This window comes from Bradyrhizobium sp. MI1.7, from assembly GCF_055811795.1.
This window is the reverse complement of the sequence record NZ_JBVVPO010000005.1, coordinates 130,294-187,964: the sequence shown is the minus strand read 5'-3', so window position 1 is coordinate 187,964 and position 57,671 is coordinate 130,294. Positions and strand designations below refer to the sequence as shown.

Annotated in this window: 43 protein-coding genes and 1 pseudogene (2 of these 44 only partly in view); 28 read left to right on the top strand and 16 right to left on the bottom strand. The window is 64.4% G+C overall.

Annotated features, from left to right (window positions below; translation table 11 throughout):
- From pqqC to AC0L3X_RS08120, 8 genes and pseudogenes are all read left to right on the top strand, one after another.
- A protein-coding gene (gene pqqC, locus AC0L3X_RS08155; protein ID WP_175618535.1) for a pyrroloquinoline-quinone synthase PqqC crosses the window boundary here: on the top strand, window positions 1-493 show its 3' portion. The gene continues 263 nt to the left of window position 1, outside the view; the window shows 493 of its 756 coding nt (coding positions 264-756); its start codon lies beyond the left edge, outside the window; it ends in the stop codon at window positions 491-493.
- A 12-nt stretch (window positions 494-505) separates the two neighbouring features.
- Complete coding sequence (gene pqqD, locus AC0L3X_RS08150; protein ID WP_028147039.1) at window positions 506-817, top strand: pyrroloquinoline quinone biosynthesis peptide chaperone PqqD; 312 nt, start codon at window positions 506-508, stop codon at window positions 815-817.
- Window positions 814-2,007 (top strand): pyrroloquinoline quinone biosynthesis protein PqqE, encoded by a 1,194-nt coding sequence (pqqE, locus tag AC0L3X_RS08145; protein ID WP_063981424.1) that lies wholly within the window; start codon window positions 814-816, stop codon window positions 2,005-2,007. The genes pqqD and pqqE overlap by 4 nt, the downstream gene beginning before the upstream one ends.
- Window positions 1,997-2,983 (top strand): annotated as a pseudogene (gene pip, locus AC0L3X_RS08140) (prolyl aminopeptidase). Before pqqE ends, pip begins: the two are co-directional and overlap by 11 nt.
- 143 nt (window positions 2,984-3,126) lie before the next feature.
- Window positions 3,127-3,804 carry a DUF4286 family protein gene (locus tag AC0L3X_RS08135; protein ID WP_063981422.1) on the top strand — a complete coding sequence of 226 codons (678 nt, stop codon included), beginning with the start codon at window positions 3,127-3,129 and terminating at the stop codon, window positions 3,802-3,804.
- 235 nt (window positions 3,805-4,039) lie between these two features.
- A complete protein-coding gene (locus AC0L3X_RS08130) occupies window positions 4,040-5,839 on the top strand; it encodes an FAD-dependent oxidoreductase (protein WP_063981421.1) in 1,800 nt (599 codons plus the stop codon).
- A complete protein-coding gene (locus AC0L3X_RS08125) occupies window positions 5,809-7,656 on the top strand; it encodes a 2-oxoacid:acceptor oxidoreductase subunit alpha (RefSeq protein ID WP_063981420.1) in 1,848 nt (615 codons plus the stop codon). Before AC0L3X_RS08130 ends, AC0L3X_RS08125 begins: the two co-directional genes overlap by 31 nt.
- A complete protein-coding gene (locus tag AC0L3X_RS08120) occupies window positions 7,653-8,708 on the top strand; it encodes a 2-oxoacid:ferredoxin oxidoreductase subunit beta (protein ID WP_063981419.1) in 1,056 nt (351 codons plus the stop codon). The genes AC0L3X_RS08125 and AC0L3X_RS08120 overlap by 4 nt, the downstream gene beginning before the upstream one ends.
- Here the strand turns inward: AC0L3X_RS08120 and AC0L3X_RS08115 are convergent, their stop codons facing one another.
- The 3 genes from AC0L3X_RS08115 to AC0L3X_RS08105 form a co-directional block, all read right to left on the bottom strand.
- The gene (locus tag AC0L3X_RS08115) at window positions 8,709-9,155 is read right to left on the bottom strand and encodes a DUF4399 domain-containing protein (protein WP_063981418.1); all 447 of its coding nucleotides are present in this window, start codon (window positions 9,153-9,155) and stop codon (window positions 8,709-8,711) included.
- Between the two features lie 17 nt (window positions 9,156-9,172).
- Window positions 9,173-10,789 (bottom strand): SUMF1/EgtB/PvdO family nonheme iron enzyme, encoded by a 1,617-nt coding sequence (locus AC0L3X_RS08110; RefSeq protein ID WP_063981417.1) that lies wholly within the window; start codon window positions 10,787-10,789, stop codon window positions 9,173-9,175.
- Between the two features lie 262 nt (window positions 10,790-11,051).
- Window positions 11,052-11,636 (bottom strand): STM3941 family protein, encoded by a 585-nt coding sequence (locus tag AC0L3X_RS08105; RefSeq protein WP_063981416.1) that lies wholly within the window; start codon window positions 11,634-11,636, stop codon window positions 11,052-11,054.
- A 209-nt stretch (window positions 11,637-11,845) separates the two neighbouring features.
- Between AC0L3X_RS08105 and AC0L3X_RS08100 the strand changes: the two genes are divergently transcribed.
- The 6 genes from AC0L3X_RS08100 (at window position 11,846) to AC0L3X_RS08075 (ending at window position 14,500) form a co-directional block, all read left to right on the top strand.
- Window positions 11,846-12,466 (top strand): hypothetical protein, encoded by a 621-nt coding sequence (locus AC0L3X_RS08100; RefSeq protein ID WP_063986128.1) that lies wholly within the window; start codon window positions 11,846-11,848, stop codon window positions 12,464-12,466.
- A 39-nt stretch (window positions 12,467-12,505) separates the two neighbouring features.
- Complete coding sequence (locus AC0L3X_RS08095) at window positions 12,506-12,955, top strand: DsrE family protein (RefSeq protein ID WP_473316353.1); 450 nt, start codon at window positions 12,506-12,508, stop codon at window positions 12,953-12,955.
- An 87-nt stretch (window positions 12,956-13,042) separates the two neighbouring features.
- Window positions 13,043-13,366 carry an ArsR/SmtB family transcription factor gene (locus AC0L3X_RS08090; protein WP_028147048.1) on the top strand — a complete coding sequence of 108 codons (324 nt, stop codon included), beginning with the start codon at window positions 13,043-13,045 and terminating at the stop codon, window positions 13,364-13,366.
- On the top strand, window positions 13,363-13,794 hold the full coding sequence (locus AC0L3X_RS08085) for an SRPBCC family protein (protein ID WP_063981414.1): 432 nt from the start codon (window positions 13,363-13,365) through the stop codon (window positions 13,792-13,794). The genes AC0L3X_RS08090 and AC0L3X_RS08085 overlap by 4 nt, the downstream gene beginning before the upstream one ends.
- 44 nt (window positions 13,795-13,838) lie before the next feature.
- Window positions 13,839-14,057, top strand: coding sequence for a hypothetical protein (locus tag AC0L3X_RS08080; protein WP_063981413.1), 219 nt, complete (start codon window positions 13,839-13,841; stop codon window positions 14,055-14,057).
- 2 nt (window positions 14,058-14,059) lie between these two features.
- Window positions 14,060-14,500, top strand: coding sequence for a DUF1801 domain-containing protein (locus tag AC0L3X_RS08075; protein ID WP_063986127.1), 441 nt, complete (start codon window positions 14,060-14,062; stop codon window positions 14,498-14,500).
- Window positions 14,501-14,731: 231 nt separating this feature from the next.
- Here AC0L3X_RS08075 and AC0L3X_RS08070 read toward each other — a convergent pair whose 3' ends face one another.
- From AC0L3X_RS08070 to AC0L3X_RS08055, 4 genes are all read right to left on the bottom strand, one after another.
- Entirely contained in the window at window positions 14,732-16,267 is a 1,536-nt protein-coding gene (locus AC0L3X_RS08070) for a SpoVR family protein (protein ID WP_028147051.1), read from the bottom strand.
- Entirely contained in the window at window positions 16,264-17,547 is a 1,284-nt protein-coding gene (locus AC0L3X_RS08065; RefSeq protein ID WP_063981412.1) for a YeaH/YhbH family protein, read from the bottom strand. Before AC0L3X_RS08065 ends, AC0L3X_RS08070 begins: the two co-directional genes overlap by 4 nt.
- A gap of 22 nt (window positions 17,548-17,569) precedes the next feature.
- Window positions 17,570-19,513, bottom strand: coding sequence for a PrkA family serine protein kinase (locus AC0L3X_RS08060; protein WP_063981411.1), 1,944 nt, complete (start codon window positions 19,511-19,513; stop codon window positions 17,570-17,572).
- 299 nt (window positions 19,514-19,812) lie between these two features.
- Entirely contained in the window at window positions 19,813-20,487 is a 675-nt protein-coding gene (locus AC0L3X_RS08055) for an STM3941 family protein (RefSeq protein WP_283017522.1), read from the bottom strand.
- A 302-nt stretch (window positions 20,488-20,789) separates the two neighbouring features.
- On the opposite strand from AC0L3X_RS08055, the gene AC0L3X_RS08050 reads away from it, so the two are divergent.
- The 6 genes from AC0L3X_RS08050 to AC0L3X_RS08025 are packed head-to-tail and all read left to right on the top strand — an operon-like array spanning window position 20,790 to window position 28,306.
- Complete coding sequence (locus tag AC0L3X_RS08050) at window positions 20,790-23,639, top strand: bifunctional transaldolase/phosoglucose isomerase (protein ID WP_063981409.1); 2,850 nt, start codon at window positions 20,790-20,792, stop codon at window positions 23,637-23,639.
- 12 nt (window positions 23,640-23,651) lie between these two features.
- Entirely contained in the window at window positions 23,652-24,650 is a 999-nt protein-coding gene (gene gnd / locus AC0L3X_RS08045) for a phosphogluconate dehydrogenase (NAD(+)-dependent, decarboxylating) (RefSeq protein ID WP_473316351.1), read from the top strand.
- A 40-nt stretch (window positions 24,651-24,690) separates the two neighbouring features.
- Window positions 24,691-26,202, top strand: a complete 1,512-nt coding sequence (zwf, locus tag AC0L3X_RS08040; protein WP_063981408.1) for a glucose-6-phosphate dehydrogenase — start codon at window positions 24,691-24,693, stop codon at window positions 26,200-26,202.
- Window positions 26,202-26,951, top strand: a complete 750-nt coding sequence (gene pgl, locus AC0L3X_RS08035) for a 6-phosphogluconolactonase (RefSeq protein WP_063981407.1) — start codon at window positions 26,202-26,204, stop codon at window positions 26,949-26,951. The genes zwf and pgl overlap by 1 nt, the downstream gene beginning before the upstream one ends.
- A complete protein-coding gene (locus AC0L3X_RS08030) occupies window positions 26,938-27,468 on the top strand; it encodes a gluconokinase (RefSeq protein ID WP_014492792.1) in 531 nt (176 codons plus the stop codon). Before pgl ends, AC0L3X_RS08030 begins: the two co-directional genes overlap by 14 nt.
- A 25-nt stretch (window positions 27,469-27,493) precedes the next feature.
- Window positions 27,494-28,306, top strand: a complete 813-nt coding sequence (locus AC0L3X_RS08025) for a Cof-type HAD-IIB family hydrolase (protein WP_063981406.1) — start codon at window positions 27,494-27,496, stop codon at window positions 28,304-28,306.
- Between the two features lie 55 nt (window positions 28,307-28,361).
- Here the strand turns inward: AC0L3X_RS08025 and AC0L3X_RS08020 are convergent, their stop codons facing one another.
- Both AC0L3X_RS08020 and malQ read right to left on the bottom strand, forming a co-directional pair.
- On the bottom strand, window positions 28,362-30,164 hold the full coding sequence (locus tag AC0L3X_RS08020; RefSeq protein WP_063981405.1) for a glycoside hydrolase family 15 protein: 1,803 nt from the start codon (window positions 30,162-30,164) through the stop codon (window positions 28,362-28,364).
- A 30-nt stretch (window positions 30,165-30,194) separates the two neighbouring features.
- A complete protein-coding gene (malQ, locus tag AC0L3X_RS08015) occupies window positions 30,195-32,156 on the bottom strand; it encodes a 4-alpha-glucanotransferase (RefSeq protein ID WP_063981404.1) in 1,962 nt (653 codons plus the stop codon).
- 204 nt (window positions 32,157-32,360) lie between these two features.
- Between malQ and AC0L3X_RS08010 the strand changes: the two genes are divergently transcribed.
- Genes AC0L3X_RS08010 through treY form a run of 6 tightly spaced genes read left to right on the top strand, consistent with a single transcriptional unit; the run spans window position 32,361 to window position 46,369 of the window.
- Complete coding sequence (locus AC0L3X_RS08010; protein ID WP_063981403.1) at window positions 32,361-34,307, top strand: maltotransferase domain-containing protein; 1,947 nt, start codon at window positions 32,361-32,363, stop codon at window positions 34,305-34,307.
- A 10-nt stretch (window positions 34,308-34,317) separates the two neighbouring features.
- Window positions 34,318-37,608: a maltose alpha-D-glucosyltransferase gene (gene treS / locus AC0L3X_RS08005; protein WP_063981402.1), complete on the top strand. Its 3,291-nt coding sequence runs from the start codon at window positions 34,318-34,320 to the stop codon at window positions 37,606-37,608.
- Window positions 37,601-39,748 (top strand): 1,4-alpha-glucan branching protein GlgB, encoded by a 2,148-nt coding sequence (gene glgB / locus AC0L3X_RS08000; RefSeq protein WP_063981401.1) that lies wholly within the window; start codon window positions 37,601-37,603, stop codon window positions 39,746-39,748. Before treS ends, glgB begins: the two co-directional genes overlap by 8 nt.
- Window positions 39,749-39,751: 3 nt before the next feature.
- Complete coding sequence (gene glgX, locus AC0L3X_RS07995; protein WP_063981400.1) at window positions 39,752-41,830, top strand: glycogen debranching protein GlgX; 2,079 nt, start codon at window positions 39,752-39,754, stop codon at window positions 41,828-41,830.
- Window positions 41,827-43,581, top strand: coding sequence for a malto-oligosyltrehalose trehalohydrolase (gene treZ, locus AC0L3X_RS07990; RefSeq protein WP_063981399.1), 1,755 nt, complete (start codon window positions 41,827-41,829; stop codon window positions 43,579-43,581). Before glgX ends, treZ begins: the two co-directional genes overlap by 4 nt.
- Before the next feature lies 1 nt (window position 43,582).
- Window positions 43,583-46,369 carry a malto-oligosyltrehalose synthase gene (treY, locus tag AC0L3X_RS07985; RefSeq protein WP_063981398.1) on the top strand — a complete coding sequence of 929 codons (2,787 nt, stop codon included), beginning with the start codon at window positions 43,583-43,585 and terminating at the stop codon, window positions 46,367-46,369.
- 3 nt (window positions 46,370-46,372) lie between these two features.
- Here the strand turns inward: treY and AC0L3X_RS07980 are convergent, their stop codons facing one another.
- Window positions 46,373-46,690, bottom strand: coding sequence for a polyhydroxyalkanoic acid system family protein (locus AC0L3X_RS07980; protein ID WP_063981397.1), 318 nt, complete (start codon window positions 46,688-46,690; stop codon window positions 46,373-46,375).
- A gap of 182 nt (window positions 46,691-46,872) precedes the next feature.
- Between AC0L3X_RS07980 and AC0L3X_RS07975 the strand changes: the two genes are divergently transcribed.
- Complete coding sequence (locus AC0L3X_RS07975) at window positions 46,873-47,037, top strand: DUF3309 family protein (RefSeq protein ID WP_007595743.1); 165 nt, start codon at window positions 46,873-46,875, stop codon at window positions 47,035-47,037.
- Between the two features lie 94 nt (window positions 47,038-47,131).
- Here AC0L3X_RS07975 and ligD read toward each other — a convergent pair whose 3' ends face one another.
- On the bottom strand, window positions 47,132-49,798 hold the full coding sequence (gene ligD, locus AC0L3X_RS07970) for a DNA ligase D (RefSeq protein WP_354131754.1): 2,667 nt from the start codon (window positions 49,796-49,798) through the stop codon (window positions 47,132-47,134).
- Between the two features lie 117 nt (window positions 49,799-49,915).
- Here ligD and ku point away from each other — a divergent pair, with 117 nt between their 5' ends.
- Window positions 49,916-50,800 carry a non-homologous end joining protein Ku gene (ku, locus tag AC0L3X_RS07965; protein WP_063981395.1) on the top strand — a complete coding sequence of 295 codons (885 nt, stop codon included), beginning with the start codon at window positions 49,916-49,918 and terminating at the stop codon, window positions 50,798-50,800.
- A gap of 140 nt (window positions 50,801-50,940) precedes the next feature.
- Here ku and AC0L3X_RS07960 read toward each other — a convergent pair whose 3' ends face one another.
- The 5 genes in view from AC0L3X_RS07960 to kdpA are tightly spaced (at most 57 nt apart) and all read right to left on the bottom strand, a layout consistent with a single transcriptional unit that may run on beyond the window.
- On the bottom strand, window positions 50,941-51,630 hold the full coding sequence (locus AC0L3X_RS07960; protein ID WP_063981394.1) for a response regulator: 690 nt from the start codon (window positions 51,628-51,630) through the stop codon (window positions 50,941-50,943).
- A complete protein-coding gene (locus AC0L3X_RS07955; protein WP_063981393.1) occupies window positions 51,627-54,350 on the bottom strand; it encodes a sensor histidine kinase in 2,724 nt (907 codons plus the stop codon). Before AC0L3X_RS07955 ends, AC0L3X_RS07960 begins: the two co-directional genes overlap by 4 nt.
- A gap of 40 nt (window positions 54,351-54,390) precedes the next feature.
- Window positions 54,391-54,996: a K(+)-transporting ATPase subunit C gene (locus AC0L3X_RS07950; RefSeq protein WP_063981392.1), complete on the bottom strand. Its 606-nt coding sequence runs from the start codon at window positions 54,994-54,996 to the stop codon at window positions 54,391-54,393.
- A gap of 57 nt (window positions 54,997-55,053) precedes the next feature.
- A complete protein-coding gene (kdpB, locus tag AC0L3X_RS07945; protein WP_063981391.1) occupies window positions 55,054-57,168 on the bottom strand; it encodes a potassium-transporting ATPase subunit KdpB in 2,115 nt (704 codons plus the stop codon).
- An 18-nt stretch (window positions 57,169-57,186) separates the two neighbouring features.
- Window positions 57,187-57,671, bottom strand: partial view of a potassium-transporting ATPase subunit KdpA gene (kdpA, locus tag AC0L3X_RS07940; protein WP_063981390.1) — the 3' end only. Its footprint extends 1,219 nt past the window's final position; only the last 485 of its 1,704 coding nucleotides appear in the window; its start codon lies beyond the right edge, outside the window; its stop codon occupies window positions 57,187-57,189.

Genomic DNA, 57,671 nt, shown 5'->3' with positions numbered 1-57,671 from the left:
CGAGGACCATGACGGCGACGTCGGCAGCGAGGGCGGTATCGAGCGCTGGCTGAAGCTGACCGAAGGCCTCGGCCTCGACACGGCCTATGTGGAATCGACCGAAGGCATCTTGCCGGCGACGCGCTTCGCGGTCGAAGCCTATGTCCATTACTGCCGCGAGAAGAGCCCGCTGGAGGCGATCGCCTCCTCGCTCACCGAATTGTTCGCGCCGAACCTGCACGAGGAGCGCATCTCCGGCATGCTGGAGCACTACGACTTCGTCAATCCCGACATCATGAGCTACTTCAAGCGACGCTTAGCGCAGGCGCCGCGCGATGCCGGTTTCGCGCTCGACTACGTCAAGGCGCATGCCACGACGCCGGAGCAGCGCGCCTCCGTCTGCAACGCGCTGATCTTCAAGACCAACGTGCTGTGGGTGCAGCTCGATGCGCTCCAGCACGCCTATGTCGAGGGCCACATTCCGCCGGGCGCCTTCGTGCCCAAAGCGAGCTGAGGGATCAGAGCAATGGCCGGGCCGCGGAACATCAGCGTCAGCGAGGCAAGCCGCCCGGTGCTGCCGCGGCATGCCAAGCTGAAATATGACGAGACGCGCAAGGTCTGGGTGATCCTGGCGCCGGAACGGGTGCTGGCGCCCGACGAGATCGCGGTCGAGGTCTTGCAGCTCTGCGATGGCGAGCGCAATGTCGGCGACGTCGCCGACCAGCTGGCCGCGAAATACGCCGCGCCGCGCGAAGCGATCCTGGCGGACGTCATCGTCATGCTGCAGGATCTCGCCGACAAGGGCTTCCTCACCGAGGCCCGGGAGAAGACGTCATGAGCGACCTGCTCGGCAATCTTCCGCCCGACATCAGCGACAGCCTCGCGGTGCTGGAGAAGCAACGCTCGACAGCGGAGACGTTCGGCATTCCGCTCGCCGTATTGCTCGAGATCACGCATCGCTGCCCGCTGCAATGCCCCTATTGCTCCAATCCGGTCGAGCTCGACCGCTCCGGCAAGGAACTGACGACCGAGGAGTGGAAGAAGGTCTTGAGCGAGCTCGCCGAGATCGGCGTGCTCCAGGTGCATTTCTCCGGCGGCGAGCCGACGGCGCGGAAGGACCTCGTCGAGCTGGTCAAGCATGCCAGCGACGTCGGCCTCTATACCAATCTGATCACCTCGGCCGTGCTGCTGACGCGCGAGCGGCTGAGCGAGCTGGCGGATGCCGGGCTCTGCCATGTGCAGATCAGTTTCCAGGGCGTTGAAGAAGGTCTCGCCGACCGCGTCGCCGGCTACAAGAACGGGCATCGCAAGAAGCTCGAAGTGGCGAAATGGACGCGCGAGCTCGATCTGCCGCTCACCGTGAACGCGGTGATGCACCGGCAGAACCTGCACCAGCTCCCCGACATCATCCAGATGTCGATCGATCTCGATGCCGACCGGCTCGAGGTCGCCAATGTCCAATATTACGGCTGGGCGCTGAAGAACCGCGCCGCGCTGATGCCGACCGTGGCGCAGTTAGACGAATGCACCCGCATCGTCGAGGAGGCGCGCGAGCGGCTGAAGGGCACGCTCGCCATCGACTACGTCGTTCCCGATTATTACGCGCTGCGGCCGAAGAAATGCATGGGCGGCTGGGGCCGGCAGTTCTTCAACATCTCGCCGGCCGGCAAGGTGCTGCCCTGCCACGCCGCCGAGAGCATCACCGGGCTCGACTTCGAATCCGTGCGCTCCAATCATTCGATCGCCTGGATCTGGCAGAACTCGGACGCCTTCAACCGCTATCGCGGCACCGGTTGGATGAAGGAGCCGTGCAAGACCTGCGAATTCCGCGAGATCGATTTCGGCGGCTGCCGCTGCCAGGCCTTTGCGCTGACGGGCGACGCCGCCAACACCGATCCCGCCTGCGCGCTGTCGCCGCTGCACGAGACCATCTTCAAGCAGGCCGAGCGCGAGGCCGAGGGCGAGACCAACCGCTTCCTCTATCGCAATTTCGCCGGCGGCACTCTGGAATCCGGGAATGATGCCTGACGCCGACGCGGCCGCATCCGCCAAACGTGCCGATCCCTTTGCGCCGCTGACCTCCGACATGCTCGACGTCGGCGACGGCCACGAGCTCTATGTCGAGAGCGTCGGCCGCGCTGACGGCATCCCCGCCATCTATCTGCATGGCGGGCCCGGCAGCGGCTGCCAACCCGACCATCGCAAGCTGTTCGATCCCGAACGCTTCTGCGCGGTGCTGTTCGACCAGCGCGGCTGCGGCCGCAGCCGTCCCAAGGGATCGCGGTAAAATAACACGACGGCGCATCTGATCGCGGACATGGAGAAGATCCGCGAGAAATTCGGCTTCGACCGCTGGATGGTGGTCGGCGGCTCCTGGGGCGCGACGCTGGCGCTGGCCTATGCCGAGGCCCATCCCGACCGCATCTCCGGCATTGCGCTCCGCGCAACCTTCCTGGGCACCCGTGCCGAGGTCGAAACCGCTTTCACGTCGCGCCTGTCGCAATTCTATCCAGCGCTCCACGAGGATTTTCTCAGCGTGCTGCCGCCCGATGAGCGCGCACACCCGGTGGACGCCTATTGGCGCCGCATCCTCGATGCCGATCCGGCCCTGCATGGTCCCGCCGCGCGGGCCTGGCACGACACCGAACGCGTCCTGTCTGAGCACAAGGCGGCCAAGACGGGGCTGGACCTCGCATCGCTGAACGTGTGGCGCACGCTGCCTGCGACGCCATTCATGGAGGCACATTATTTCGTCCACGACAGCTTCATGACGGACGACCAGCTGTTGCGGAACGCCGGCAAGCTCGCTGGCATTCCCGGCATCATCGTGCAGGGCCGCTACGATCTGTTGTGCCCTCCTGAGACATCCGAGCGGCTTGCGAAAGTTTGGCCGGGTTCCGAGATTCGGATCGTGGAAGAAGCCGGACATTCGCTCTATGATGCCGGCGTGCGGGACGCGGTCATGAAGTCGATCGCCGATCTCGCGTCGAAAGCCGCGCGCTAGATCGATCTCCTCATCCTGAGGAGCGCTCCAAAAGGAACGCGTCTCGAAGGATAAGGCCCGGATCTAGCAGTGGGGCCTTCATGGTTCGCGACGCCACTTCGTGGCTCCTCGCCATGAGGGTCTGAATGGGAAGGACAAGAACAATGCCGCTCGCCGGGCAAGGCATGCTGCTGACGTCGATGAACATCGACGTTCCAGATGAGGCCGATTTCAATCGCTGGTACGATCGCGAGCATCTGGAAGAGCGCGTCGCGATCGAGGGTTTCCTGGAGGCGCGGCGCTATGTCGCGCATGCTGCCAATCCCAAATATCTCTCGCTGTACTCGACCGCGACGCTCGACGTGCTCGACAGTCCCGCCTACCGGGCCCGCCTCGCCAACCAGACCGAATGGTCGCGGCGGACCATGGCGCATTTCAAGAACATGCTGCGCGTGGTCGCGCGCATCACCATCAGCAAGGGCACCGGTCGCGGCGCAGCACTCGGGCTGGTGCGGCTGCGGCCGAGCGCCGACAATGCCGGGACATGGCGTGATGCACTGCACGAAAAGCTGACGCCCGGGGAGCGCGAGGGCATCATCTCGATGCATCTGCTCGAAAGCGAGCCGGAATTGTCGGGCGCGACCGCAGACATTCCAGCGGTGCGCAATGAGGGCGCGCGCGACTGGTTCGTGCTGATCGACGGCACGCATGTCGGCGCGGTCTCCGCGGTCATTGCCGAACGCTTCACCGGCCCCGCCGCATCGCCCTTCCCGCTTCCTGTCTCCGTCGGCACTTACAGCCTGATGTGGGATCTCGCGAAGAGCGATATCGCGTCCGGCTAGCGGCCATCCGCAACGCAACATATTGCACCGCACGCACCTTGCGTGCGGCCGTTAATGCTGAGCGCGCGCAGCACCTATGAAAGCAGGTGATCGCATAAATTTGCCGTTGTACTTCGGAATGATTCTAATAAGCTAACCCAATGACGTCATTCATAAACCAGATCGACGCGCATTAGCGTTCGCCAAGCTCAAGAAAAGGCCGCCGGGTCTTTGGGCCTGTGCGGACAGGGTAGGAATGAAACCGACCGACATCGCGGCCCCCGACTACTTTCACAAAGTGGTCGATTGCCAGTGGGCCTGTCCTGCACACACCCCGGTTCCCGAATACATCCGACTGATCGCACAAGGCCGCTACAGCGACGCCTACATGATCAATTGGAAATCGAACGTGTTTCCCGGAATTCTGGGACGCACCTGCGATCGTCCATGCGAGCCGGCGTGCCGTCGCGGACGCGTCGAGGAAACGCCGGTGGCGATCTGCCGCCTCAAGCGCGTCGCCGCCGACTTCAAGGACGACATCAGGCAGCGCCTGCCGCGTCCGTCGCCGAAGAACGGCAAGCGCGTTGCGTTCGTCGGCGGTGGCCCCGCCTCGCTGACGGTGGCGCGCGATCTTGCCCCGCTCGGCTATCACTGCACCGTGTTCGACGGCGATCCCGAGGCCGGCGGCATGATGCGCACGCAAATCCCGAAATTCCGCCTGCCCAATTCGGTCATTGACGAGGAGACCGGCTACATCCTCGATCTCGGCGTCGAATTCAAAGGCGGCCACCGCATCGAGAGCATGAAGGCGCTGCTCGCGGAGAAATACGACGCGATCTTCGTCGGCTCCGGCGCACCGCGCGGACGCGAGCTCGATGTTCCGGGCCGGAAAGAGGCTGCCGCCAACATCCATATCGGCATCGATTGGCTGTCTTCGGTGTCATTCGGCCATATCGACAAGATCGGCAAGCGCGTGATCGTGCTCGGCGGCGGCAACACCGCGATGGATTGCTGCCGCACCGCGCGCCGCCTCGGCGGCGCAGACGTGAAAGTCATTGTGCGCTCCGGCTTCGAGGAGATGAAGGCCTCGCCCTGGGAGAAGGAAGACGCGATCCACGAGGACATTCCGATCCTCAACTACATGGTGCCGGTGGCATTCAAGCATGTCGCCGGCAAGCTCATCGGCGTCACCTTCCAGCACGTCAAAGCCGAATACGACGCCAAAGGCCGCCGCAATCTGGTGCCTTCGGGCGACCCCGATCAAACCATTCCCTGCGACGACGTGCTGGTCGCGGTCGGCCAGGAGAACGCCTTCCCCTGGATCGAGCAGGATTGCGGCATCGAGTTCGACAAATGGCACATGCCCAAGGTCGATCCGAAGACCTTCGTCTCGACCAATCCGAAAGTGTTCTTCGGCGGCGACGCCGCGTTCGGCCCGAAGAACATCATCTGGGCCGTGGCGCAGGGCCACGACGCCGCGCTGTCGATCCACAAGATGCTCTCGGGCGATGACATCACCGAACGGCCGCTGCCGGAGGTGCAAATCTCCTCGCAGAAGATGGGCATCCACGAATGGAGCTATGACAACGACATCTCCAACGACAAGCGCTTCAAGGTTCCGCATCGCGACAAGGTGATTGCGCTGAAGGACATCCGAACCGAGGTCGAGCTCGGCTACGACGTCAAGCTGGCGCTGGGCGAAGCCGAGCGCTGCCTGAACTGCGACGTCCAGACCGTGTTCTCGACCTCGCTCTGCATCGAGTGCGACGCCTGCGTCGATATCTGCCCGATGGACTGCATCACCTTCACTGATAATGGCGAGGAAAGCGACCTACGCCAGCGCCTGAAGGCGCCCTCGCCACATCCCGACCAGGACCTTTACGTCTCCAGCGACCTCAAGACCGGGCGCGTGATGGTCAAGGACGAGGACGTCTGCCTGCATTGCGGGCTGTGCGCCGAGCGCTGTCCCACCGGAGCCTGGGACATGCAGAAATATTTCATCGAGATGACTTACGCAGGTTCGACATGTCCGACAAAAAGCCGCTCAGCAGCGTAAACGACTTCGTCGTCCGCTTCGCCAACGTCAACGGCTCGGGCTCGGCCAGCGCCAACGAGATGTTCGCGCGCGCGATCCTGCGTCACGGCGTTCCGGTCTCCCCCCGCAACATCTTCCCCTCCAACATCCAGGGCCTGCCGACCTGGTACGAGGTGCGGGTGACGGAAGACGGCCATCTCGGCGCCCGTGGCGGCGTCGACATGATGGTGGCGATGAACCCGCAGACCTGGGACAAGGACATCGCCGGCATCGAGCCCGGCGGCTATCTGTTCTACGATTCCACCAAGCCGATGCCGTCGACCAAATTCCGCGACGACATCACTGTGATCGGCGTGCCGCTCACCGCGATCACCAACTCGACCTACACCGATCCGCGCCAGCGCCAGCTGTTCAAGAACATCATCTATCTGGGCAGCCTCTCGGCGCTGCTCGACATGGACCCGAAGCTGATCGAACAGCTGATCGGCGAGCAGTACAAGGGCAAGGAGAAGCTGCTCTCCTCCAACGTCCATGCGCTGCATCTCGGCCGCGACTGGGCGCTGCAGAATTTGAAATGCCCGATCGGGCTGCGGGTGAAGAAAACCGACAAGGTCGGCGACCGCATCTTCATCGAGGGCAACAGCGCCGCCGCGCTCGGCGCGGTCTATGGCGGCGCCACCGTGTGCGCCTGGTATCCGATCACGCCGTCCTCGTCGGTGGCGGAGGCTTTCACCGCCCACTGCAAGAAGTATCGGCACGATCCTGAAACGGGCAAGGCGAAATACGCCATCGTGCAGGGCGAGGACGAGCTGGCTTCGATCGGTATCGTCATCGGCGCCTCCTGGAACGGCGCCCGCGCCTTCACCGCGACCTCCGGCCCCGGCATCTCCTTGATGACCGAGTTCATCGGCCTCTCCTATTTCGCCGAGATTCCGGCCGTGATCATGAACATCCAGCGCGCCGGTCCCTCGACCGGCATGCCGACCCGCACCCAGCAATGCGACATCATCGCCTGCGCCTATGCCTCGCATGGCGACACCAAGCACGTGCTGCTGTTCCCGGAAGATCCGGCCGAGGCCTTCGAGTTCGCGGCGGCCGCGTTCGATCTTGCCGAGCGGCTCCAGACCACGATCTTCCTGATGCTCGACCTCGACATCGGGATGAACCACCGTCTCTGCCGCCCGCTGAAGTGGGACGACGCGAAACAGTATGACCGCGGCAAGGTGATGACCACGGAGATGCTGGAGGAAGGCCGCGACTTCGGCCGCTATCTCGACGTCGACGGCGACGGCATTCCCTACCGCACCTATCCCGGCACGCATCCGACCAAGGGCTCCTATTTCACCCGCGGCACCTCGCGCGACCGCTATGCGCGCTACTCCGAGGAAGGCTCGGTCTATGCCGACAACATGCAGCGTCTGGTGCGCAAGTTCGAGACCGCGCAGGACCTGGTCCCGCGCCCGCTCCAGGCCAACGCGGAACGGCCGACCAAATATGGCGTGATCTATTTCGGCTCGACCTCGCCCGCGATGGACGAGGCGATCGGCCTGCTGGAGGCGCGCGGACATCAGCTCGACCGCCTGCGCATCCGCGCCTTCCCGTTCCACTCGAGCGTGGCGAGCTTCCTTGCCGAGCACGACTTCGTCTACGTGGTCGAGCAGAACCGCGACGCCCAGCTCCGCCAGCTCATCGTCAACGAGAACGGCATCGACCCGGTGCGCCTGGTGCCGATCGTGCATTACGACGGCACACCGATCACCGCCCGTTTCATCGCAAAAGCCATTGGCGACCACCAGGATCACCTCAAGGTGACCCCGCTCCGCAAGGCCGTGTCATGACCTATATTGCCAAGCCGAAGTTCCATCATCCGGGCCTCAAGAAGAACGAGCTCGGGTACACGCACCGCGACTACGAGGGCAAGATCTCGACCCTGTGCGCCGGCTGCGGCCATGACTCGATCACGGCCTCGATCATCGAGGCCTGCTACGAGCTCTCGATCGAGCCGCATCGGGTTGCGAAAATCTCCGGCATCGGCTGCTCCTCGAAGACGCCGGACTATTTTCTGGGCAATTCGCACGGCTTCAACTCCGTGCACGGCCGCATGCCGTCGGTCTTGACCGGCGCCAACCTCGCCAACCGCGATCTGATCTATCTCGGCGTCTCCGGCGACGGCGATTCCGCCTCGATCGGCTTCGGCCAGTTCGCTCATTCGATCCGGCGCGGCGTCAACATGACCTATATCGTCGAGAACAACGGCGTTTACGGCCTGACCAAGGGCCAGTTCTCGGCCACCGCCGACCGCGGCTCGAAGTCCAAGAAGGGCGTCACCAACACCGACAACGCGATCGACCTCGTCGCGATCGCGCTGCAGCTAGGGGCCACCTTCGTCGCGCGCTCGTTCTCCGGCGACAAGAGCCAGCTGGTGCCGCTGATCGCGGCCGCGATCGGCCACAAGGGCGCATCCTTCATCGACGTCATCAGCCCCTGCATCGCCTTCAACAACCACGCCGGCTCGACCAAGAGCTTCGACTATGTGCGGGAGCACAATGACGCCGTGAACCGGCTCGACGTGCTGGTCGGCCGCGATCCCATCGCCGTCGAGTATGCGCCGGGAACGGTGCAGGTGGTCGAGCAGCACGACGGCAGCAAGATCGCGCTGCGCAAGATCGACGCGGATTACGACCCGCACGACCGCCTCGGCGCCCAGACCTTCCTCCAGAAGCACGCCGCCAAGGGCCAGATCGTCACCGGTCTGCTCTACGTCGATCCCGATGCGGAAGACCTGCACACGCATCTCAACACGGTCGAGACGCCGCTCAATACGCTGGAGGCGGACACGCTGTGCCCGGGCTCGGCTGCGCTGGACAAGTTCAACGCCAGCCTGCGGTGATCATCGACCGCGCTCGACCGGCTGCCTGACACGTATGGTGATCTTCTCCGATACGACAGGCGGCTCGAACGGATAGTGCTTCGCGTCGCCCAGCACCAGTTGCAGCGTGTGCATCCCGGGTGGAAGTTCGAGCAGGGTTTCGGTCTGCCCCGCCCCGAAGTGCAGATGCGACTTGTCCTGCGGGATCGGCTCCTTGGGATCGATGGGATCGTTGACGTCGACCAGCAAATGATGATGGCCGGCGTTCTGGTACTCGTCGCCGGCGTGCGTCACGCCCATATTGCGCAAGCCGAACCGGACCCAGAACCCGCCCCGAACCTTCTGCCCGTCACGCGGGGTGATGAAATAGAGCTTGGCATCCTTGGGAGCGGTCTTGCCCTGCGGATAGGCGACGCCTGGGAGTAATGCGAGCGCCGCCGCCAGGGCGGCGCAACGAATGATCTGCATCGAAATGACTCCACCACTTAAGGACTTAGCGCAACGCGGAATCCATGCGTCGGATAACGAACATTGGTATCGTAGCCATCGCGGTTGGACGGCCTCACATATCTCGAATCGTTCTTCCATGAACCCGAGCGCAGGACATGCGACGAGCAGTCCCCGCCGGTCCATGCCGAGCCGTCACCGGGTGCGCCCTGATAGGTCCTGCGCCAGCAGTCCTCGACCCACTGATCGACACCGCCACCCATGTCGTGGAGGCCGAACGGATTCGGCTTGAAGCTGCCGACCTTCGCCGGCTGCTCGGCCGCGAGGTCACCGCAATCCTTGCATCCCGCCATGCCCGGCTGGAGCTTGTCGCCCCACCAATATTTCGTCTGCGTCCCGCCGCGCGCGGCGTATTCCCATTCGGCTTCGCTCGGAAGCCGATACGACTTCTTCGTGGTCCGCGCGAGCCAGGCCGCATATTGCTGCGCGTCGGTCCAACTCACATTGGTGATCGGCGCATCGTCCTTGCCGATGGCGGTGAAGCCGCACGCCTTTGCAGCCGCGCATTCGTTCCATTCCCGCACGGTCACCGGATACTTTCCGATCGAGAACGGCTTGACCGTGACCTGGTGGACGGGACGTTCGGTCGGATCGTCATTGCTTCCCATCGCGAAACTGCCGCCGCGAATGGCGATCATCTCGGGTTCGCGGAGCGACGTGGCCGATGGGCTTGGTGCTGGACTCGACGTCGAAGCACTTGACGTCGAAGCACTTGGCGCGGAAGCACTTGGCGCCGGAGCACTTGACGCTGAAGCACTTGGCGCCGGAGCGGGCGATGGAGACGATGCCGCCAATGAAGGAGACGGCTGCGGCGTTTGTGTCGCGGCTTCTCGCGGTGCAGGTTGCGGGCTCGGCGATGCGACCGGAGCAGCAGTCGGCGCGGCGGCCTGCTCCCTCACCCTGCCCGACGGCTGCGCCAGCAGATACCACAACACACCGGAAGCGATCACGAGGAGCGTGACGCCCAGAAGGAAGATCAGGGTATTCTCGCGCCGGCCTCGCGTCCTCCCAACCGCATCTGCGTCCGGCAGCACGCGATAGACGCGCACCGGATCGGTGATGTTCTTGACCTTGCGGTCGCCGAGCGACTCATAGCCGCATACCACCTTGTGCTTGATCTGCTCGTAGATCGCGCCCGAGATATAGACCTGACCGGGCTCGGCGATACCCTCGATGCGCGTGGCGATGTTGACGCCGTCGCCGTAGACATCGTCCGGCTCTACGATCACATCACCGAGATTGACGCCAATCCGATATTCGATCCGGGAGTCCTTCGGAAGCGAAGCGTTGCGCCCGACGAGATTCTGCTGGATGACGATGCTGCAGCGAACGGCCTCGACGGGACTGTCGAAGATCGCGATGAAGCCGTCTCCCGTCGTCTTCACCAACGTTCCATGGTGTTCGACGATGCTGGGCTCGATGAGATCCCGCTCGATCCGCTTAACGCGAACATGCGTGCCTTCCTCGTCGGCCTGCATCAAGCGGCTGTAGGAAGCGATGTCACCGACGATGATTGCGGCGAGACGACGCGGCATCGAGCCGTGTGGAGGCGGCTCGTCATGATTTCCGGATCTGAAGTTACGAATCTCGCCCATTGCGGGGAACTCCACAAACGCGGGTGAGCTTACGACATCGAATTTCAGCTGTCTGTGAAGACTATCACATTGATGATCCGCGACAATCTCGCAGAAATCAGCGGCGCCGAGTTCCCGGGCAGAAGCGCCGCAAGGATTGAACCTTCTCGGACCGACGGCGGACTAAGGCTCGCGCGACCACTCGGCAACGCAGCCTATGCCTGCTTCGACCGCCGCTGCGATGCGCGGCATCTTACCCGATGCAGGCGAATCCTCGCCCGCTTCAGCTGACAGCCTCGGGCTCCGGTTCAGGCTCCGGCACGGAGTGGTCCGAAGGGGCCGGTCGTCCGGCACCCCAATATTGCTTGCAGGTCTCGAGCAATGTCTTGACGTCCATGGTCAGGCCGCCCGCATTGACGATCACGCTGTCAGCGCCAAGCGTCTTGTTCATCAGCGACAAGGCACGCCTCAGGAAGCCCCCGGAGAATCGCCCGGCGACAAGGGGATCGAGCTTGAGCACCACGAACTTCTGCAGGCGCTGCTCCCAGATCTGTATCTTCCGCACGGAGCTCCAAGCGATGGTCTCGTCGGCGAGCCTGAGGTCGCGAATGCCGACACGGCTGATGAAGACGACCGGCGACCTGGCCGAGATCAACCTCCAGAGCATCCTGAAGGTGGCGAGGCCGAAAAACACCGCACCGACATAGCAGGCGGCGACCTCGAACGTGGTGATGTTCTTGCCTTGCTGCCACATGAATGCGAGCGCAGCGCAGAGCAGCGACAGCAGCAGACCGGCGCCGAAAAACACCAGCAGCCGTCCCCGGGAATAGCCGATCGTAATGTTGGGCAAGTTCTGACCTACGGACATGTTCGACCGCCACCAGCCTTTTGCAGCAACCCTGGGTTTACGAACGCCCCTTCTCCCGAGTTATTAGGACTGGAACCTTGCGCGAGGCTGCCCACGGGAATGCAAGGCATCGGCACTTGAACGCGCGGCGTCCGGCTTGCGACTAACCGCCAGTCGGCTCTCACCCCCCTCCGATGCGGCCGTCAATGGTTCGCGCGCCCGGTGCGATCATGAGGCTTGCCCTGCTCCTTCCGCTTGTCCTTGCCGCCTTCGTCGGCGCCGCACGCGCCGAGGAGGCCGACGATATCCGCGAGGCGACCAAGGCCGAGGCCGAAACCTTCAACACGCGCATGTATGCCGGGACACCCGGCAGCAAGGCCTATGCCTGCTTCGTCCGCCGCTACGATGCCGCACATCTGGCGCGGCATCCGAAGCAGAAGGTCGCCTCGATGAAGCTGCTGGTCTCGGCGGAATTGGACAAGGAGGACAAGGAGCTCCACAACTCCTTCCGGCTCGGCTTCAGATACCGCCATCGCTCCGGCGATTTCGACTCCAGTGGCTCCTGTAACCACGCTGTTTTCACCAAGGACGGCACCGAGATCCGGCTCGGCTGCGGTGTCGACTGCGAAGGCGGCGGTATCGGCGTTGCGCTCTCCAGGGACGACAAGTCGGCGATCGTACGGCTGGCGCGGGTCAGGGTCTGGCAGAACAACAAGCCGGACGACGAAGCCGAGCAATCGCTGGTCGCTGGTGCCGACGACGGCATTTTCCGCCTCGACCGCACCGACAACCGCGAATGCGCCTCGCTGGTGACGGACCGCAAGGAACTCGCCGCGCTGCGTCACAAGTGATAGGCCTCGGCGAAATCAGGCCAGTCGAGGGAGATCGCCATGAACCGCCGGAGCATCTTGTGGAGCGCCGTCTCGGCCCTGGGCGCGGCGCTTGGCGGCTCCAGCGCGAAGGCCGCGACGGAAGTCGGCGCGGGCAACAAGCTCAAGGTCGTCTATCACCTGAGCGACGCCGAGAAGGTCAATTTCGTGCTCGGCAACATCCAGAACCACGCTGACGGCGTCGGCGGTCCCCAACACGTCACCATCGCGCTGGTGATTCACGGGCCGGCGCTGAAGGCGTTTCACCGGGCACAGGCCAACCCCGACGTCGGCAAGCGCGTCGGCGATTTCTCCAAGGACGGTGTCGAGCTCGCGGCGTGCGCCAACACTATGAAGGCGCAGAACGTCACGCTGACGGGTTTGCTGCCGGGCTTCGTCAGCGCGGAGAAGGGCGGCGTGGTCCGTTTGGCCGAGCTCCAGTCGCAGGGTTATCTCTACCTGCGGCCTTAGGCGTCGAAGTCTTTCATTCTCCGGCTTGACTTATCCATAACTCTACGGTTATGAGTTAATCCATAACTTATGGGTTATGGATTTCACATGTCCGCCGCGCACGATCTTCTGTTCAGGACGCTCGCCGATCCGACCCGGAGGGCGATCTTCGAGCGGCTATGCCGGGAGGGCGAGCAGACGGTCGGGGCACTGACGGCGACGTCAGGCGTTTCCCAGCCGGCGGTCTCAAAACATCTCGGCGCGCTGAAGCAGGCCGGGCTGGTGCGCGACCGCCATGCAGGACGCCAGACCCATTACAGCGCGCAGCCCGGCGCGCTCAATCCGCTGATCGACTGGACCGGCCAGATGGCCGGCTTCTGGCAGAACCGGCTCGATGCTCTCGACGATCTCCTGAAGAGGATGGACCAATGACCGAAGCTGCCGCCGAGATGCGCTCCGTGGTGATCGAGCGCGAATTTTCCTTCCCGGCCGAGCGGATCTGGCGCGCGCTGACGCAGCCGCATCTGATCGAGGAATGGCTGATGAAGAACGACTTCAAGCCGGTCGTGGGACATCGCTTCAATCTTCGCGGCGAATGGGGCGGCGTGCTGGACTGCGAGGTCCTCACCATCGAGCCGCAGCGCGCGCTCGCCTATACCTGGAATTTCTCGCATGAGAACGCGGCGTTCGATCTGAAAAGCGTGGTGACCTTCACGCTGACGCCGACGAACGCGGGCACGCATTTGCGCGTCGAGCAGGCGGGCTTCAGCCCGACCCAGAAGCAGGCCTATGGCGGCGCGCATGCCGGCTGGAAGCAGTTTTTCGCCAAGCTGGACGAGGTGCTGGCGCGAGCTGACTAGGTCCGTCGCCGGCCTTTATTCGATCATCTCAAGAGGAGGTTTCATTGACCGGGAATATGTGGGTTCGGCAGATCCATCGCTGGCTGTCCATCGCTTTCACGCTCGCCGTGATCGCGAACATTGTTGCCCTGACGCTGCAAATCCAGGCCACGTGGATCGGGCTGCTGGCATTCGTCCCACTGATTCCATTGCTCGCGACCGGGCTCTACATGTTCGCGCTGCCCTATGTCGGCCGCCGCGGCGGCGCGCGGCAAGAGGCGTGATCATGAAGAGGGCTGTGACCGCGAAGACAAGCAGCGCGACCAAGACGGACGGCGCTTCGCCCTCCAGGATGATCGACGGCAGGATCAAGGAGCTCGGCGACTGGCGCGGCGAGATGCTGGGGCGAATCCGCAGCCTGATCAAGCAGGCCGATCCTGACGTCGTCGAGGAATGGAAATGGCGCGGCGTTCCCGTGTGGGAGCACGACGGCATCATCTGCACCGGCGAGACCTACAAGGCCGTCGTGAAGCTGACTTTTGCCAAGGGCGCGGCGCTGGACGACCCGGCCGGCCTGTTCAATTCCAGCCTCGACGGAAACGTGCGCCGCGCGATCGACATTCGCGAAGGCGAAAAGATCAACGAGAAGGCGTTGAAAGCGCTGATCCGCGCGGCGGTGGAGCTGAATGGGTCCAAGAAGAAGCCGGCGAAGAAGCGATCGGCTTAGACCACGTCAAGTCGATGCAAATTCCTGGTGACGGCCAGAGCAAGCGCCTCGTCCTTCGAGACGACCGCTCCGCGGTCTCCTCAGGATGAGGCTAAGCAGAAGCGCTGTCTGTCGACATAGCTCCCGCACACTCCGTCCTCATCCTGAGGGCCCGCCAGAGGCGGGCGTCTCGAAGGATTGGCCGCGGGCGAGCTACCGCCACGTCGATGTTCCAGCAGCTTGCCAGCCGCGTCAGGCCGCCGCCGGGATCGGGCGCGGGCTTACGACATATTCGCGCAGGACCTTGTCGTTGGCATCGACCTCGATCAGTGAGACGTCGTAAGTCCAGAGATCGGCGAGGTGCTGGAGCACGCGCTTGGCGTCGGTCTCGTTGAGCTGCGAGCCCTTGATGACGTGGTGATGCAGGATCAGCCGGCGGTCGCCGGAGAGATCGACGTCGACCACTTCGATATTGGCGTCGATGAAGCCGACATCATGCTGCCGTGCCAGCTCGCGCCGCACCCGGCGGAAGCCGCGATCGTCGTGGATGGCATCGACCCGGATGCCGGCACGCTCCTCGGGATCGTCGTGCAGGTGGAACATGCGGAAGTGCCGCATCAGCTTCGGGCTCAGGAACTGCGCGATGAAGCTTTCATCGCGGTAGTTGGCCCAGACGTCGCGCAGCACGCCCATCACGTCGTTCTTGCCGGCAATGTCGGGGAACCACTCGCGATCCTCGTCTTCCGGCCTGGTGACGATGCGCTCGATGTCCTGCATCACGGCAAAGCCGAGCGCATAGGGATTGAAGCCGGAGAAGCGCGGATCGTCGAATTCGGGCTGGAACACCACGTTGGTGTGCGACTGCAGGAATTCGAGGAAGTTGCCGTCGGAGATGCGGCCTTGCTGATGCAGCTTGGTCATGATGCGATAGTGGACGTAGGTCGCGGTCCCCTCGTTCATCACCTTGGTCTGGCTCTGCGGATAGAAATATTGCGCGATGTGGCGGACGATGCGCAAAAGCTCGCGCTGCCAGGGCGCCAGCCGCGGCGCGCTCTTCTCCAGGAAGTAGAGCAGGTTTTCCTGCGGCAGGCCGAGCAGCTTGCGGCGGCGTTCGATGCTGAGCGCCGAGCGGGTCTTCGACGCCCCCTTCGGCACGGTGCGCCAGAGGTCGTTGAAGACTTCCTCCTCGTGCTGACGGCGGCGCCCTGCCCGCTTCTCCTCGGCGCGCAGATCCAGCTTCTTCTTGCCGGGATAGCGGTCGATGCCGTGCGACATCAGCGCATGCGCGGCATCCAGGGTGCGCTCGACCTCGACGCGGCCGTAGCGCTCCTCGCAGGTCATCACGTAGTTCTTGGCAAAGTCGAGATAGTCCAGAATGCCGTCGGCGTCGGTCCACTGCTTGAACAGATAGTTGTTCTTGAAGAAGTGGTTGTGGCCGAAGGCGGCGTGGGCGATCACCAGCGTCTGCATCGTCGCCGTGTTCTCCTCCATCAGATAGGAGATGCAGGGCGAGGAGTTGATCACGATCTCATAGGCAAGCCCCATCAGGCCCTTGCGGTACGAGGCCTCGTGGAACGCGAAGTGCTTGCCGAACGACCAGTGCTTGTAGAACAGCGGCATGCCGACGGACGAGTAGGCATCCAGCATCTGCTCGGCGGTGATGACCTCGATCTGGTTCGGATAGACGTCGAGCCCGAGATCCTTCGTCGCCACCTCCTCGCAGGCATCGGTGATGCGCTGCAAGGTGTGGAAATCCCAATCGGCGCCTTCGAACAAGCGTTCCGTCATGGAGCGGCTTTCTCCTGGGAAGTTTCGCGGCGCTGGAACAGATCGTGGAACACCGGGAAGATCTCGCTGCGCTCGCTGACCTTGCGCATCGAGAGCGGTGCGCCGCTGTTGCGCAGGCGGTCGTAGAGGGTCCAGAGCGAGGAGTCGGAGAGATCGAAGGCGCTGCCGCCGGACTCCCCGACCTCGAGATAGGCAAAGAACTGGCAGACCGGCAGGATCTTGTCGGTCAGCAGCATGCCCGTGAGCTCGCCGTCGGAATAGGAATTGTCGCCGTCGGAGGCTTGCGCGGCGTAGATGTTCCAGTCCGCCGGATTGAAACGCTCGCGCACGATCTCGTGCATGGCGTGGAGCGCGCTCGAGACCAGCGTGCCGCCCGAGGCCGGACCGTAGAAGAAGGTCTGCTCGTCCACCTCCTCGGCGCGGTCGGTGTGGCGGATGAAGACGATCTCGACATGCTTGTAGCGCCGCTTCAGGAACACGTAGAGCAGCATGTAGAAGCGCTTGGCGAGATCCTTCATGTGCTCGGACATCGAGCCGGAGACGTCCATCAGGCAGAACATCACCGCCTGCGCCACCGGCCGCGGCACCTTCTCGTAGCGGCGGTAGCGGATATCGAGCGGATCGACGAAGGGAATGCGCTTGGTTCTCGCCTTCAGCCTTTCGAGCTCGGCGAGCAGCAGCACACGCTCGTCCTCGTTGGTGCATGCCGCGATCGCGGCTTCCAGCTCCTCGATCTCCTCCTTGCGGGGACGCTTGAGCGCGATGCGCCGCGCCAGCGCGAGCTTCACCGTCCGGCTGACCGAGATGTTGGCGGGCGAGCCGGACGTGGTGTAGCCGGCGCGCTGGATGCCCTCGCTCTCGGTCTGCGCGATCTTGCGCTTGGCAAGATCCGGCAGCTCGAGGTCGTCGAGGAACAGATCCACGAACTCGTCGCGGGAGAGGACGAAGCGGAACGCGTCCTCGCTGTCGCCTTCGCCGGGACCGGAATCCTTGGCGCTGCCCTGGCCGGATCGCTGGAGGTAATCGCCCTCGATGAACTTCTTGTTCCCGGGCAAAACCATGTCGCGCGTTCCGCCTTCACGGCGGAAACGCGGCTCGTGCATGCCGTCGAGCGGTATCGTGACCTCACCACCCTCCAGGACGTCCTTGATGTCGCGTTCCTGCGAGGTCTTCTTGACGGCGCCCTGCACCAGGGATTTGGCCCGACGCAAGAACCGCTGCCGGTTCTCAAGACTCTTGCCGCCTGGATTCAGGCGCCTGTCAATAATGTGAATGGGCACTTTTCCATCCGCTCCATCCGCCTCAACCGGCCTGCTTCACACGCATGTACCATTCGACGAGCCGGCGAACCTGACGCTCGGTGTAGCCGCGCTCCACCATGCGTGCGACGAACTCGCCGTGCTTCTTCTCCGTCTCGCCGTCCTTCTTCGACCCGAAGGAGATGACCGGAAGCAGGTCCTCGACCTGCGAGAATATCCGCTTTTCGATCACGTCGCGAATCTTCTCGTAGGAAATCCAGGTCGGATTCTTGCCTCCGTTCTGGGCCCGCGACCGTAACGAGAATTTGACCACCTCGTTGCGGAAGTCCTTCGGGTTGGCGATACCCGCCGGCTTCTCGATTTTGGTCAGTTCCTGGTTCAAAAGCTCGCGATCGAGCAGCTGGCCGGTGTCGGCATCCTTGAAGTCCTGATCCTCGATCCAGGCGTCGGCGTAGTCGACGTAGCGATCGAACAGGTTCTGGCCATAATCCGAGTAGGATTCGAGATAGGCTTTCTGGATCTCGTTGCCGATGAACTCGGCGTAGCGCGGCGCCAGGTCCGCCTTGATGAATTCGAGGTAGCGCTTCTCGACTTCCTCAGGGAGCTGCTCGCGGCGGATCGACTGCTCCAGCGCGTACATCAGATGCACGGCGTCGGCGGCGACTTCCTGCGGATCGTGGTTGAAGGTCGCAGCCAGGATCTTGAAGGCGAAGCGGGTGGAGACGCCGTCCATGCCCTCGTCGACGCCGGCGGCATCGCGATATTCCTGGACGCTCCGTGCCTTCGGATCGGATTCCTTCAGGCTCTCGCCGTCATAGACCCGCATCTTGCCGAACAACGTGGAATTCTCGTGCTTGCGCAGGCGCGACATCACCGAGAACCGCGCCAACGTCTCCAGGGTCGACGGTGCGCACGGCGCGGCCGCCAGCTCCGAGCCCTGGATCAGCTTTTCGTAGATCTTCTGCTCTTCGGTGGCCCGGAGGCAGTACGGCACCTTGATCACGCAGATGCGGTCGATGAAGGCCTCGTTGTTCTTGTTGGCCTTGAAGCTCGACCACTCGGCTTCGTTCGAGTGCGCGAGGATCACGCCGGTGAACGGGATCGCGCCGATATTCTCGGTGCCGATGTAGTTGCCCTCCTGCGTTGCGGTGAGCAGCGGGTGCAGCATCTTGATCGGCGCCTTGAACATCTCGACGAATTCAAGGATGCCCTGGTTGGCGCGGTTGAGGCCGCCCGAATAGCTGTAGGCGTCGGGATCGTTCTGCGCGTAGGTCTCGAGCTTGCGGATATCGACCTTGCCGACCAGCGAGGAGATGTCCTGGTTGTTCTCGTCACCAGGCTCGGTCTTGGAGACCGCGATCTGGCGCAGCCGCGACGGCTGGATTTTTGCGACTCTGAACTGAGAAATGTCACCGCCGAAGGCTTCCAGCCGCTTGTAGCACCACGGGCTCATCAGGCCGGTGAGGCGACGGCGCGGAATGCCGTACTTCTCTTCCAGCATCGGTCCGAGATGATCGGGATCGAACAGGCTGAGCGGGCTTTCAAACACCGGGCTCAATTCATCGCCGGCTTTGAGCACGTAGATCGGCTGCACTTCCATCAGCGACTTGAGCCGCTCGGCGAGCGAGGATTTGCCGCCGCCGACCGGGCCGAGCAGATAGAGGATCTGCTTGCGCTCTTCGAGCCCCTGCGCCGCGTGGCGGAAGAAACCGACGATGCGCTCGATGGTTTCTTCCATGCCGTAGAAGCCGGCGAAGGCCGGATAGGTCCGGATGGTGCGGTTCAAAAAAATACGGCCAAGGCGTGGGTCCTTGGCCGTGTCAATCGTCTGGGGCTCACCGATGGCTGCTAGCAGTCGCTCGGCCGCGTTCGCGTATTTCATGGGATCGCTTCGACACGATTCCAGATATTCCGCCATCGACATGTCGTGTTGGCTTCTCGCCTCGAACGACTTAGCGAAAGCGTTGAATAGAGAATCGTTATACATGATCCCTCTCCGCGTGAGTTCCGCCACAAGCTGAAACGAAAGCAGTTACCGGACCGTTCCTCAGGCCATTTCGAATCAGCGTGAGCACATGACGATCATTGGACACCCGGGTGCCGACACGACGCAACGCACAACGTAGGCACTCGTTGAGTTACGAACAGGCACATGCCTGTAATTTGTGCGAATCTGTATCTATCTTCGCTCATTTCCAGAAAATGTCACTTGGTCGCAACATCCGGGCATTACCGGGGATGAGCCCATCCGGCACTGCAACATGGAGCGATCTGCGAGCGGCAATCTTATGACGCTTGTACGGCGAAGCCTTGCGTGCCGCGTTCATCTTCCTGCTGCAATGCGGTGCGCGCAACGCTCGCAGCATGACAATCGCGGCAAGCGCGCAGCAGTGTATCAAAATCGGTCGCCAACCCCTCGGAGGGGATGACAATCCGTTCATTCTGCCGTTCATTCTGCCGTTCATTCTGCGCGCGGGGCGCCAAGGTGCTGATGGTGCAGAGCTGCCGCTGCAAGGCCGGCGTCAGCGTCAGCACGATCGCCTTGTGGCCGCGGCCTTCCTCAGTCGAAACCTCCGCAATCGAGTCCCACAGCAGAAATTCATTGCCGATGCGGAGGTCGCGGATGCCATAGGGGGTGACGATCACCACCGGTCCCCGCTCGGCGGGCAGCAGCCAGATCAGCCGGCCGGTCACCAGGCCGAACAGCACGACGCCGGCATAGCCGACCGTCGTATCGTAGTCGCCCAGACCGTCCCACCAGTCGAAGGCAAGGGTCGCGCTGAACAGGGTCAATGCGAAGCCCGCCGCGACCAGCAGCCGCAGTTGGGTCGTACATGGGCTGATTTCGAGATCGTGGGTCGCATCGATGCATGCGGCCGGCGCGACCGATTGCGGGCTGTCGGCAACAGCGAGCGTCAGGCGGTCATGATGTGCGTGCATGCTCTTCCCCAGCATGGCCATTCGCGGCCGAGCGACGATCTATCAGGCGGACCGTAATCCGCTGATGACACTCCACGCAGACTGGGCTGACGAGACGAAGCGGCTACGTTGGTAACGAGCCCTTGGCCATTGTTCCGGCCGACGACTTTTTACGCAACACAGCTACTTCCGCCTGGATCGCCATGATCGCGACGGAGTTACACTGGAGGGTAGACGCCTATCCCCTTGATTGGTTCCCTCCCGGGAGCATGTAGGCTAGAGGATAGCGCGTCAGGACCGGCGCGGAAACCCCTCGCCCGCAGGCTTGGAGATAAATAAACATCATGAATCCCGTCAAAGAACTGGAAAAGCACGGACAAGCCGTCTGGCTGGACTTCCTGGCCCGTGGCTTCATCGCCAAGGGCGACCTGAAGCGGCTGATCGACACCGACGGTGTCAAGGGCGTCACCTCCAACCCGTCGATCTTCGAGAAGGCGATCGGCAGTTCGGACGAGTATGACGCCCCGATCGGCAAGGCGCTGAAGCGCGGCGACCGGACCGTGGCCGACCTGTTCGAGGCCGTCGCGATCGAGGACATCCAGAACGCCGCGGACGTGCTCCGCCCGGTCTATGACCGCCTGAGGGCCGGCGACGGCTATGTCAGCCTGGAAGTTTCGCCCTATCTGGCGATGGACACCGCCGGCACGGTCGCCGAGGCGCGGCGGCTCTGGAAGGATGTCGACCGCAAGAACCTGATGGTGAAGGTGCCGGCGACGCCGGAGGGCCTGCCGGCGATCGAGACGCTGATCGGCGACGGCATCAGCATCAACATCACGCTGTTGTTCGCCAGGGACGTCTACCTCCAGGTTGCCGAGGCCTATCTCGCCGGTCTGGAAAAATACGTCGCCGGCGGCGGCGACCCGTCGCACGTGGCGAGCGTCGCGAGCTTCTTCGTCAGCCGCATCGACTCGGTCGTCGACAAGCAGCTCGACGAGAAGATCGCCCGCGCCAACGATCCATCCGAGAAGGAGCGGCTCGCCGCGCTGAAGGGCAAGGTCGCGATCGCCAACGCCAAGGTCGCCTACCAGGATTACAAGCGCCTGTTTTCCGGCCCGCGCTGGGACAAGCTCGCCGCCAAGGGCGCCAAGCCGCAGCGGATGCTGTGGGCCTCCACCGGCACCAAGAACAAGGACTACAGCGACGTCCTCTATGTCGAGGAGCTGATCGGCCCCGACACCATCAATACCGTGCCGCCGGCGACGCTCGACGCGTTCCGCGACCACGGCAAGCCGCGCGACAGCCTGGAAGAGAACGTCGACGACGCCCGCCGCGTGCTGGAAGAACTGGAACGCTCCGGCGTCTCGCTCGAGGCGATCACCGAGGAGCTCGTCAAGGACGGCGTCAAGCAGTTCGCCGATGCCGCCGACAAGCTCTATGGCGCCGTCGCCCACAAGCGGGCAACCGTGCTCGGGCCTGCGATCGACCACCAGCTTCTCTCGCTCGGCGACGGCCTCGGCAAGGCGGTGGCCAAGACCACCGAGGAATGGCGCGCCTCGGCAAAGATCCGCAGGTTGTGGCAGCGCGACAAATCGGTCTGGACCGGCACCGACGAGGACAAATGGCTCGGCTGGCTCGACAGCGCGGCGAAGGCCGACGTCGCCGACTACGAGGACTATGCGAGCCGCGTGAAGGGCCAAAAGTTCTCCGATGCCGTCGTGCTCGGCATGGGTGGATCGAGCCTTGGCCCCGAGGTGTTGGCCGAGACTTTTGCGCGGAAGTCCGGCTTCCCGAAATTGCACGTGCTGGATTCCACCGATCCGGCACAGGTCCGGGCAATGGAGGCCAGGATCGACATCGCCAACACCGTGTTCATCGTGTCCAGCAAATCCGGCGGGACCACCGAGCCGAACGCGATGAAGGATTATTTCCACGAACGCGTCGCACAGGCGGTCGGGCCGAAAGTGAAGACCGGCCATCGCTTCATCGCGGTGACCGATCCCGGCTCGTCGCTGGAGAAGGCGGCGAAGAGCCTCAACTACGCCCGCATCTTCCATGGGGAACCCTCGATCGGCGGCCGCTATTCGGTGCTCTCGCCGTTCGGCCTGGTGCCGGCGGCGACCGCGGGCATCGACGTCAATACGCTGATCAAGCACGCGCTCTCCATGGCCCGCTCCTGCGGACCCGACGTGCCGCCAGGTGAGAACCCGGGCGTCCAGCTCGGCCTTGCCATGGGCCTCGCCGGCCTCGAAGGGCGCGACAAGGTGACGATCCTGTCGTCGAAGAAGATCGCCGATTTCGGCGCCTGGGCCGAACAGCTGATCGCGGAATCGACCGGCAAGGAAGGCAAGGGCCTGATCCCGATCGCCGGCGAACCACTCGGCGAGCCCGCGCTCTACGGCAACGACCGCTTCTTCATCGACATTCGCACCGAAGGCGAAGCGGACGCCGCGCATGACTCCAAGCTCGCCGCGGTCGAAGCCGCCGGCCATCCCGTCGTGCGCATCGTGATGAAGTCGATCGACCATCTCGGTCAGGAGTTCTTCCGCTTCGAGATGGCGACGGCGGTCGCTGGCAGCATCCTCGGCATCAACCCGTTCGACCAGCCGGACGTGGAAGCGGCCAAGATCAAGACCCGCGAGCTCACCGCGTCGTTCGAGAAGACCGGTGCATTGCCGGCCGAACAGCCGGTGGTCAGCACCGACGAGGCCGATCTCTACACCGACGAGGCCAACGCCACGGCGCTGCGCGCCGCTGGCGCCAACGGCGACCTCACCTCGTGGCTGAAGGCGCATCTCTCCCGCTCGGGCCGTGGCGACTATGTCGCCCTGCTCGGCTACATCGCGCGCGACAAGGCGACGATCGACGCACTCCAGACGATGCGTCTCGAAGTGCGCGAGAAGCGTCACGTCGCGACCTGCGCCGAGTTCGGGCCGCGCTTCCTGCATTCGACCGGGCAGGCCTACAAGGGCGGGCCCGACAGCGGCGTGTTTCTCCAGATCACGGCCGACGATGCCAAGGACTTGTCGGTGCCGGGCCAGAAGGCGAGCTTCGGCGTGATCAAGGCCGCGCAGGCGCGCGGCGACTTCGACGTGCTCACCGAGCGCGGCCGGCGCGCGCTCCGGGTCCACCTCAAGGGCGGGCTCAAGAAAGGTCTCGCGGCGCTCAACGCGGCGCTTAACGATGCGCTGAACTAAGGGAATCTCTCGATGCAACTCGGCATGATCGGCCTCGGCCGGATGGGCGGCAACATCGTTCGCCGCCTGATGCGCCACGGTCATACGACCGTGGTCTACGACAAGGACGCCAAGGCCGTCGCGGGTCTCGCCGCAGACGGCGCACAGGGCTCGGCGACGCTGGAGGAGTTCGTCGCCAAACTGGAGCGGCCGCGCGCGGCCGGGGTGATGCTGCCGGCCGGCCACATCACCGAGACGACGATCGACACGATCGCGGCCGTGATGCAGGCCGGCGACGTCATCATCGACGGCGGCAACACGTTCTGGCAGGACGACGTCCGCCGCGGCAAGGCGCTGAAGGAGCGCGGCATCCATTATGTCGACGTCGGCACCTCAGGCGGCGTCTGGGGGCTCGACCGCGGCTATTGCATGATGATCGGCGGCGAGAAGCAGGTGGTCGACCGGCTCGATCCGATCTTCGCCGCGCTTGCGCCCGGCGCCGGCGACATTCCGCGCACGGAGGGACGTGAGGGGCGCGATCCCCGCATCGAGCAGGGCTACATCCATGCAGGCCCCGTGGGCGCCGGCCATTTCGTCAAGATGATCCACAACGGCATCGAATACGGCCTGATGCAGGCCTATGCCGAAGGTTTCGACATCCTCAAGAATGCCAACATCGAGGCGTTGCCGGCGGATCATCGCTACGATTTCGACCTTGCCGACATCGCCGAGGTGTGGCGGCGCGGCAGCGTGATCCCATCCTGGCTGCTCGACCTCACCTCGACGGCGCTCGCCGACAGCCCTGCACTTGCGGAATATTCCGGCTTCGTCGAGGATTCCGGCGAAGGGCGCTGGACCGTGAATGCGGCGATCGACGAGGCCGTACCGGCCGAAGTTTTGACCGCGGCCCTCTACACACGTTTCCGTTCCCGCAAGGAACACACCTTCGCCGAAAAAATTCTCTCCGCGATGCGCGCGGGTTTCGGCGGCCACAAGGAGCCGAAGCAGCCGGGCGCTTCGAAACCCAAATAAGAGCCGAAGTAACAAGTAACAGAGCGAAGGCCGATCATTCGTGACAAAAGACCCGCAGGCCAAGCCCAAGCCCGAAAATTGCGCCTTCGTCATCTTTGGCGCGACCGGTGACCTTACCCATCGGCTGGTGATGCCGTCGCTCTACAATCTGGCCGCCGAGCACCTGTTGCCGGAGAAGTTCTGCGTCGTCGGCGTGGCCCGCAACCGCCAGTCGGATGACGAGCTGCGCGACAGCCTGTTGAAGGGCCTGCGCCAGTTCGCAACCCGTCCCGTGGACGACGACATTGCCCGGAAACTGCTGGAATGCGTGACCTTCGTCGAGGCCGATCCGAAGGATCCCCCCTCCTTCGACCGCTTGCGCGCGCATCTGGATTCGCTGGAATGCGCGCAGGACACCGGCGGCAACCGACTGTTCTATCTGGCAACGCCGCCTGCCGCGTTCGCGCCGACTGCGCGCGAGCTCGGCCGCACCGGCATGATGAAGGAGAACGGCGCCTGGCGTCGGCTCGTAATCGAAAAGCCGTTCGGCACCGATCTCGCGTCAGCCAAGGCGCTGAATGCCGATCTCTTGAAGATCATGGACGAGCACCAGATCTACCGGATCGATCATTATCTCGGCAAGGAGACGGTGCAGAACATCCTGGTGCTGCGCTTTGCCAACGGCATGTTCGAGCCGATCTGGAATCGCAACCATATCGACCACATCCAGATCACCGTGGAGGAGAAGCTCGGCGTCGGCCATCGCGGCGGCTTCTACGATGCCACCGGCGCACTGCGCGACATGGTGCCGAACCATCTGTTCCAGCTGATGTCGCTGGTCGCGATGGAGCCGCCGGCGCGGTTCGATGCGCATTCCGTGCGCTCCGAAAAGGCCGACGTGCTGACGTCGATCCAGGAGCCGACCCGGGAAGAGGCGCTGAAGAATTCGGTGCGCGCGCAATATCTCGCCGGCCGCATCGGCGACGACGAGATCACGGACTATCGCAAGACCGAGGACGTCAAGCCCGGCAGCACCACCGAGACCTTCGTCGCGCTGAAGCTGATGATCGACAATTGGCGCTGGGCCGGCGTGCCGTTCTATCTGCGCACCGGCAAGGCGCTCGGCCACAAACGCACGGAAGTGGCGATCAAGTTCAAGCAGGCGCCGCTGTCGATGTTCTCAGGCACGGATGTCGACCGCCTGTCGCAGAACTTCCTCACCATCGGCATCGCGCCGACCGAAACCATCGAGCTGCAGTTCAACGCCAAGATCCCGGGGCCGAGCATCACCATCGACGGCGTCGAGATGAAGTTCAAGTACGGCGACTATTTCCGCGCCGATCCCTCGACCGGCTACGAGACTCTGATCTACGACTGCATGATCGGCGACAACATCCTGTTCCAGCGCGCAGACGGCATCGAGGCCGGATGGCAGGCGGTGCAGCCGTTCCTGGACGCCTGGAAAAGTGAAGGCACCAACGGCATCGAGACCTATCCCGCCGGCAGCGACGGCCCCGCCTGCGCCGATGAGCTGCTCCGGCGCGACGGGCGAAGCTGGCGGAAGTTTACGTGATGGCAGCGGCCGACCAGCCGAAGCTGATCGTCGAGGCCGATGCCGAGGCGCTGGCGCAGGCCGCAGCCGAACGGGTGATGGCGCGGATATCAGCCAATCCCGGGCGGATTGCGATCTGCCTCACCGGCGGCTCCAGCCCGAAGAAGCTCTATCAATTGCTCGGCAGCGAGGCGTATCGCGGCAAGATCCCGTGGGACCGCGTGCACTGGTTCATCGGTGACGAGCGTTTCGTGCCTTCGAGCGATCCCCTCAACAACATGGCAGTCGCGCGCGCGACCTTTCTCGACCGCAATGCGCCGTCCGGGCATATTCACCCGATCCCCACCACGGCTGAAAGCCCCGAAGCGGGTGCCGAGGCCTATGCGCGCGAGCTTCAGTCCTTCTACGGCGCCGAAAACCTCGATCCGGCACGGCCGCTGTTCGACATGGTCCTGATGGGCGCGGGCCCGGACGGCCACACCGCCTCGCTCTTCCCCGGCTACCCCGCGATCGAGGAGACCACACGCTGGGTGGTCGGCGTCCCCAAGGCCAATGTCGCGCCGTTCGTGCCGCGGGTGTCGCTGACCCTGCCCGCCTTGGCCTCCTGCCGCGAAATGCTGTTCGAGATTGCCGGGCACGACAAGCAGCCGATCTTGACGCGCCTGCTCAATGGCGAGACTCTGCCGGCTGTACGCGCGCGCTCGAATGGTGAGACCGTCTGGCTGGTCGACCAGGCCGCGCTTCCGGAGGGAATTCGTGGCGGGCGTTGAAGCACCTTGTGCGTTGATCGTGATGGGCGTGTCGGGTTCAGGCAAGAGTACGGTTGCGGAGGCGCTCGGGCAGCGGCTCGGCTGGCGTTTCGAGGACGGCGACAGCTTTCACCCAGCCAGCAATGTCGAGAAGATGCGAGCCGGCCACCCCCTCACCGACGAGGACCGCTGGCCCTGGCTCAACGCCATCGCCGACGAGATTGCGCGGGTTTGCGATAAAGGCGAGCACGTGATCATCGCCTGCTCGGCGCTGAAGCACACCTATCGCGACGTGCTTCTGCGCGGACGCGACGACGTCCGCTTCGTCTTCCTGAGGGGCACTAGGGAGCTGATCGCCGCCCGCCTCGCGCAACGCAAGGGCCATTTCATGCCGCCCGAACTGCTGACGAGCCAATTCACGACGCTGGAGCCGCCCGAGGCTGGCGAGCACGTCGTCACCGTCTCGATCGATGAATCCGTCGAGGCGATCGTTGACGGCGTGGTCCGGCAATTAAAGCTGAGCGGGGCGAAACGCTGAGGCCGACAAACCCTGAGGTCCTGCCATGACGAAAATCTCACTGGTCGTCTCCGACGTCGACGGCACGCTGCTGACCAAGGACAAGACGCTGACGGAGCGCGCGCAGTCCGCGGTCCAGCGACTGCACAAGGCCGGCATCGGCTTCACCATCACCTCCAGCCGCCCAGCGATCGGCATGCGGTTCCTGGTCGAGCCGCTGGCGCTCTGGCTGCCGATCGGTCCGTTCAACGGCTCCTCGATCGTCGATCCCGAGATGCATCCGGTCGAGCAGCACCTGATCCCGGCGAACGCCGCCGAACGATCGTTGCAGATCCTCCGGGAGTTCGGCGCCGACATCTGGCTCTTCACCACCGACAAATGGCTGATCGACAACCCTGATGGTAAATACGTCGCGCACGAGCAGCACACGATCCGCTCCGATCCCACCATCGTGACGGATTTCTCGCCGTACCTTGCGAACGCCTGCAAGATCGTCGGCGCCAGCGCCGATGCCGCCGGCCTCGAGCGTTGCGAGAAGGCGATGCAGGAGGCGCTGGGCAGCGCGGCCACCGCGGTGCGCTCGCAGACCTATTATCTCGACATCACCCCGCCCGGCTTCGACAAGGGCACCTTCGTGCAGGCCATGGCCAAGCGCCTTGGTATTTCCACCGACGCGGTCGCCACCATCGGCGACATGCAGAACGACCTTGCGATGTTCCGCGTCAGCGGCACCTCGATCGCCATGGGCAATGCCACCGACAGCGTCAAGGACCAGGCCACCCACGTCACCGCAACCAACGAACAGGACGGCTTTGCGGAGGCGATGGAGGTGATCTTGAAGCGGAACGGGGTGGGCTGAGATCTGATGAGATGAGACTCGACTGGCGCCGCGACGGAGGTGCGCTCCCTCCCCCTTACTTCGACCGCTGAACCGCCGGCTTCTCGCTCTCCTGCCTCGCGGCCGAGAGATTGTGCGCGGTGTTGATCAGCGCGATGTGGGTCAAGGCCTGCGGGAAATTGCCGGTCTGGCGTTGGGCGCCTGAATCATATTCTTCGGCCAAGAGGCCGACGTCGTTCGCGATGCCGACCACGCGATCGAGCAACACTTGAGCCTTGTCGAGATCGCCGGCCAGCACATGCGCATCGGCCAGCCACAGGCTGCACGCCAGGAACGCGCCCTCGATCGGCTGCGTCTCCTCGGACACTTCGCGGGGATCGTGGCGCAGCACAAAACCGTCGCGCATCATGTGTTTCTCGACGGCGGCGATGGTGCCCCCAATGCGCGGGTCCGATGGCGGCAGAAAGCCGACGGCCGGCAGCAGTAGCACGCTGGCATCGAGCAGTTTTGAACCATAGAAGTCGACGAAGGCATTCTCCTCCGCGTCAAATCCCTTGTTGCAGACATCGCGATGAATGGCTTCGCGCAGGGCACGCCAATGCAGCAGCGGCGCCTTGAAGCCAAAGGTCTCGGCGCTCTTGATGCCGCGGTCGAAGGCGACCCAGGTCATGACCTTGGAGAACACGTAGTGCCTGGGCTGTCCACGCAGCTCCCAGATGCCGTTATCGGGACGGTCCCAGACCTCGGCGAGATGGTTGAGCACGGCGCATTCCAGCGCCCAGGTCGTCTCGTCGTCGAGCTTCAGCTTCGCCATGCGCGACTGGTGGAAGGCGTCGATCAGTTCGCCGTAGACGTCGAGCTGGAGCTGCGCATGCGCGGCGTTGCCGACGCGCACCGGTTGGGCGCCCTCATAACCGTCGAGCCAGCCCGCTTCCCATTCCAGCAGACGCCGCTGGCCCCAGATGCCGTACATGATCTGCATGTCCGCCGGCGAGCCTGCCGCCGCGCGCAGCAGCCAATTGTGCCAGGCCAACGCTTCCTCGGTGTAACCCGAGTTCATCAGCGCCAGCAGCGTGAAGGTCGCATCGCGCAGCCAGCAGAAGCGGTAATCCCAGTTCCTGGCGCCGCCGAGCTTTTCCGGCAACGAGGTGGTGGGCGCCGCGACGATGCCGCCGGTGGGGGCGAAGGTCAGCGCCTTCAGCGTGATCAGCGAGCGTACGATCAGATCGTGATATTCGCCGTCGCGGGTGCAGCGGCTGCACCATTCGTTCCAGAATTTCTCGGTCTCCTGGAAGGCGATCTCCGGATCGATCGGCGCGGGCGGATCGAGATGCGAGGGGCCGTAGGTCAGCACGAACGGCACGGTCTCACCCGCCTTCACGTCGAAGTCGGAGACCGTGGTGAGATCCTCGCCGCGGGTCTCCACCGGGGTGCGCAGCACCGTCATGTCCTGGCCGGCGATCGCCAGCAGCGAATGGTCGATGCGTCGCACCCAGGGAATGTCGACGCCGAAGCCGAAGCGGATGACAAGCTCCATCCGCATCTTCACCGTGCCCGTGAGGCCGCGGACCAGCCGCACGATGTCGGAGGCCTTGCCGCGCGGCGGCATGAAGTCGATCAGCGCAACGGTGCCGCTCCTGGTCTCGAAGCGCGTTTCGAGGATGAGGGTGTTGCCGAGATAGCGGCGCGAGATGGAGGTCGTGTCCTCGCTTGGCGCGATCAGCCAGCGGCCGTTCTTGTGCGTACCGAGGATCGCGGCAAAGCAGGCATCTGAATCGAAGGCCGGCCAGCACAGCCAGTCGATCGAGCCGTCGCGCCCGACCAGCGCTGCGGTCTCGCAATCGCCGATCAGCGCATAGTCCTCGATCCTCTGAGCCAATGTGTCACGAGCCCCGGAAAATCCGCCGTTTCAACTCCCGCCGGTCAACGAGCGTTCCCGCGTCGCCGCCTTCAAGGCCGTAACATCGACCTTGGCGGCGATCTTGTCGAGCGCCACCGGCAGGCGCTGGCGCCAGTTCGGATGCTCATCGATCGTACCGGGAATGTTGGGCTGGTCAATTACGCCGAGCAGATCCTCCAGCGACACCGCCAGCAGACGCGACGGCGTCCGCGACAGGAAGGCGAGCACCGAATAGAGATCGTTGGCGTTGATGCCGTTCTGGCGCAGGATCTCGTCGAGCCTGCCGAGCGCATCCCAGCGCGCCTGGTCGTTCTCGCCAGGGTCGAGCCCGAGCGAGCGCTTCATCTTGAGATCGCTGAAGGAGCGCCAGCCGGCATAGGTGCACAGATCATGCGTGTTCAGCGTGACCAGCGCGTTGGGCCGGTAATGGTCGGCATTGCGGAAGCGGCCGGCATCGTCGCGCTCGAACATCATGACCAGGTAGGACCAGATGCCGAAATCCTGCATGGTCTCGCGGAAACCTTCCGGCACGGTGCCGAGGTCCTCGCCGATCACGATGCATTTGTGCGCCGCGCTCTCGCGCACCACGGCGCCGAGCAGCGCCTCGAACGGCATCTGCACGTAGGCGCCGTTGTCCGGCTTGAAGCCGCGCGGCACCAGATACAGCCGTTTCAAGCCCAGCACGTGATCGAGCCGGATCGCGCCGGCATGGCGCATCGAGGCGGCCAGCATGTCGGCGAACGGCACGAAGGATTGCGCCTCCAGACCACCGGCATTGAAGCCGGCAAGGCCCCAATCCTGTCCGACGGTGTTGAGCACGTCGGGCGGCGCGCCGACGGCGAGATGGCGCGAAATCGCCATCTGCTCGTTCCAGGCGTCGAAGCCGTTGGACTGCACGCCGACGGCGACGTCGAGATAGAGCCCGACGCGCATGCCGAGCTGGCCGGCCAATTCCTTGGCGGACTGCAATTGGCTATCGGCCGTCCATTGCACGAATTCGACGAACTCGACCTCGCGCTTGTCGGGACCGTTGCGGAGCTCGGCGCATTTGGCTTCATCCGGCTGCTGCCACTCTTGCGGCCACTCCCACCAAGGCCCGGAGAAGCGATGCCGCAGCACCTCGAAGCAGGCAAAGCGGGACAACAGCGGCGCGCGGTCCGCGCGGAAGGCGTCGAATTCATTGCGGCGCGCCTCGCTCGCGCTCGTCACGAAACTGTTGTAGGCGGCGCGCAGGCCGAGCCATTTCAGCGCCGCCATGTCCGCATAGGGCACACGGTCGCCTTCGCGCAGCCGCGCGGCGGTCGCCGCCGCGTCGGGGACGAGGTCGGCGGCAAACTCCGGGATCGCCTCGACGTCGATATAGAGCGGGTTGAGAAACAGCCGGCTGTTCGGCGAATAGGGGCTGCAATCGGCGGGGTGGTTGTCGAACAGAACATGCAGCGGATTGAGCCCGACGCCATCGGCGCCGAGCTGCCTGGCGAGCCGGACGAGATCGGCGAGGTCGGTGAAATCGCCAATGCCCCAATTGCGGTCCGAGCGGACGCTGTAGAGCTGAACGGCAAGCAGCCAGCCACGGGCGAAATCGCCGCCGAAGGCGCGTTCGGGCGCCACGATCATCGGCACCTCTTCCGCAACACCCTTGGCATCGGTCAGCGTCAACCGATGATAACCGAGCGGCAGGCCGGCGGGCCAGGCGATCACGGGCTCGTGGGTCTCGCCTTGCGCGATCACATTGCCGTTTGCGCGCAATGTCCATTGCAGCGGCGGCGCGCCGATTGTCGTCAATTCGGTGCGCGGATGTCCCAGGGCGCGCACCACCACGGGCCCGCCGACGAAGCGGTAAACCCGCTTCTCCGGCAGGGCCTCGAGGATGGATTTGAGGGCCACGGGATCGGTGACCCGCAGCTTTCCGAGGGCATCGACGAATTCGGACTGAACGCCCTTGATCCGGGCTTGAGCTAAAAGATCCATTCGGCACGCAGCTTGCAGGCCGTCATCCGGCCGGGGGCAGGGAATTTAACGAGGTCGTGGAAGAGGTTAGTCAGGGCTAACTCGCAGACCGTGCCTGCCGTTCCCAAGGGAACCAATGACACACAAGCGGCTTTCTATATTGGTATCAAGCGTAGGTTCCCGACAAGGGAAACGGGCTCCTGCTTTCTTGTCAATGGCATCACCGTGAACAAGACAATTCAAACTGTCGAGAGTGCCGCAGCCGGCAGCGCTTTCCTCATCGAAGATATCTATCCCTCGATCGACAGCGGCCGTTTCGCGGTGAAGCGGATTGCGGGCGAACGGGTCGACGTCTGGGCGGACATTTATCGCGGCGGCCACGCGGTGATCGGTGCCGCGCTGATCTGGCGAGGAGAACAGGACCGGGAATGGCGGAGCGAGCCGATGATCCATCACGGCAATGACCGCTGGTCCGGCGCCTTCACCCCCGGCGAGCCCGGCCAATATGTCTATGCGATCGAAGCGTGGACCGACGAGTTCGCCACCTGGTCGCACGGGGTTGAGCGCAAGCGGCGCGCCGGTGCGGACGTCAGCCTCGACGCGATCGAGGGCGCCGGCCTCCTGACCAAGGCACATGGCGCCCGGCAGGACGCCGCGGCGGTCATCGTGAAGCAATGCGAGGATTATCTTCAGACCGGCGACGTCGGCTCGCTGCTGGCAGCCGATCTCGGCGCGGCCATGGCTGAGAGCCAGTCGCGGCCCGACCTGACCCGCTCGCAGAACTTCCCGCTGATCGTCGACCGCGACAGAGCGCGCTTCGGCGGCTGGTATCAGATGATGCCGCGCAGCCAGGGCCAGAGCCCCGGCCAGCATGGCACGCTCCGTGACTGCATCGCGCGCGTGCCCGACATCGCCGCGATGGGATTTGACGTGCTCTACTTCACGCCCATCCACCCCATTGGCCGCACCCGCCGCAAGGGCCGCAACAATGCGCCGGTGGCGACCGAAGGCGATCCCGGCTCGCCCTATGCGATCGGCACGACCGAGGGCGGGCACGATGCACTGCATCCTGAGCTCGGCACGATCGAGGATTTCCGCGCGCTGGTCGCGACCTGTCTCGAATACGGCCTCGAGCTCGCGCTCGACTTCGCCGTGCAATGCTCGCCGGACCATCCCTGGCTGAGGCAGCATCCGGAATGGTTCAAATGGCGGCCGGACCGCTCGGTGCGGACGGCGGATGATCCCTATTCGGACATCGTCATCCCCGATTTCGCCTCCGTCGACAGGGCCGGGCTGTGGAACGCGTTTCGCGATGCCATGCTGTTCTGGATCGACCACGGCGTCACCATCTTCGCCATCGACAATCACGACACCGCGCCGCTTCCGTTCTGGGAGTGGCTGATCAGCGACATCCGCCGCCGCCATCCCGAGGTGATCCTGTTCTCCAAGACCTTTGCACGGCCGAAGCTGATGCAGGGCCTCGCCAAGCTCGGCTTTGCACAGTCCTTCAGCTATTTCCCCTGGCGCACCGCGAAATGGGAGCTGGAGCAATATCTGGGCGAGCTGACCCGCTATCCCGAGCGGGATTTCTACCGGGCGAACCTGTTCGTGAGCACGCCCGACCTGCTGCCCTATCATCTCCAGGGTGGCGAGCCCTGGGCGTTCAAGTCGCGAGCCGCGCTGGCCGCGACGCTGTCCGGCAGTTACGGCATCTACAGCGGGTTCGAGCTGCTGGAGCATGACGCGATTCCCGGCCGCGAAGAATATCTCGATTCCGAGAAATACCAGATCAAGCAGCGCGACTGGGACCGGCCCGGCAACATCAAGCCCTACATCGCCGCGCTCAATCGCATCCGCAACGATAACGCCGCACTTCAACAAATGGAGAATTTGCGCTTCCTCGGCGTCGAGGACGGCGAGACGATCGCCTTTGCCAAGGAGGCGGCCGATCCAGCCAACACTGTCGTCGCGGTCATCGCCCTCTCGCGCCATGTCCGCGAAGTCTGGTTGCCGCTCGGCGACCTCACCATCGACGCCGGCGGCGCACGCCGCCACGTCACCGCACTCGAAAATCTCATCACAGGCGAACTGTCCCGCATCGAATGGGGCGGGATCAGATTATATATCGATCCCGACCGCGACCCGGCGCTGCTGTTCCGCTGCCTGGCGTAAGGATCACGCCATGAATGTTTTGTCTTCCGTCGACACCCAAAAAGCCGAGGCAGCCGAGATCGTGGATGAACTCTGGTACAAGGACGCCATCATCTACCAGCTCCACGTCAAGGCGTTTGCCGACAGCAACCATGACGGCATCGGCGATTTCGCCGGACTGACCGAGAAGCTGCCCTATCTCCAGGAGCTCGGCGTCACCGCGCTGTGGCTGCTGCCGTTCTATCCATCGCCAGGACGCGACGACGGCTACGACATCGCCGACTACGGCTCGGTCAATCCTGATTTCGGGACGATGAAGGACTTCAAGCGCTTCATCCAGGAAGCGCAGAAGCGCGGCCTGCGCGTCATCACCGAGCTCGTCGTCAATCACACCTCCGACCAGCACAAATGGTTCAAGCGCGCGCGCCGCAGCCATCCGGGCTCGAGCGCCCGCAACTGGTATGTCTGGAGCGACACCGACCAGAAATACCAGGGCACGCGGATCATCTTCACCGACACCGAGAAGTCGAACTGGACCTGGGACCACGAAGCCGGGGCGTTCTACTGGCACCGCTTCTTCTCGCACCAGCCGGACCTCAATTTCGACAATCCGCGCGTGGTCAGCGCCCTGATCCAGGTGATGAAGCGCTGGCTGGATGCCGGCGTCGACGGATTCCGCCTCGACGCCATCCCCTATCTCTGCGAACGCGACGGCACCAACAACGAGAACCTCCCCGAGACGCATGCGATCATCAAGCGCCTGCGCCAGGAACTGGACTCCTACTCCAAGGGCAAGCTGCTGCTGGCCGAGGCCAATCAATGGCCGGAGGACGTGCAGGAATATTTCGGCCGCGGCGACGAGTGCCACATGGCCTACCACTTCCCGCTGATGCCGCGCATCTACATGGCGATCGCGCAGGAAGACCGCTTTCCGATCACCGACATCTTGCGCCAGACGCCGGACATTCCCGCAAGCTGCCAATGGGCGCTGTTCCTGCGCAACCATGACGAGCTGACGCTGGAGATGGTCACCGACGTCGAGCGCGACTATCTCTGGACCACCTACGCCAACGATCCCCGCGCCCGCATCAATGTCGGCATCCGCCGGCGGCTGGCGCCGCTGATGGACAATGACCGCCGCAAGATCGAGCTCATGAACTCGCTGCTGCTGTCCTTTCCCGGCACGCCGATCATCTATTACGGCGACGAGATCGGCATGGGCGACAACATCTATCTCGGCGACCGCAACGGCGTGCGCACGCCGATGCAGTGGAGCCCGGACCGCAATGGCGGCTTTTCCCGCTGCGATCCCGCCCGTCTCTACGCGCCGCTGATCATGGACCCCGTCTACGGCTACGAGTCGGTGAACGTGGAGGCGCAGTCGCGCAGCCTGTCCTCGCTGCTCAGCGCCACCAAGCGCCTGATCTCGGTACGCAAATCGACCCTCGCCTTCGGCCGCGGCACCATGACCTTCATCCGCCCGGCCAACCGCGCCGTGCTGGCCTATGTCCGGCAGTACAACGACGAGGTGATCCTGTGCGTCGCCAACCTCTCGCGCGCAGCCCAGGCGACCGAGCTCGATCTGTCGCCGTGGAAGGACCGCATTCCGCAGGAGATGCTCGGACGCACGCGTTTTCCGCCGATCGGCGAGGTGCCCTACATGATCACGCTGGGGCCTTACGGCTTCTACTGGTTCCAGCTCACCGAGCGCAACAAGTCCGAGCCGGTGACGCCGCGCGCGGTGCCTGAGTTCGAGACGCTGGTGGTGCCGGTCAATTCGACCTGGGTGTCGCTGGCGCGCGAGCGCGGCGTGTTCGAGCACGAGGTGCTGCCAGGCTTCCTGTCGCGCACGCGCTGGTATCCCGAGCAAGATCCCAAGCAGATCAAGCCGACGCTGACCTCGGCGGTGCCGTTCTGCGACATCGGCGACAACAGGCCCTGGATCGCGATCTTCGAAACCCCGCAACAGGATGCCACGGCGCGCTACGTGCTGGCGATGCAGATCGAATGGGTGCGCTTCGACCGCGAACGCTTCAACCCGAAGGCGCTCGCCGCCGTGCGTCAGGGCGCGCGCGAGGGTACGTTGCTCGACGTCGCGACCGAGCAGATCTTCATCGGCCTGTTCCTGCGCAATCTGTCGCAGAACCTGGTGGTGGAAGAGAACAATCTGCGCCTGGAGTTCAAGGCGACCAGCCGGTTCGCCGATTACATCATCAAGGAGCCCGAACGCATCCGCGCCATCGAGCAGTCGAACAGCACGGCGCTGGTCGACAACCAGTACGTCGCCAAGATTTATCGCCAGCTCGAAGGCGGCATCAATCCCGAGATCGAGATCGGCTCCTACCTCACTGACGTCGCGCACTTTGCCAATACGCCGGCGTTGCTCGGCAGTGTCGAGCTGGTCGAAGGCGATCGAAGCAGCGCGGTCGGCGTGCTGCACGCCTATGTCGAGAACCAGGGCGACGGCTGGACCGTCACCACGGGTTATCTCGACCGCTATATCGACGAGCAGCGGTTGGCGCCGATGAGCGAAGCGCCCCGAGAGACCCAGGAGCAGGCGCCTTATCTGCACTTCATGGCGCAGATCGGCCGGCGGCTCGCCGAGCTGCATGTCGCTCTCGCCGCCGCAAGGCCCGATGATCTCGCGCCGGAGCCGATCGGCCCCGCGCATGTCGAGCGCTGGGCATCCGAGCTCAAGGCACGGGCCGAGCGGATCTTCGAACGGCTGGCCGACAGCCGCGACGGCCTGCGCGAGGCCGACCGGCCTCTGATCGACCAGCTCGTCGCGGTGCGCACGACCCTGCCCGACCACCTCTATGCACTCTTGCCATCCGACATCGGCGGGTTGAACATCCGTCATCATGGCGACTTCCGCCTCGGGCAAATCCTGATCGTGAAGGACGATATCTTCATCATCGACTTCGACGGCAATCCGCATCTCGCGCTGGCCGACAAGCGGCGCAAGGCACCGGCCGCACGCGACGTCGCCGGCCTGATCCGCTCGATTGAGCTTTCGGTTAACACAGCGCTCGGCCGCGCGCTGACGGGCGCATCCGACGAGCAGGACCGGCTCACGACCGCACTCGGCGAATGGCGCGAACGCGCCGCCGCGACATTCCTTAACGCTTACCGCGAAGCCATGACCGATCGCCGGCTGTGGCCGGAAGATCGGCAATCCGCGGAAGGCCTGTTAAGGTTTTTCCTGCTTGATCAAGCCTTCGACGAAGTAGAGTACGAGCTGTCCCACCGGCCTGAGGGGCTCCGCGCGCCGCTGACCGGACTGCTTCGCATTCTGTCCAATGAGAGCGAAGCCCATGCCTAAACTGCCAGCCGAGGCCTACGCGATCATCGAGGGCCGCCACTCCGACCCCTTCCATTATCTCGGGTTGCATCCCGAGGGCGGCAAGAGCGTGGTGCGCGCGTTCCTCCCCGAGGCCACCAATGTCGAGGCGGTGGGCGAACATGGCGAGGTGGCGAAGCTCGATCGCGTCCACGCTTCGGGCCTGTTCATCGGCGCCTTGCCGAACGGCTCGAAGCGCTATCAGCTCCGCGCCAGGTTCGGCGACAACATCGTCGAGTTCGAGGACGCCTATCGCTTCCCGCCGATCCTGACCGATTTCGATCTCTATCTGCTCGGCGAAGGCACCCATCAGCGCCTCTACGACAAGCTCGGCGCGCATCCGATGCGGCTCGAAGGCATCGACGGCATCGGCTTCGTCGTGCTGGCGCCGAATGCGCGGCGCGTATCCGTGGTCGGCGATTTCAATTTCTGGGACGCGCGGCGCCATCCGATGCGGGTCCGCGGTGCCGGTTATTGGGAGCTGTTCATCCCGCACGCCAAGGCCGGCGACCACTACAAGTTCGATATCATCGGGCCGCACGGCCATCAGGTGCCGCTGAAGTCCGATCCCATGGCCTTTGCGAGCGAGGTGCGGCCGAAGACGGCTTCCATCGTGTTCGACGAGGCACATCTCGCACGCCCGCGCCCGGCGCCGGATGGCATCAACGCGCTCTCGGCGCCGATGTCGATCTACGAGGTCCATCTCGGCTCCTGGCGGCGCAAGAACGGCGGCGAATGGCTCACCTATCGCGAGCTGGCCGAGCAGCTGCCGGCCTATGCCCGCGACATGGGCTTTACCCATCTCGAATTCCTGCCCGTCAGCGAGCATCCATTCGACGGCTCCTGGGGCTATCAGCCGACCGGCCTCTATGCGCCGACCAGCCGCTTCGGCGGGCCTGAGGATTTTGCCGCGCTGGTCGACGCCTGCCATCGCGAGGGCGTCGGCGTGCTGCTCGACTGGGTGCCCGGCCATTTCCCCGACGATCCGCACGGGCTCGGCAGCTTTGACGGCACCTCGCTCTACGAGCATGCCAATCCGCTCCAGGGCCGCCACCTCGACTGGGGCACGCTGATCTACAATTACGGCCGCACCGAAGTGACGAACTTCCTGGTGTCGAATGCGCTGTTCTGGCTCGAGCGTTACGCGATCGACGGCCTGCGCGTCGATGCGGTCGCCTCCATGCTCTATCTCGACTACAGCCGCCCGCCGGGCGCCTGGATTCCGAACCAGTATGGCGGCCGCGAGAACATCGAAGCGATCGCGTTCCTGCGCCGCTTCAACACCGAATTGTACGCGCGCTTCCCGCAGGTGACCACGGCGGCCGAGGAATCCACCGCGTGGCCGCAGGTCTCGCGCCCGGTCGAATTCGGCGGGCTCGGCTTCGGCTACAAGTGGAACATGGGCTGGATGCACGACACGCTGAACTACATCAGCAAGGATCCGATCCACCGCAAGCATCATCACGGCGATATCCTGTTCGGCCTGCACTACGCCTTCTCGGAGAACTTCATCCTGCCGCTGTCGCATGACGAGGTCGTGCACGGCAAACGTTCGATCCTTGGCCGCATGCCCGGCGACGAATGGCAGCGCTTTGCGAATTTGCGCGCCTATTACAGCTTCATGTTCGGCCACCCCGGCAAGAAGCTACTGTTCATGGGCGCGGAGATCGCGCAAAGCCGCGAATGGAATCACGACCAGTCGCTCGACTGGCACCTGCTCGAATACAAGTACCATTCCGGCATCCAGGCGCTGATCCGCGACCTCAACCGGCTCTATCGCGCGGTGCCGGCGCTGCACCAGATGGATTGCGAACAGGGCGGATTCGAATGGCTGATCACGGATGACGCCAACCGCAACGTGTTCGCCTGGCTGCGCAAGGGATTCGACGAGCACGCACGGTGTCTCGTGATCATCAACTTCTCGCCCAACGTCTATCGCAACTATCGCGTCCCCGTGCCCTTCGCCGGCAAGTGGAAAGAGGTGTTCAATTCGGACTCCGCCCATTACGGCGGCACCAATGTCGGAAACATCGGCGAGGTTCATGCCGCTGGCGGCAAGGTGCCCGAGCTTCGCCTCACCATTCCGCCGCTCGCCGCGATCTTTCTCGTTCCGGAAAGCTGACCGATGCGCCTGACTGCTGGATCGCCCGCACGCCTTGGCGCAAGCTGGGACGGACGCGGCACCAATTTCGCGTTGTTCTCCGCCAATGCGCAGAAGGTCGAGCTGTGCCTGTTCGACACGCAAGGAAGGCGCGAACTCGAGCGTGTCGAGCTGCCCGAGCGGACCGAGGACGTCTGGCACGGCTATCTCAATGACATCTCGCCGGGCCAGCTCTACGGCTATCGCGTGCACGGCCCCTACGAGCCCGAGCACGGCCACCGCTTCAACGCCAACAAGCTGCTGCTCGACCCCTACGCCAAACGGCTCGCCGGGCGGCTGGTCTGGAGCGATGCCCATTTCGCCTATCGCACCGGTTCGCCGCGCGAGGACCTCTCCTTCGACCGGCGCGACAACGCGCGCGGCATGCCCAAGGCGGTCGTCGTCGACGAGACCTTCAACTGGGGCCGTCGCGAGATCCGGCCCAACATCCCCTGGGAAGACACCATCATCTACGAGGCCCACGTCAAGGGTCTGACGCAGAAGCGCGACGACGTGCCGCCGAATTTGCGCGGCACCTATGGCGGCCTGTCGTCGCCGGCGATGATCGAGCATTTGAAAACGCTCGGCGTCACCACCGTCGAGCTGCTTCCGATCCACAGCTTCATCGACGACCGCATTCTGGTCGAGAAGAAGCTCGTCAACTACTGGGGCTACAACACGCTGTCCTTCTTTGCGCCCGAACCGCGCTACGCCCAGGACAATGCGCTCGATTCCTTCCGCACCACGGTCGCGCGCCTGCACGATGCCGGCATCGAGGTGATGCTCGACGTCGTCTACAACCACACGGCCGAAGGCAATCACCTCGGTCCGACCCTGTGCTACCGCGGCATCGACAATGCCTCCTATTACTGGCTGAACCGCGAGAACCCGCGCTATTACGACGACTTCACCGGCTGCGGCTCGTCGGTGAACCTCACCCATCCGCGCGTGCTCCAGATGGTGATGGATTCGCTGCGCTACTGGGTCGAGGTCTGCCATGTCGACGGCTTCCGCTTCGACCTCGCCACCACGCTCGCGCGCGGACCGAACGGCTATGATCGCGGCAGCTCGTTCCTGACGGCGATCCGGCAGGACCCGGTGCTGGCGGCGGTGAAGCTCGTCGCCGAACCCTGGGATCTCGGGCTCGGCGGCTACCAGGTCGGCGCATTCCCTTCCCAATGGTCGGAGTGGAACGATCGGTATCGCAGCGCCATGCGCCGCTACTGGAGCGGCGAAGGCAGCCTGATTGGCGACATCTCCAGCCGCATGACAGCCTCATCCGACCTGTTCAACCATGACGGACGGCGACCGCGCGCCGGCATCAACCACATCACGGTGCATGACGGCTTCACGCTCGCCGACCTCTTCAGCTACAACGAGAAGCACAACGAGGCCAATGGCGAGGACAATCGCGACGGCTCCAGCGACAACCACAGCAACAATTGCGGTGTCGAGGGTCCGACCGACGATCCCGAGATTCTCGGGCTGCGGCGGCAGCTTCGCAAGAACGTGCTGGCCTGCCTGATGCTGGCGCAGGGCGTTCCGCTGATCCTGGCCGGCGACGAGGTCGGCAATTCGCAGTCCGGCAACAACAACGCCTATTGCCAGGACAACGAGGTCGGCTGGGTCGGCTGGGACAATCTCGGCAAGGACGGCGACGACATGGTCGATTTCGTCGCCGGGCTCGCCGAGATCCGCCGCCGCTTCTCGCAACTTCGCAGCCATCGCTGGCTCGACGGCCGGCCCAAGGACGGCGTCTCCTACGGCGCGCTGTGGCTGACGCCCGCCGGCGACGAGATGACGGAGAACGACTGGAAATTCCCGGAAGGGCGGTTCCTCTCCTATGTGATGGGGCCGATGGAACCGGGGAGCGCCGCGATCTTTATCGTACTGAACGCCGCCCCCGAAGAGATCGCATTCAAATTGCCCAAAATGGCCGAGTACAAAAGCTGGCAGCAGATCCTGAATACCACCGATGCCAGACCGAACAGTGTTGATCTGCAGCCCGGAAGCGACAGCAAGGCGCCGCCGCGCTCCGTGCTCGCCTTCGCGGGGGCGCTATGAGACCATCGTTCGGGGCGAGGCCGACCAAGGACGGCGTGTCGTTCCGGCTGTGGGCGCCCGGCGCTCGCCGAGTCGATCTCCTGCTCGACAGAAGACACGCGATGCAGCGCCGGCAGGATGGCTGGTATGTCGCCGAGATTGCCGGCCTGCCCGTCGGAAGTCCCTACCAGTTCAGGATCGACGACGAGATCGACGTGCCCGATCCCGCATCCGCCTTCCAGCCGGACGACGTTTTTGGCCCGAGCGAAGTCGTCGATCATGATGCCTTCGCGTGGCGCGCGCGCGATTGGCGCGGACGTCCCTGGGAAGAGACAGTGCTGATCGAGACCCATGTCGGTACCTTCACGCCTGAGGGCACCTACCGCGCCATGATCGACAAGCTCGATCATCTCGTTGCGACCGGGATCACTGCGCTGGAATTGATGCCGCTGGCCGATTTCGCCGGCCGCCGCGGCTGGGGCTATGACGGTGTGCTCTGGTACGCGCCCGACAGCGCCTATGGCCGGCCCGAGGACCTGAAGACACTGATCGACGAGGCGCATCTGCGCGGGCTGATGGTGTTTCTCGACGTCGTCTACAATCATTTCGGCCCCGAGGGGAATTATCTCGGCCGCTATGCGCCGGCCTTCTTCACCGATGCGCATACGCCCTGGGGCAGCGCGATCGATTATCGCGTGCCGCAGGTCCGGGCCTTCGCGGTCGAGAACGCGCTGTCCTGGCTCACCGACTACCGCTTCGACGGCCTGAGACTGGATGCCGCCAATCACATCATGGCGATCCCGGGCGAGCAGTCGATGTTGCAGGATCTCAGCGTCGCCGCCGGCGAGCTTGCCAAGGCCACCGGACGGCACATCCATCTCGTGCTGGAGAACGGCGACAACCGCGCCAGCCTGCTCGATGCCGCGCAGGATCCGCCCAACGGCAAATATCGCGCGCAGTGGAACGACGATTATCACCACGTCTGGCACGTGATGCTGACCGGCGAGCTCGCGGGCTATTACGCCGACTACCAGACGCCGCGCATGGATCTCTCGCGCGCGCTCGCGTCGGGCTTCGTCTACCAGGGCGAGATCTCGGAGTTCTGGGGCAAGAAGCCGCGCGGCGAGGCGAGCGGCGAGTTGCCGCCGGCGACCTTCGTCAACTTCCTGCAAAACCACGACCAGATCGGCAATCGCCCGCTGGGTGAGCGGCTCGAGAGCCTGGCATCGCCACGGCAGATCGAAGCCGCGCTCGCGGTGACCCTACTCGCACCGATGGTGCCGATGCTGTTCCAGGGCGAGGAATGGGGCTCCACGGTGCCCTTCCCGTTCTTCTGCGATTTCCAGGGTGGCCTTGCCGATGCCGTGCGCAAGGGCCGTAAGCAGGAATATGCCTGGGCCTACGAGAAATACGGCGACGAGGTCCCCGACCCACTCGATCCCAAAACGCCGCAATCAGCCGTGCTGGATTGGACCGGCCACACGCCGGAGCAGGATGCGCGGCTCGCGCTGGTGCGGGAGCTGCTCGCGCTGCGTCACAAGGAGATCGCACCGCGGCTGAAGGGTGCGAGGTTCGGCGATTCCGAGACGGCCGATAGCGGCCTGCTCACCGCGCATTGGCGCATGGGCGATGGCACGACGTTGCGCCTGACCGCCAATCTCTCGGACAAGGACATCGCACGTCCCAGCGACGCGACAGGCACGCCGATCTGGGGCTCTGTCAGCGGCGATCGGCTCCCACCCTGGTCGGTGATCTGGCATCTCGGAGGTTAGCATGCCTCCTGCCATACCTCTTGCGACCTATCGGCTTCAGCTCACCGCGGATTTCGACTTCGACAAGGCCGCCGCGGTCGTGCCTTACCTCAAGGCACTCGGGATCACGCATCTCTACGCCTCGCCGGTGATGAAAGCGCGCAAGGGCTCGACCCACGGCTACGACACCGTCGATCACAGCCAGTTCAATCCCGAGCTCGGCGGCGAGGCCGGCTTTGCTCGATTGAGCGATGCCCTCACGCAGCACGACCTCGGCCTCATCATCGACTTCGTGCCGAACCATGTCGGCGTGCACTTTGCCGACAATCCCTGGTGGCTCGACGTGCTGGAATGGGGCCAGGCCTCGCCGCATGCAGTTTCCTTCGACATCGACTGGGATCAACTGGCCTATCGCGCCCGCGGCGGCGTGCTGCTGCCGATCCTCGGCTCGCCCTATGGCGAGGCGCTGGAGCGCGGCGACATCGAGCTGCGCTACGATGCCGATGAAGGCAGTTTTTCCGCCTGGTATTTCGAGCATCGCCTGCCGATCGCGCCGGAACGCTATGGCGAAATGCTGCGCGTGATCGTGAAGGAAGCCGACGCCGCCGAGACCGAGGCCGGCAAGCGCCTGCTCGCGCTCGCGGCCCGCTACACCGGGTTGCGTCGCCCCAACCGCAGGGAAGCACCCGGCTTCAAGGCGGAGCTCAAGGAGATCGCAGGCAGCGCCGACATCATCGTACGCGGCCTCGCTACCTATCGTTCCGCCAAGGATCGGCCGGCACAGACGCTGGCGCTGCATCATCTGCTGGAGCGCCAGCACTACAAGCTCGGGCACTGGCGGCTCGCCTCCAGCGACATCAACTATCGCCGCTTCTTCGACGTCAACGGGCTCGCGGGCCTGCGCGTCGAGGACGCGAGCACGTTCGCCGCCACGCACCGGCTGGTGAAGCAGCTCATTGCCGACGGCAAGCTGCAAGGCATCCGTCTCGATCACATCGACGGCCTGCGCGATCCCGCACAATATTGTCAGCGGCTGCGCCGACTGGTGCGCGACGCGCAAGGCAACACCAAGCCGTTCTATACCGTGATCGAAAAGATCCTGTGCGAGCACGAGCGCCTGCCGCGTTTTGCCGGCGTTCAGGGCACCACGGGCTATGAGTGGATGAATGTCATCACTCAGGTTCTGGTCGACGCGAAAGGGCTGGAGGCGCTGAACGAGACCTGGCGGCAGATCAGCAACCGCCCGCCGCGGCTGGCTCCTTACGTCAAGGATGCCAAGCGGCGCGTGCTGGAGACGCTGCTGACCAGCGAATTCACCGTGCTGACCCGACTGCTCGCGCGCATCGCCAACGGCCACTACTCGACCCGCGACTTCTCCGCCGACAGTCTGCGGCAGGCGCTCGAATTATACGTGCTGCATTTCCCGGTCTATCGCACCTATTTGACGCATAGCGGCCCGACCGCGCTCGACCGCAAGCTGATCGACGACACCATCGAACGGGCCCGCGCGGAATGGTTCGCCGCGGATGAAGGCATCTTCGACTTCCTGCACGATGCGCTGACCATGGACCTGCTCAAACCCGGCCGTCCCCCGCACAGCGCCCCGCGGGTGCGCCGCTTCGCGCTGAAGGTGCAGCAGTTCACGGGACCGATGATGGCGAAGTCGCTGGAGGACACCGCGTTCTATCAATTCCACCGGCTGCTCGCCCTGAACGAGGTCGGTGGCGATCCCGCGAGCAACGGCCTCACGGTGCCCGCCTTCCACGAGGCCATGCGCGCGCGTGCCAACGAATGGCCGCAAGGGATGACGGCGACCGCGACCCACGACACCAAGCGCGGCGAGGATGCCCGCGCGCGCATCGCGGCGCTCAGCGAGATTCCCGGCGAATGGACCAGCGCGGTGGCACGCTGGAAGGTGCTGAACGCGCCGCACCTCGCGCTCGACGGCAATCTGCGCGCGCCGTCGGCGACGTTCGAATACATGCTCTACCAGACCCTGCTCGGCGCCTGGTCGCTTGGGGAGACAGCCGATGCCGGCTTCGTCGAGCGCATCCAGGCCTATGCGCTCAAGGCCGCGCGCGAGGGCAAGGAGGAGACCAGCTGGCTCAACCCGCACGAGGCCTATGAGAACGGCGTCGCGAGCTTCATCGCGAAGATCCTCGATCCAGCGCAATCCAGCGAGTTCCTGGAGGCGCTGCAAACCCTGGCACGCCGCGTCGCGCTGCTCGGCTCCTTGAACTCGCTGAGCCAGCTCACACTCAAGGCGACTCTGCCCGGCGTGCCCGACTTCTACCAAGGCACCGAATACTGGGACCTGTCGCTGGTCGATCCCGACAACCGCCGCCCGGTGGACTTTGCCGCGCGGCAGACGGCGCTGATGTCACTGGAAGCGCCGGACTGGCGCGGGCTGATCAAGACCTGGCCGAACGGCCAGCTCAAGCTGGCCTGGACGCGGCACCTGCTCAAACTGCGCAACGAAGTCGCCGATGTGTTCGCCCAGGGCGAGTATCAGCCGCTACAGGTCCGGGGCGCGCACGCAGACCACGTCATCGCCTTTGTCCGCCGACACGGCCGCACGGCTGCGATCGTCGTGGTCGGGCGCCAGTTTGCGCCGTTCACGCAAGAGGGCCGACAATGGCCCGCGTTCGAGGGTGTTGACGCGACGATCGACATCACCGGCTACACCGGGCCGGGCTTTTCCGGCAATCAATTGCCGCTGGCGCAAGCCTTCCGGGATATTCCCGCTGCGGTCATCGAAGCACGCGCCGCAAGCAGTGCGAGACCCAGGCAACAGCGCGCTCGTAGCTGACGGCTACTTGCCCCCGTCCTTGGTCAGCAGCAGCTGCCCGCGCTTGTGGATGGTCGCCTGCGCCATCTCGGCGAAGCGCTGCAACAGCCACGGCAGCACTACCTCAACCTTGACGTGGTCGTCTGCGACATCGACCTGACCGCTCGCGATCTGCCCGAGCGCGCGGATGCGAAAATTCATGCTGTCGCCGTTCCAGCGCTCTTCCTCGACCTGCATCACGGGAATGCTGGCTGCGGCGCGGCCGAGCCCGGTCTTGAGCCGGCGCACGGCTTCCTCGCGGCCGAGACGATGCGGAATGGAGACGACAAGCGGTGCTGACATGGCGCTGCCCTGTGGTGACTGATCCTTACATAGTCATGCCGCCTGGACTGGCAAAGGTTCCATGCAAGTTCGCCCCGTTCGCCGTGTTTCATCGTCGGAACTATAGAACCTGCGGCAAGTTGCCCTCGCACCACGGGACAGGTGCAAACGACCCTTTCAACAAAGGGCTGGAGGAGACTAGCATGTCTATCGGTACGATCATTCTGATCATTTTGGTCATCGCGCTGCTCGGCGGCTTTAGCGGCATCGGCGGCGGCCCGTTCTACGGCACCGGCTATTATGGCGGCGGCGGCCTCGGGCTCGTCATCGTCATCCTGCTGATCCTGCTGTTGCTCGGACGGATCTAGCGGCGGCCTCGTAGGGTGGGCCAAGGCGCAACGCGCCGTGCCCACCTCTTCGCCGCAATAAGAAAGATGGTGGGCACGCTTCGCTTTGCCCACCCTACTTCTTCTTCTCCGCGAGCTTCTTCATCGCGGTCTTTATTGACGAAGCCGACTCGTCATAGCCATCCCAGGCTTTCGAGCGCGCCAGCAGACCCGGCACCGTCCGCACCGTGTACCGCTTCGGATCGAGATCGCCCTTCACCTGCGCCCACGTCACAGGCATCGACACGGTCGCGCCATCGCGCGCACGGGGTGACAGCGGAGCTACCGCCGTCGACAGGCGATCGTTGCGCAAATAATCCAGGAAGATCTTTCCGTTGCGCAGCTTCTTGGACATGTTGAGCAGATAGCGCTCGGGATCGTCGTCGGCCATCCACTGGCAAACGCCTTGCGCGAACGCCTTGGCCTCCTTCCAGCTCACCTTGTCGCGCGCGCCATGGAGCAGCGGCACCACCACGTGCAGGCCCTTGCCGCCGGTGGTCTTGCAAAAGCTCTCCATGCCGACGTCGGTGAGGCGCTGCCGCATCTCCTTGGCGGCGTCCACGACATCGGCAAATTTGACGTCCGACGCGGGATCGAGATCGAACACCAGCCGGCCCGGCGTATCGTAGGCGTCCGGGGCACAATTCCAGGGATGCAGCTCGACGCCGCCGATCTGCGCGACCGCGGCGAGCCCCTCGACGCGATCGATCTGCAGGTACGGCTTGCGATCGCCCGAGACCTTCGCGAGCTCCAGCAGGTTCGACGTGCCCTGCATGGCATGGCGCTGGAAGAATTTTTCGCCGCCGATGCCATCAGGCGCGCGCAGGATCGAACAGGGCCGGCCCTTGATGTGCTCGATCATCCAGGCGCCGACGGCCTCGAAATAGAGCGCGAGATCGAGTTTTGTGACGCCCTCGCCGTCGCCGCCATCCGGCCACAGCTCCTTGTCCGGCTTTGAGATGACGACACCCATCACCTCGGCCGTGCCGGCATCCTTGCGCTTGCCTGCCTTCGGCACGGCACGCTTCCTGGCCGAGGGCTTTGCGAGTTCGGTATCGGCGGGTGTTTCCACCTCGACCTCCTCAGCCGGCTTGTCCTGCCGCAGGCCCTTGAAGGCGGCCTGGCGGATATTGCCGTCGGCGGTGAACCCGGCGAACTCGATCTCGGCGACGAGCTCCGGCTTCAGCCAGTGCACGTCGCGCGTCTTTTTCGGTGCGTTCTTGCCGCCGAAGGGGCTTTGCCTGGCCTCCATGGCCTTCAAGGACGGCATGATGCGCTTGACCGTGTCCGCGCCGAAGCCGGTGCCGACCATGCCGACGAAGGCAAGATGATCGCCGCGGTGCACGCCGGCCATCAGCGAGCGGAATTTACCGTTGGTGGTCTTCCAGCCGCCGATCACGACCTCATGGCCGGCGCGGCATTTGGCCTTGGTCCAGCTTTCCGTTCGCCCCGAACGGTAAGGCGCATCGAGCTTCTTCGACACCACGCCTTCGAGCTCGAGTTTGCAGGCCGATTGCAGCACGGCATCGCCGCTGCTCTCGAAATGCTCGACATAGCGGATTTGGCTCGATTTCTTCTTGCCTGCGTCCAGGACTTGCCTGAGGCGGTCCTTGCGCTCGCCGAGTGGCAGGCGCCGGCAATCGAGCCCTTCGGCGAACAGGAGATCGAAGGCAAAGAAGATCAGGTCCTCGGTCTTGCCGTCCGACAGCGCGGCCTGGAGCGCGGAGAAATTCGGCGCGCCGTTGTGATCCAGCGCGACGATCTCGCCGTCAATCATGGCGTCGGGAAGCTCGCCCGCCTCCTTCGCGATGGCTGCGAACTTGTCGGTCCAGTCGAGGCCCTTGCGCGTCTTCAGCGTCGCCTCGCCGTCCTCGACGCGGAGCTGGACGCGATAGCCGTCGAACTTGATCTCGTGGCACCAGCCATCGGCCGCCGGCGGCCGCTCGACCGGGGTACAGAGCTGCGGCGCGACGAAGTCCGGCATCTCCGCGACTTTCTTCGCGTTTGTCGCGGTCGTCGCGTTTTTCTTTGCGCCCGTCCCGCGCTTCAACGCCGCACCGGGCGCCGGCCTCACGGTGCGCCCTTTCGGCTCCTCGGCACGATTGGACTGCCAGACCGCATCGGCCTTGGCCTTGGCGCCCTTCGCCAGCATGAACGGTTTTGGTGCGCGACCCTTGCCATCGGCGATCTCTGCCATCGCGCGGCCGGAGGCCACCGACTTGTCCTCGCCGAGAATGTCGTCGCTCTCGCTGGCATATTCGTCGCGATGCTTGATCAGGAGCCAGTTGGTGCGCTTGCCGCCGGTGCGGTCATGCCTCATCCGCACCAGCACCCAGCTGCCATGCAACTTGTCGCCGTGGAGCGTGAACTTGAGGTCGCCCTTCTGGAAGCCGCGCTCGGGATCCTCGGACTCCCAGGTGCCGCGGTCCCAGAGCATGACCGTGCCGCCGCCATACTGCCCTTCCGGAATCGTGCCTTCGAAATCGCCATAGTCGAGCGGATGGTCCTCGACCTCGACCGCCAGCCGCTTGTCATGCGGATCGAGCGAGGGTCCCTTGGTGACCGCCCACGACTTGAACACGCCGTCGAACTCGAGCCGCAGATCATAGTGCAGTCGCGTCGCATCGTGCTTCTGGATCACGAAGCGCCGCTGCGCCGATGGCGCCACCGCGGTCTTGCCCGACGGCTCCGGTGTCTTCTCGAAATCGCGTTTCTGTCGGTAGGTGGAGAGTTTTCGCAGCACGACCGGTCCCGCATTCTCTTTCGGCGTTGAAGCCTATCACGGCGGAAGTCCCACCCGGAACCAAAACCCGATGGGGCTGTTGGGGTTCCAAAATGCCTTGAAACGCTGGAGAACGGAATGGCCCCGCGCGCCTATTGGAAGGGAACGTTAAAGCTCTCGCTGGTCAGTTGCCCGGTCGCGCTTTATCCGGCGACCACCGCGGCCGAGAAGACGCGGTTTCACATGATCAACCGCGAGACCGGACACCGGCTCAAGCAGCAGATGGTGGACTCCGGGACCGGTGACGTGGTCGAGAGCGGCCAGAAGGGACGCGGCTACGAGCTGCGCAAGGGCAAATATGTCGAGATCGAGCCGGAGGAGCTCGAGGCGGTCCAGATCGAAAGCAACCATACCATCGACATCGAGAGTTTCGTGCCGAGCGACGAGATCGACCAGCGCTATCTCAATCATCCCTATTATATCGCGCCCGACGGCAAGGCTGCGGTCGATGCCTTCGCCGTGATCCGCGACGCCATGAAGGACCAGGACCGCGTGGCGCTCGCCAAGATCGTGCTCACCAACCGCGAGCACATCATAGCGATCGAACCGCTCGGCAAGGGCCTGCTCGGCACCACGTTGCGCTTCCCCTATGAGCTGCGCGACGAGGACCAGTTCTTCGACGGCATCAAGAGCCCCAAGATCACCAAGGACATGGTCGAGCTCGCCGGCCACATCCTGCGTACCAAGGCCGCACATTTCGACCCGAGCAAGTTCAAGGATGAGTACGAGACCGCGCTGAAGGCACTGGTGAAGCGCAAGGCCAGCGGCAAGACAATCGAGCTGCCGGAGCGCGAGGAGCGGCCGAGCAACGTCGTCAGCCTGATGGACGCGCTGAAGCAGAGCCTGAAGGGACGCGGCAGGAAGAAGACGGCGGCGAAGTCCCATGCGCGTCGTGCGACGGGGCGGCAGCGCAGCGCGAAGAAGACGCAGCGCTCGACGGCGCGGCAGAGGAAGGCGGGGTGATTTCGCCGCGCGACCCACTCTCTGCCCTCATGGCGAGGAGGCGCGAAGCGCCGTCTCGAACCATGCAGGCCTCGCTGCTGCAGCCGGGCCTTCATCCTTCGAGACGCGCGTTCCGCGCTCCTCAGGATGAGGATCGAAAGCTAATCCCCCGCCTTCAGCCGGTACCCGATCCCCGTCTCCGTCAGCACATATTGCGGGCGTTCGGGGTCGGCTTCGATCTTCTGGCGGAGCTGGCGGACATAGACGCGCAGATACTGTGCGTCGGTGAGCTCGTCCCAAAGCTCCTTCAGCAAGAAACGATGGGTCAGCACCTTGCCGGCGTGCTGCACCAGCACGCGCAAAAGATCGTACTCCTTCGGTGACAGCTTTATCTCGCGCTCGCCGACCTTGACCATGCGACGCACGAGATCGACGGAGAGATCGCCGGTGCGGAACACCGGACGCTCGCCCTTGACCTGGAGCTGGTGCCGCAGCGCCGCGCGCAGGCGCGCCAACAGCTCGTCCATGCCGAACGGCTTTGTCAGATAATCGTCGGCGCCGAGATCGAGCGCCTGCACCTTGCCGGCCTCGTCGCCGCGGCTCGACAGCACCACGATCGGCACGCCCTCGTTGCGGCCGCGGATGGTGCGCAGCAATTCGTGGCCCTGGATGTCGGGCAGGCCGAGATCGAGAATGATCAGCGCGGGTTCTTCCGCGAGCTTCTCGAGCGCGGTCTTTCCGTTCGACGCTTCCAGGATTTCGTAGCCTTGCGTCGAGAGTCCCATCCGCAGCAATTTTCGGATTGGCGGCTCGTCGTCGATGACCAGAACCTTGATCGGGGCGGCGCTCATGCGGCGGTATCCAATGCGTGGGTCCGTGCCGGAACGGGCAGACGGATGGTGAGGATCGCGCCGCTGCGGTCGCCGCGGTTGGCGGCCGAAATCGTGCCCTGCATCGCCTCGACGAAGCCGCGGGAGATGGCGAGCCCCAGCCCGGTGCCGGGACGGACATGGTCACCCTTCTGCACGCGATAGAACTTGTCGAACACGCTCTCGAGCTCGTCAGGCGGAATGCCGCCACCCTGGTCGGCGATCTCTAGCACAACATGATTCCCCTCGCGCCGGCTGCGGATCGAGATCGTTGTATCGGGCAGCGAATATTTCGCGGCATTGTCGAGCAGATTGAACAGCACTTGCTCGAACAGCACGGCATCGAGCTGAAGCATCGGCAGATCGGCGGCCAGCACCAGTTCCACCTTGTGGGCCGTCAATATCTTGCTCGCACGCCGCAGCGCGCTGCCAACGATCTCGCCGAGATCGTGCAGTGCCGCGTTGGGCACGATGGCGCCGGATTCGAGCTTTGTCATGTCGAGCAGATTGGCGATGAAGCGGTTGAGCCGCTCGGACTCGTCGATCACGGTGGCGAGCAGATCGCGCTTCTCGGTGTCGGACAAGGCACCGGCGAGATCGCGCATGGTCGAGGCCGCACCGAGCACGGAGGCGAGCGGCGTCTTGAGATCGTGCGAGATCGAGGTCAGCAGCGCAGAGCGCAACCGCTCGGATTCGACGGTGCGCTTGACGCGATCCACGTCCTCGACCAGCAGCACGCGCTCGATTGCCAGTGCGCCCTGGTCGACGAGCGCATCGAACAGCCGGCGCTGGTCCGGGGTCAGCAGCGGACCGGTCCGATCATTGTCGATGCCGATGACGCCGATCGGACCACGCCCGGTGCGCATCGGCAGGAACAGCCGCTTGGCGCCGGGAAGCGTGTCCGAGCCGCGGCCGGCGGGACGATCGTTGCTCCAGGCCCAATTGGCGGCGGCGAGATCGGCCTGGTCGATCTGGTCCTCGGGCGGATAGCCGGACTTCACCGTGAGCAGCCCTTCCTCCGGCAGCAGCAGGACCACGCGAACCTTCAGCATCAGCGCAGTTTGATAGGCCGTTGCCCAGAGCACATCGTCGAGCGTGCCGGTGCCCGTGAGCTTGCGGCTGAACGCATAGAGCTGCTCGGTCGTGCGGATGCGGCCGAGCGCGGTGTCCGCCTGCGTGCGCACCCGCCCGGCAACGTTCGACACCACGAACGCGATCAACATGAAAAAGAAGAACGCTGCGACATTGGTCGGGTCGGTAATCGTGAAAGTGTAGACCGGCGGCAGGAAGAAGAAGTTGTACGCCAGCGACGCCGCGACGCTCGCAAGGAGCGACGGCCACAACCCGTAGCGAACAGCCACGGCAACAACCGCGGTCAGGAACATCAGGTCGACGTTTTCGATGCCGAAATACGGCTTGATGGCCACCGCTGCGGCAAGGCCGAGCGCGGTGATCCCGAGCGCCTTCAAATAGGGACGTGCATCAAACGCCTCTGCCCGTGCCGCCGTCTGGACCGCCGTCTTCGGCGCCGGCTCGGCCGCGAGCTCATCGCCGGGAATGACGTGGACGCTGATATTGCCGGCACTGCGCACGAGATCATGCACGACGGAGCCGCGCGTCAGTTCGAACCAACGCGAGCGCGTCGATTTCCCGATCACGATCTGGGTGACGTTGTTGCCTTGCGCGAAGTTGATGACGTCGTCGGCGATGCGGCGGCCGACAGCGGGAATGGTCAGCGCTTCACCGCCGAGCGATTCGGCAAGCCGCAGCGTATCGGCGAGACGGTCGCGCTCCTCGTCCGAAAGCTGGAGCGACCGCCGGGTCTCGATCGAGATCGCGGTGAATTGCGCATGCAGCCGGTCGGCCAGCCGCTTGGTGTAGCGCACGAGCCCGGCCGCGCGCGGATCCTCGCTGATGCAGACGAGGATACGCTCGCCCGCGGCCCAGGGGCCGGCGATGGCATTCGCCTGCATGTGAGTGAGAAGCTGCTCGTCGACCCGCTCGGCCGTACGCCGCAGCGCCAGTTCGCGCAGCGCGGTCAGATTGCCCGGCGAGAAATAGTGCTCCAGCGCCCGCTCGGCCTGCTTGGGCACATAGACTTTGCCCTCCCGCAGCCGCTGGATCAAATCGTCGGGCGTGAGGTCGATCAGCTCGATCGCATCGGCGCGGTCGAAGACCGAGTCCGGCACGGTCTCGCGCACCCGCACATGGGTGATCTGGGCGACGACGTCGTTCAGGCTCTCGATATGCTGGATGTTGACGGCGGTGTAGACGTCGATGCCGTGGGACAGCAGCTCCTCGACGTCGAGATAGCGCTTGGGATGGCGGCTGCCGGCGGCATTGGTATGAGCGAGCTCGTCAACCAGCGCGATCCGAGGACGGCGCTCGATCACGGCATCGAGGTCCATCTCCTCGACGCTCTGGCCGCGGTAATCGAACCTCTTGCGCGGCACCACCTCGAGCCCGCGCACCAGCGCCTCGGTCTCGGCGCGGCCATGGGTCTCGACAAAGCCGACCACCACGTCGATGCCCGCGTTGCGCCTGGCATGGGCGCTTTGCAGCATCTCGTAGGTCTTGCCGACGCCGGGGGCGGCGCCGACGAAGATCTTCAGCTTGCCGCTCGCGCTCTCCTCCCGGCGCGCGGCTTCAAGCAGCGCCTCAGGGGACGGACGTTGTTCGGGATCGCGGCGCTCTCGGACCATCAGGCCAATATAATCATCCGCCCACCCGCAGCCTAGACCGCTACTTCGCGGTGGCGCGATCGAGCGCGAGGTTCAGTGCCAGAACGTTAACCCGCGGTTCGCCAATCAGGCCGAGCAAACGGCCCTGGGTGTTGGAGGCCACGAGCTGCTTGACCTGATCGTCCGGCAGATTCCGCGCCTTCGCCACCCGCGGCACCTGAAATTCAGCCGCTTCCGGCGAGATGTCCGGGTCGAGGCCGCTGGCCGAGGTGGTGACCAGGTCGACCGGCACGGCGGCGTTCGGATTTTCAGCCTTCAACTTGTCCACATCCTCCTTGAGCCGGTCGGCCAGCGCCTTGCTGGTCGGGCCAAGGTTGGAGCCGCCCGAGTTGGCCGCGTTGTAGGGCGCCGACACCGTCTTGGTCGAATCATTCGGGTCCGGCGCCAAAGTCGCCGAGAGGCGGCCGTGGAAATATTTGTCCTCCTTGAACTCCTGCCCGATCAGGGCGGAGCCGATCACCTTGCCGTCCCGCTCGATCAGGCTGCCCTGCGCCTGCGAGGGGAAGATCGCACCGGCAATAGCGGTCATTGCGAGCGGATAGGCCAGGCCGGTGATGGCGGTGAGCACCAGCAGCAGGACGATGGCGGGGCGAATTTCTCTGAGCATGTTAGGTCTCCAAATCTTTCGTCATTGCGCGGGGCGCGGTGCGCCCCGCGACGACGATCAAGCCAGATGCAAGGCGGTGACGACGAGGTCGATCGCCTTGATGCCGATGAAGGGAATCACGATGCCGCCGAGGCCGTAGATCAGGAGGTTGCGCCTCAGCAATGCGCCGGCACCGACCGCGCGATAGGCGACGCCCTTCAGCGCCAGCGGGATCAGCGCGATGATGACCAGCGCGTTGAAGATGATCGCCGACAGGATGGCGCTCTGCGGGCTCGACAGGTTCATGACGTTGAGCACGTTGAGCTGCGGGTAGAACGCCAGGAACATCGCCGGGATGATCGCAAAATACTTTGCGACGTCGTTGGCGATCGAGAACGTCGTCAGCGCGCCGCGCGTCATCAGCAGCTGCTTGCCGATCTCGACCACCTCGATCAGCTTGGTCGGGTTGGAATCGAGGTCGACCATGTTGCCGGCCTCGCGGGCGGCCTGGGTGCCGGTGTTCATGGCGACGCCGACGTCGGCTTGGGCGAGCGCGGGCGCGTCGTTGGTGCCGTCGCCGCACATGGCGACCAGCTTGCCCTTGGCCTGCTCGTCGCGGATCAGCTTCAGCTTGTCCTCGGGCGTTGCTTGCGCGAGGAAGTCATCGACGCCCGCCTCCGCCGCGATCGCAGCGGCCGTCATCGGGTTGTCGCCGGTGATCATGATGGTGCGGATGCCCATGCGGCGCAGTTCTGCGAAGCGCTCGCGGATGCCGCCCTTGACGATGTCCTTGAGCTGGATGACGCCGAGCAGCTTGCCGTCCTTGGCGACCGCAAGCGGTGTTCCGCCCGCTTTCGAGATCTCATCGGCGATGGTCTGGACTTCACGGCCGACGTCGGAAAGCACCGCAGGCTGAATGGCGCGCGCGGTGTTGCCGGAGGCAACGGCCAGCGGCGCACCGCCGCCGACATAGTTGAGCATGGCATCGACCGCGCCCTTGCGCACCGACGAGCCGCCGGCATCGACACCGCTCATGCGGGTTTGTGCCGTGAACGGAATGAAGGTGGCGCCAAGCTCGGCCATGTCCCGGCTGCGAATGGAATACTTCTCCTTCGCCAGCACGACGATGGAGCGGCCTTCCGGCGTCTCGTCGGCGAGCGAGGCGAGCTGCGCCGCATCGGCGAGCTCCTGCTCGGTGACGCCGCGAACCGGGCGGAACGCGGTGGCCTGACGGTTGCCGAGCGTGATCGTACCGGTCTTGTCGAGCAGCAGCGTATCGACGTCACCGGCAGCCTCGACCGCGCGGCCGGACATCGCCAGCACGTTGAAGCGGACCAGGCGGTCCATGCCAGCGATACCGATCGCCGATAGCAGCGCGCCGATCGTGGTCGGGATCAGCGTCACGAACAGTGCGACCAGCACGACCACCGAGATCGAGCCGCCGGCATAAGCCGCATAGCTCGGAATGGTGACGGTGGCGAACACGAAGATGATGGTGAGGCCGGCGAGCAGGATGTTGAGCGCGATCTCGTTCGGCGTCTTCTGCCGCTCGGCGCCCTCGACCAGCTTGATCATGCGGTCGATGAAGGTCGAGCCTTGCGCGGCCGTAATGCGGACGCGGATCCAGTCGGACTGCACCTGCGTGCCGCCGGTCACCGCCGACCGGTCGCCGCCGGACTCGCGGATCACGGGCGCGGACTCGCCAGTGATGGCGGCTTCGTTGACGGAAGCGACGCCTTCGATCACCTCGCCGTCGGAGGGGATGGTGTCCCCGGCCTCGACCAGCACGATATCGCCGACCTTCAGGCTGGTGCCCGGCACCAGCGTGAAGGCCTGGCCCGCGCCGCTCAGGAGCTTGGCCTGGCTCTCGGTGCGGGTCTTGCGCAACGATTCGGCCTGTGCCTTGCCGCGGCCTTCGGCCACCGCTTCGGCGAAATTGGCGAACAGCACCGTGAACCAGAGCCAGAGGATGATCTGGAAGGTGAAGCCGAGATTCTCGCCGCCGGTGACGAGGTCGCGCAGAAAGATCACCGTGGTGAGCGCGGCCACGATCTCGACCACGAACATCACGGGGTTCTTGATCATCAGCCGCGGGTCGAGCTTGGTGAAGGACGCGCTGATCGCGGGCAGAACGATCTTGGGATCGAGCATTGCCGACATCGGGGCACGTTTTTGCAGTTTCATCGTATCCATGGAGGTCACTCCAAACAATCAGAAGACGTTGCCGGCGTTCATCGCGAGTTGCTCGACGATCGGGCCGAGCGCGAGTGCCGGGAAGAAGGTCAGGCCGCCGATGATCAGGATCACGCCCACGACGAGGCCGACGAACAGCCCGCCTGTAGTCGGGAACGTGCCCGCCGACGGCGGGATCGACTTCTTGGCGGCCAGCGAGCCCGCAATCGCCATCGCCGGAACGATCATGAAGAACCGGCCGACGAACATCGCGGATGCGAGCGTGAGGTTGTAGAACAACGTGTTGCCGGTGAGGCCCGCGAAGGCCGAGCCGTTGTTGCCGGTCGCCGAGGTGAAGGCGTAGAGCACCTCGGTGAAGCCATGCGGGCCGGCATTCGCCATGGAGGCGACCGCCGCCGGATAGACCACGCCGACCGCGGTCCAGCCGAGATACATCAGCGGCAGCACCAGGATCGCGAGCATCGCCATCTTGACTTCGCGCGCCTCGATCTTCTTGCCGACAT

What these genes read in the sequence shown, in the direction of transcription:
- pqqD (WP_028147039.1), top strand. Translation starts at nt 506, where the DNA reads ATGGCCGGGCCGCGGAACATCAGCGTCAGCGAGGCAAGCCGCCCGGTG.
- pqqE (WP_063981424.1), top strand. Translation starts at nt 814, where the DNA reads ATGAGCGACCTGCTCGGCAATCTTCCGCCCGACATCAGCGACAGCCTC.
- AC0L3X_RS08135 (WP_063981422.1), top strand. Translation starts at nt 3,127, where the DNA reads ATGCCGCTCGCCGGGCAAGGCATGCTGCTGACGTCGATGAACATCGAC.
- AC0L3X_RS08130 (WP_063981421.1), top strand. Translation starts at nt 4,040, where the DNA reads ATGAAACCGACCGACATCGCGGCCCCCGACTACTTTCACAAAGTGGTC.
- AC0L3X_RS08125 (WP_063981420.1), top strand. Translation starts at nt 5,809, where the DNA reads ATGTCCGACAAAAAGCCGCTCAGCAGCGTAAACGACTTCGTCGTCCGC.
- AC0L3X_RS08120 (WP_063981419.1), top strand. Translation starts at nt 7,653, where the DNA reads ATGACCTATATTGCCAAGCCGAAGTTCCATCATCCGGGCCTCAAGAAG.
- AC0L3X_RS08115 (WP_063981418.1), bottom strand. Translation starts at nt 9,155, where the DNA reads ATGCAGATCATTCGTTGCGCCGCCCTGGCGGCGGCGCTCGCATTACTC.
- AC0L3X_RS08110 (WP_063981417.1), bottom strand. Translation starts at nt 10,789, where the DNA reads ATGGGCGAGATTCGTAACTTCAGATCCGGAAATCATGACGAGCCGCCT.
- AC0L3X_RS08105 (WP_063981416.1), bottom strand. Translation starts at nt 11,636, where the DNA reads ATGTCCGTAGGTCAGAACTTGCCCAACATTACGATCGGCTATTCCCGG.
- AC0L3X_RS08100 (WP_063986128.1), top strand. Translation starts at nt 11,846, where the DNA reads ATGAGGCTTGCCCTGCTCCTTCCGCTTGTCCTTGCCGCCTTCGTCGGC.
- AC0L3X_RS08095 (WP_473316353.1), top strand. Translation starts at nt 12,506, where the DNA reads ATGAACCGCCGGAGCATCTTGTGGAGCGCCGTCTCGGCCCTGGGCGCG.
- AC0L3X_RS08090 (WP_028147048.1), top strand. Translation starts at nt 13,043, where the DNA reads ATGTCCGCCGCGCACGATCTTCTGTTCAGGACGCTCGCCGATCCGACC.
- AC0L3X_RS08085 (WP_063981414.1), top strand. Translation starts at nt 13,363, where the DNA reads ATGACCGAAGCTGCCGCCGAGATGCGCTCCGTGGTGATCGAGCGCGAA.
- AC0L3X_RS08075 (WP_063986127.1), top strand. Translation starts at nt 14,060, where the DNA reads ATGAAGAGGGCTGTGACCGCGAAGACAAGCAGCGCGACCAAGACGGAC.
- AC0L3X_RS08070 (WP_028147051.1), bottom strand. Translation starts at nt 16,267, where the DNA reads ATGACGGAACGCTTGTTCGAAGGCGCCGATTGGGATTTCCACACCTTG.
- AC0L3X_RS08060 (WP_063981411.1), bottom strand. Translation starts at nt 19,513, where the DNA reads ATGTATAACGATTCTCTATTCAACGCTTTCGCTAAGTCGTTCGAGGCG.
- AC0L3X_RS08055 (WP_283017522.1), bottom strand. Translation starts at nt 20,487, where the DNA reads ATGGCCATGCTGGGGAAGAGCATGCACGCACATCATGACCGCCTGACG.
- AC0L3X_RS08050 (WP_063981409.1), top strand. Translation starts at nt 20,790, where the DNA reads ATGAATCCCGTCAAAGAACTGGAAAAGCACGGACAAGCCGTCTGGCTG.
- gnd (WP_473316351.1), top strand. Translation starts at nt 23,652, where the DNA reads ATGCAACTCGGCATGATCGGCCTCGGCCGGATGGGCGGCAACATCGTT.
- pgl (WP_063981407.1), top strand. Translation starts at nt 26,202, where the DNA reads ATGGCAGCGGCCGACCAGCCGAAGCTGATCGTCGAGGCCGATGCCGAG.
- AC0L3X_RS08025 (WP_063981406.1), top strand. Translation starts at nt 27,494, where the DNA reads ATGACGAAAATCTCACTGGTCGTCTCCGACGTCGACGGCACGCTGCTG.
- malQ (WP_063981404.1), bottom strand. Translation starts at nt 32,156, where the DNA reads ATGGATCTTTTAGCTCAAGCCCGGATCAAGGGCGTTCAGTCCGAATTC.
- treS (WP_063981402.1), top strand. Translation starts at nt 34,318, where the DNA reads ATGAATGTTTTGTCTTCCGTCGACACCCAAAAAGCCGAGGCAGCCGAG.
- glgB (WP_063981401.1), top strand. Translation starts at nt 37,601, where the DNA reads ATGCCTAAACTGCCAGCCGAGGCCTACGCGATCATCGAGGGCCGCCAC.
- glgX (WP_063981400.1), top strand. Translation starts at nt 39,752, where the DNA reads ATGCGCCTGACTGCTGGATCGCCCGCACGCCTTGGCGCAAGCTGGGAC.
- treZ (WP_063981399.1), top strand. Translation starts at nt 41,827, where the DNA reads ATGAGACCATCGTTCGGGGCGAGGCCGACCAAGGACGGCGTGTCGTTC.
- treY (WP_063981398.1), top strand. Translation starts at nt 43,583, where the DNA reads ATGCCTCCTGCCATACCTCTTGCGACCTATCGGCTTCAGCTCACCGCG.
- AC0L3X_RS07980 (WP_063981397.1), bottom strand. Translation starts at nt 46,690, where the DNA reads ATGTCAGCACCGCTTGTCGTCTCCATTCCGCATCGTCTCGGCCGCGAG.
- AC0L3X_RS07975 (WP_007595743.1), top strand. Translation starts at nt 46,873, where the DNA reads ATGTCTATCGGTACGATCATTCTGATCATTTTGGTCATCGCGCTGCTC.
- ku (WP_063981395.1), top strand. Translation starts at nt 49,916, where the DNA reads ATGGCCCCGCGCGCCTATTGGAAGGGAACGTTAAAGCTCTCGCTGGTC.
- AC0L3X_RS07960 (WP_063981394.1), bottom strand. Translation starts at nt 51,630, where the DNA reads ATGAGCGCCGCCCCGATCAAGGTTCTGGTCATCGACGACGAGCCGCCA.
- AC0L3X_RS07955 (WP_063981393.1), bottom strand. Translation starts at nt 54,350, where the DNA reads ATGGTCCGAGAGCGCCGCGATCCCGAACAACGTCCGTCCCCTGAGGCG.
- AC0L3X_RS07950 (WP_063981392.1), bottom strand. Translation starts at nt 54,996, where the DNA reads ATGCTCAGAGAAATTCGCCCCGCCATCGTCCTGCTGCTGGTGCTCACC.
- kdpB (WP_063981391.1), bottom strand. Translation starts at nt 57,168, where the DNA reads ATGGATACGATGAAACTGCAAAAACGTGCCCCGATGTCGGCAATGCTC.